At 58.1% G+C, this 57671-nt stretch carries 52 protein-coding genes and 1 tRNA gene (2 of these 53 running past the window's edge); 24 read left to right on the top strand and 29 right to left on the bottom strand.

The window, feature by feature from the left end:
* The 5 genes from KCG46_RS03700 to KCG46_RS03720 form a co-directional block, all read right to left on the bottom strand.
* Positions 1 to 798 carry the 5' portion of a GMC family oxidoreductase N-terminal domain-containing protein gene (locus tag KCG46_RS03700; protein WP_218403971.1) on the bottom strand. It extends 3033 nt beyond the left edge of the window, so 798 of the gene's 3831 nt are visible here — the first part of the coding sequence; the start codon lies at positions 796 to 798; the stop codon falls past the left edge of the window.
* 8 nt (positions 799 to 806) lie between these two features.
* A complete protein-coding gene (locus tag KCG46_RS03705; protein ID WP_218403972.1) occupies positions 807 to 2255 on the bottom strand; it encodes a metallophosphoesterase in 1449 nt (482 codons plus the stop codon).
* A complete protein-coding gene (locus tag KCG46_RS03710) occupies positions 2252 to 3493 on the bottom strand; it encodes a serine hydrolase domain-containing protein (RefSeq protein ID WP_255551750.1) in 1242 nt (413 codons plus the stop codon). Before KCG46_RS03710 ends, KCG46_RS03705 begins: the two co-directional genes overlap by 4 nt.
* A gap of 199 nt (positions 3494 to 3692) precedes the next feature.
* The gene (locus KCG46_RS03715; protein WP_218403974.1) at positions 3693 to 4901 is read right to left on the bottom strand and encodes a M20 metallopeptidase family protein; all 1209 of its coding nucleotides are present in this window, start codon (positions 4899 to 4901) and stop codon (positions 3693 to 3695) included.
* Between the two features lie 45 nt (positions 4902 to 4946).
* Positions 4947 to 5468, bottom strand: a complete 522-nt coding sequence (locus tag KCG46_RS03720; RefSeq protein WP_369410158.1) for a DUF2141 domain-containing protein — start codon at positions 5466 to 5468, stop codon at positions 4947 to 4949.
* A gap of 212 nt (positions 5469 to 5680) precedes the next feature.
* On the opposite strand from KCG46_RS03720, the gene rpe reads away from it, so the two are divergent.
* From rpe to dxs, 7 genes are all read left to right on the top strand, one after another.
* Positions 5681 to 6343, top strand: a complete 663-nt coding sequence (gene rpe, locus KCG46_RS03725) for a ribulose-phosphate 3-epimerase (RefSeq protein ID WP_218403975.1) — start codon at positions 5681 to 5683, stop codon at positions 6341 to 6343.
* Positions 6343 to 8220, top strand: coding sequence for a heparinase II/III family protein (locus KCG46_RS03730; RefSeq protein ID WP_218403976.1), 1878 nt, complete (start codon positions 6343 to 6345; stop codon positions 8218 to 8220). Before rpe ends, KCG46_RS03730 begins: the two co-directional genes overlap by 1 nt.
* Before the next feature lie 20 nt (positions 8221 to 8240).
* On the top strand, positions 8241 to 9863 hold the full coding sequence (purH, locus tag KCG46_RS03735; RefSeq protein ID WP_218403977.1) for a bifunctional phosphoribosylaminoimidazolecarboxamide formyltransferase/IMP cyclohydrolase: 1623 nt from the start codon (positions 8241 to 8243) through the stop codon (positions 9861 to 9863).
* Positions 9864 to 10223: 360 nt separating this feature from the next.
* Positions 10224 to 10403: a hypothetical protein gene (locus KCG46_RS03740; RefSeq protein WP_218403978.1), complete on the top strand. Its 180-nt coding sequence runs from the start codon at positions 10224 to 10226 to the stop codon at positions 10401 to 10403.
* On the top strand, positions 10400 to 11086 hold the full coding sequence (gene msrA / locus KCG46_RS03745) for a peptide-methionine (S)-S-oxide reductase MsrA (RefSeq protein ID WP_218403979.1): 687 nt from the start codon (positions 10400 to 10402) through the stop codon (positions 11084 to 11086). Before KCG46_RS03740 ends, msrA begins: the two co-directional genes overlap by 4 nt.
* 48 nt (positions 11087 to 11134) lie before the next feature.
* The gene (locus tag KCG46_RS03750) at positions 11135 to 11596 is read left to right on the top strand and encodes a Fur family transcriptional regulator (RefSeq protein ID WP_218403980.1); all 462 of its coding nucleotides are present in this window, start codon (positions 11135 to 11137) and stop codon (positions 11594 to 11596) included.
* A gap of 141 nt (positions 11597 to 11737) precedes the next feature.
* Positions 11738 to 13660 carry a 1-deoxy-D-xylulose-5-phosphate synthase gene (gene dxs, locus KCG46_RS03755; protein WP_218403981.1) on the top strand — a complete coding sequence of 641 codons (1923 nt, stop codon included), beginning with the start codon at positions 11738 to 11740 and terminating at the stop codon, positions 13658 to 13660.
* A gap of 154 nt (positions 13661 to 13814) precedes the next feature.
* On the opposite strand, the gene KCG46_RS03760 is transcribed toward dxs, so the two are convergent.
* Positions 13815 to 14030 carry a hypothetical protein gene (locus KCG46_RS03760; protein WP_218403982.1) on the bottom strand — a complete coding sequence of 72 codons (216 nt, stop codon included), beginning with the start codon at positions 14028 to 14030 and terminating at the stop codon, positions 13815 to 13817.
* Between the two features lie 191 nt (positions 14031 to 14221).
* Between KCG46_RS03760 and KCG46_RS03765 the strand changes: the two genes are divergently transcribed.
* Both KCG46_RS03765 and KCG46_RS03770 read left to right on the top strand, forming a co-directional pair.
* Positions 14222 to 15019 carry a crotonase/enoyl-CoA hydratase family protein gene (locus KCG46_RS03765; protein WP_218403983.1) on the top strand — a complete coding sequence of 266 codons (798 nt, stop codon included), beginning with the start codon at positions 14222 to 14224 and terminating at the stop codon, positions 15017 to 15019.
* Positions 15020 to 15031: 12 nt separating this feature from the next.
* Positions 15032 to 15829, top strand: a complete 798-nt coding sequence (locus tag KCG46_RS03770; protein WP_218403984.1) for an alpha/beta hydrolase — start codon at positions 15032 to 15034, stop codon at positions 15827 to 15829.
* On the opposite strand, the gene KCG46_RS03775 is transcribed toward KCG46_RS03770, so the two are convergent.
* From KCG46_RS03775 to KCG46_RS03795, 5 genes are read right to left on the bottom strand one after another with little or no spacing between them, the layout of a single operon-like run.
* Positions 15826 to 16497: an NnrU family protein gene (locus KCG46_RS03775; RefSeq protein WP_218403985.1), complete on the bottom strand. Its 672-nt coding sequence runs from the start codon at positions 16495 to 16497 to the stop codon at positions 15826 to 15828. The genes KCG46_RS03770 and KCG46_RS03775 overlap by 4 nt on opposite strands.
* Positions 16498 to 16522: 25 nt before the next feature.
* Entirely contained in the window at positions 16523 to 17023 is a 501-nt protein-coding gene (locus KCG46_RS03780) for an FKBP-type peptidyl-prolyl cis-trans isomerase (protein WP_218403986.1), read from the bottom strand.
* Positions 17023 to 18345 carry an amidohydrolase family protein gene (locus KCG46_RS03785; protein WP_218403987.1) on the bottom strand — a complete coding sequence of 441 codons (1323 nt, stop codon included), beginning with the start codon at positions 18343 to 18345 and terminating at the stop codon, positions 17023 to 17025. Before KCG46_RS03785 ends, KCG46_RS03780 begins: the two co-directional genes overlap by 1 nt.
* Entirely contained in the window at positions 18342 to 19745 is a 1404-nt protein-coding gene (locus KCG46_RS03790) for an amidohydrolase (RefSeq protein ID WP_218403988.1), read from the bottom strand. Before KCG46_RS03790 ends, KCG46_RS03785 begins: the two co-directional genes overlap by 4 nt.
* 51 nt (positions 19746 to 19796) lie before the next feature.
* Positions 19797 to 21470, bottom strand: a complete 1674-nt coding sequence (locus KCG46_RS03795) for a peptide MFS transporter (protein WP_255551751.1) — start codon at positions 21468 to 21470, stop codon at positions 19797 to 19799.
* 183 nt (positions 21471 to 21653) lie between these two features.
* Between KCG46_RS03795 and KCG46_RS03800 the strand changes: the two genes are divergently transcribed.
* Positions 21654 to 21992 (top strand): GntR family transcriptional regulator, encoded by a 339-nt coding sequence (locus tag KCG46_RS03800; protein ID WP_218403989.1) that lies wholly within the window; start codon positions 21654 to 21656, stop codon positions 21990 to 21992.
* A gap of 180 nt (positions 21993 to 22172) precedes the next feature.
* Complete coding sequence (locus tag KCG46_RS03805; RefSeq protein ID WP_218403990.1) at positions 22173 to 22454, top strand: integration host factor subunit beta; 282 nt, start codon at positions 22173 to 22175, stop codon at positions 22452 to 22454.
* Positions 22455 to 22476: 22 nt separating this feature from the next.
* On the opposite strand, the gene KCG46_RS03810 is transcribed toward KCG46_RS03805, so the two are convergent.
* A complete protein-coding gene (locus KCG46_RS03810) occupies positions 22477 to 24159 on the bottom strand; it encodes a cation:proton antiporter domain-containing protein (RefSeq protein WP_218403991.1) in 1683 nt (560 codons plus the stop codon).
* A 148-nt stretch (positions 24160 to 24307) separates the two neighbouring features.
* On the opposite strand from KCG46_RS03810, the gene KCG46_RS03815 reads away from it, so the two are divergent.
* Positions 24308 to 24392: transfer RNA gene (locus tag KCG46_RS03815), tRNA-Leu, on the top strand.
* 147 nt (positions 24393 to 24539) lie between these two features.
* Positions 24540 to 25169, top strand: coding sequence for a PilZ domain-containing protein (locus tag KCG46_RS03820; RefSeq protein ID WP_218403992.1), 630 nt, complete (start codon positions 24540 to 24542; stop codon positions 25167 to 25169).
* Between the two features lie 32 nt (positions 25170 to 25201).
* Here KCG46_RS03820 and msrB read toward each other — a convergent pair whose 3' ends face one another.
* From msrB to KCG46_RS03840, 4 genes are all read right to left on the bottom strand, one after another.
* Entirely contained in the window at positions 25202 to 25702 is a 501-nt protein-coding gene (msrB, locus tag KCG46_RS03825) for a peptide-methionine (R)-S-oxide reductase MsrB (protein WP_218403993.1), read from the bottom strand.
* A gap of 85 nt (positions 25703 to 25787) precedes the next feature.
* A complete protein-coding gene (locus KCG46_RS03830) occupies positions 25788 to 27125 on the bottom strand; it encodes a cytochrome P450 (protein ID WP_218403994.1) in 1338 nt (445 codons plus the stop codon).
* A 102-nt stretch (positions 27126 to 27227) separates the two neighbouring features.
* Positions 27228 to 28544: an ABC transporter permease gene (locus tag KCG46_RS03835; RefSeq protein ID WP_218403995.1), complete on the bottom strand. Its 1317-nt coding sequence runs from the start codon at positions 28542 to 28544 to the stop codon at positions 27228 to 27230.
* The gene (locus KCG46_RS03840) at positions 28541 to 29539 is read right to left on the bottom strand and encodes an ABC transporter ATP-binding protein (RefSeq protein WP_218403996.1); all 999 of its coding nucleotides are present in this window, start codon (positions 29537 to 29539) and stop codon (positions 28541 to 28543) included. Before KCG46_RS03840 ends, KCG46_RS03835 begins: the two co-directional genes overlap by 4 nt.
* Positions 29540 to 29585: 46 nt before the next feature.
* On the opposite strand from KCG46_RS03840, the gene queG reads away from it, so the two are divergent.
* On the top strand, positions 29586 to 30650 hold the full coding sequence (gene queG, locus KCG46_RS03845; protein WP_218403997.1) for a tRNA epoxyqueuosine(34) reductase QueG: 1065 nt from the start codon (positions 29586 to 29588) through the stop codon (positions 30648 to 30650).
* Here queG and KCG46_RS03850 read toward each other — a convergent pair.
* The 6 genes from KCG46_RS03850 to KCG46_RS03875 all read right to left on the bottom strand — a co-directional run bounded on the left by KCG46_RS03850 (position 30647) and on the right by KCG46_RS03875 (position 40538).
* A complete protein-coding gene (locus tag KCG46_RS03850; protein ID WP_369410159.1) occupies positions 30647 to 31807 on the bottom strand; it encodes a CaiB/BaiF CoA transferase family protein in 1161 nt (386 codons plus the stop codon). The genes queG and KCG46_RS03850 overlap by 4 nt on opposite strands.
* Positions 31808 to 31820: 13 nt before the next feature.
* Positions 31821 to 33071, bottom strand: coding sequence for an NAD(P)/FAD-dependent oxidoreductase (locus KCG46_RS03855; protein WP_218403998.1), 1251 nt, complete (start codon positions 33069 to 33071; stop codon positions 31821 to 31823).
* 72 nt (positions 33072 to 33143) lie between these two features.
* On the bottom strand, positions 33144 to 37853 hold the full coding sequence (locus KCG46_RS03860) for an NAD-glutamate dehydrogenase domain-containing protein (RefSeq protein WP_218403999.1): 4710 nt from the start codon (positions 37851 to 37853) through the stop codon (positions 33144 to 33146).
* A 97-nt stretch (positions 37854 to 37950) separates the two neighbouring features.
* Entirely contained in the window at positions 37951 to 38946 is a 996-nt protein-coding gene (locus KCG46_RS03865) for an LLM class flavin-dependent oxidoreductase (RefSeq protein ID WP_218404000.1), read from the bottom strand.
* Positions 38943 to 39788: a tetratricopeptide repeat protein gene (locus tag KCG46_RS03870; RefSeq protein ID WP_218404001.1), complete on the bottom strand. Its 846-nt coding sequence runs from the start codon at positions 39786 to 39788 to the stop codon at positions 38943 to 38945. The genes KCG46_RS03865 and KCG46_RS03870 overlap by 4 nt, the downstream gene beginning before the upstream one ends.
* 18 nt (positions 39789 to 39806) lie before the next feature.
* Positions 39807 to 40538, bottom strand: a complete 732-nt coding sequence (locus tag KCG46_RS03875; RefSeq protein ID WP_218405285.1) for an alpha/beta fold hydrolase — start codon at positions 40536 to 40538, stop codon at positions 39807 to 39809.
* 79 nt (positions 40539 to 40617) lie between these two features.
* Here KCG46_RS03875 and KCG46_RS03880 point away from each other — a divergent pair, with 79 nt between their 5' ends.
* The 3 genes from KCG46_RS03880 to KCG46_RS03890 all read left to right on the top strand — a co-directional run bounded on the left by KCG46_RS03880 (position 40618) and on the right by KCG46_RS03890 (position 43181).
* Positions 40618 to 42282, top strand: coding sequence for an alkaline phosphatase D family protein (locus KCG46_RS03880; protein ID WP_218404002.1), 1665 nt, complete (start codon positions 40618 to 40620; stop codon positions 42280 to 42282).
* 81 nt (positions 42283 to 42363) lie between these two features.
* Positions 42364 to 42846: a hypothetical protein gene (locus KCG46_RS03885; protein WP_218404003.1), complete on the top strand. Its 483-nt coding sequence runs from the start codon at positions 42364 to 42366 to the stop codon at positions 42844 to 42846.
* A gap of 74 nt (positions 42847 to 42920) precedes the next feature.
* Complete coding sequence (locus KCG46_RS03890; protein ID WP_218404004.1) at positions 42921 to 43181, top strand: hypothetical protein; 261 nt, start codon at positions 42921 to 42923, stop codon at positions 43179 to 43181.
* Between the two features lie 61 nt (positions 43182 to 43242).
* Here the strand turns inward: KCG46_RS03890 and KCG46_RS03895 are convergent, their stop codons facing one another.
* Genes KCG46_RS03895 through KCG46_RS03915 form a run of 5 tightly spaced genes read right to left on the bottom strand, consistent with a single transcriptional unit; the run spans position 43243 to position 45230 of the window.
* Entirely contained in the window at positions 43243 to 43434 is a 192-nt protein-coding gene (locus KCG46_RS03895; RefSeq protein ID WP_218404005.1) for a helix-turn-helix transcriptional regulator, read from the bottom strand.
* Entirely contained in the window at positions 43431 to 43823 is a 393-nt protein-coding gene (locus tag KCG46_RS03900) for a hypothetical protein (RefSeq protein WP_218404006.1), read from the bottom strand. Before KCG46_RS03900 ends, KCG46_RS03895 begins: the two co-directional genes overlap by 4 nt.
* 5 nt (positions 43824 to 43828) lie before the next feature.
* A complete protein-coding gene (locus tag KCG46_RS03905; protein ID WP_255551753.1) occupies positions 43829 to 44452 on the bottom strand; it encodes a hypothetical protein in 624 nt (207 codons plus the stop codon).
* Positions 44449 to 45057 carry a hypothetical protein gene (locus KCG46_RS03910; protein ID WP_218404007.1) on the bottom strand — a complete coding sequence of 203 codons (609 nt, stop codon included), beginning with the start codon at positions 45055 to 45057 and terminating at the stop codon, positions 44449 to 44451. Before KCG46_RS03910 ends, KCG46_RS03905 begins: the two co-directional genes overlap by 4 nt.
* Entirely contained in the window at positions 45054 to 45230 is a 177-nt protein-coding gene (locus KCG46_RS03915) for a hypothetical protein (RefSeq protein WP_218404008.1), read from the bottom strand. Before KCG46_RS03915 ends, KCG46_RS03910 begins: the two co-directional genes overlap by 4 nt.
* Before the next feature lie 368 nt (positions 45231 to 45598).
* On the opposite strand from KCG46_RS03915, the gene thrS reads away from it, so the two are divergent.
* Both thrS and KCG46_RS03925 read left to right on the top strand, forming a co-directional pair.
* Positions 45599 to 47599 (top strand): threonine--tRNA ligase, encoded by a 2001-nt coding sequence (thrS, locus tag KCG46_RS03920; RefSeq protein WP_218404009.1) that lies wholly within the window; start codon positions 45599 to 45601, stop codon positions 47597 to 47599.
* 18 nt (positions 47600 to 47617) lie between these two features.
* Complete coding sequence (locus tag KCG46_RS03925) at positions 47618 to 48364, top strand: sulfite exporter TauE/SafE family protein (RefSeq protein WP_218404010.1); 747 nt, start codon at positions 47618 to 47620, stop codon at positions 48362 to 48364.
* Between the two features lie 179 nt (positions 48365 to 48543).
* Here the strand turns inward: KCG46_RS03925 and KCG46_RS03930 are convergent, their stop codons facing one another.
* Both KCG46_RS03930 and KCG46_RS03935 read right to left on the bottom strand, forming a co-directional pair.
* Complete coding sequence (locus KCG46_RS03930; protein WP_218404011.1) at positions 48544 to 49527, bottom strand: agmatine deiminase family protein; 984 nt, start codon at positions 49525 to 49527, stop codon at positions 48544 to 48546.
* Positions 49528 to 49577: 50 nt separating this feature from the next.
* Positions 49578 to 51278, bottom strand: coding sequence for a M28 family metallopeptidase (locus tag KCG46_RS03935; RefSeq protein WP_218405287.1), 1701 nt, complete (start codon positions 51276 to 51278; stop codon positions 49578 to 49580).
* 78 nt (positions 51279 to 51356) lie between these two features.
* On the opposite strand from KCG46_RS03935, the gene glnE reads away from it, so the two are divergent.
* The 5 genes from glnE to KCG46_RS03960 all read left to right on the top strand — a co-directional run.
* A complete protein-coding gene (gene glnE / locus KCG46_RS03940; protein WP_218404012.1) occupies positions 51357 to 54119 on the top strand; it encodes a bifunctional [glutamate--ammonia ligase]-adenylyl-L-tyrosine phosphorylase/[glutamate--ammonia-ligase] adenylyltransferase in 2763 nt (920 codons plus the stop codon).
* 3 nt (positions 54120 to 54122) lie between these two features.
* Positions 54123 to 54596, top strand: a complete 474-nt coding sequence (locus KCG46_RS03945) for a peroxiredoxin (protein WP_218404013.1) — start codon at positions 54123 to 54125, stop codon at positions 54594 to 54596.
* Between the two features lie 8 nt (positions 54597 to 54604).
* Complete coding sequence (locus KCG46_RS03950; RefSeq protein ID WP_218404014.1) at positions 54605 to 55396, top strand: ferritin-like domain-containing protein; 792 nt, start codon at positions 54605 to 54607, stop codon at positions 55394 to 55396.
* Between the two features lie 160 nt (positions 55397 to 55556).
* A complete protein-coding gene (locus KCG46_RS03955; protein ID WP_255551754.1) occupies positions 55557 to 56279 on the top strand; it encodes a M23 family metallopeptidase in 723 nt (240 codons plus the stop codon).
* 228 nt (positions 56280 to 56507) lie between these two features.
* Positions 56508 to 57671 carry the 5' portion of an acyl-CoA synthetase gene (locus tag KCG46_RS03960; RefSeq protein WP_218404015.1) on the top strand. Its footprint extends 375 nt past the window's final position, so the window shows 1164 of its 1539 coding nt (coding positions 1-1164); the start codon lies at positions 56508 to 56510; its stop codon lies off the right edge, out of view.

A 57671-nucleotide genomic window follows, 5' to 3' on the forward strand; every position in this document is an offset into this window, starting at 1 on the left:
GCTTGCGCTTTCGCTATTGTGTTCAACGTGGACGCGCCAAACATCGCTTTCCTCGTCACGCTCCACCCACAGCACTTTGGCCTGTGTGAAGATTTCCGCACCATGATTGGCGGCATCCGGCAGGTAATTCATCAGCGTCGTGTTTTTCGCGCCGACATTGCAGCCCGATGTGCAGTCGCCGCAGTTTGTGCAGGCTGGCTGCGGGACGCCGAATTTGTTGGTTTTGTCTTCGAAATTGACGTTGATCGGGGTCTTGTAGAACCGCTTACCCATAGTTTTGGCCGAATGCTCAAGCGCATCCAGCTTGCCCAGCTTCGGGTATGTATCAGGATATGCGTTTGGCGAGAGCATTTCGCGAGCGCGTTCGTAATACGGATCGATTTCGCCTGGATGATCGCGGAAAGCAGTGGGCCACTGGGTCTGATCAAGCAGGCGCTTGTCCAGCTCCAACGAAACGTTTGCGTTGATTAGTGATGTCCCGCCAAGGCCGCATCCGACCAGCGCGTATTGATCGTCATTCACGTGCACTTCGAACATGGCATCGGGCGCACCGATCCGGCCACCTTTGACGTTAAATTGCATGGCGCCTTGCGCATCGGTAAGCTTGTCGGGATACTCGCCTGGAAGCATTTCCTTGCCGCGCTCCAGAATGCAGACATCCTGTCCAGCCCGTGCGAGCCGTGAGGCCGCGACGCCAGCGCCGTAGCCCGAACCGACCACGAGCACTGTGTAGTGCGACTTTGCCTCGGTGAGGCTGCGTGCGATACGTTTTTGGCCCGTGCTGGCTTGTTTTGTCATTTGCTGGGTCATTCTGCCGCCTCCCGCAGTTCTTCATTGGATCGCTCAAGCAATTCGCGGACGCGCTTGTCAGCCTCCTCGACAATGCGAGCGTGGACGATGGTCGAAAACTCCGCCCATTGGGCAGAAGCACGATCCACCGCTTCGGATGTCTCATCGACCAGGCGGCTGGTCCGGCCGCTCCCCTCGACGCGGACTGGTGCCATCACACCATCCGTCGGATCATTGAAAAGCCGCAAGGAGGCGACTTCAAGCTCATCAGATACAAGCATGGCCGCGCACCCTTGCACCGGCATCAGAGTTGGTTCGTCGAGCACCCATCCGCCTGTGTTGAAAATGCCAACAGGCACATCATAACCATCGACTAGCAGTTCATCCTGAAACGGTTTGTGCGTGTGGCCAAAGATGAATGACAATTCGCGCGGCATATCCGGCAATTCCTGCCGCAGTTCGGTCGCCAGCGGTGTCCCGAGAAACCAGCCCAGATCATCGATTTCGTCTTGGCCCAGAACATGCCCGTACCCGTCGCGTTGGCGCTCTGCAGCGCGGCCAGCGGTCAGATCGACACCGGCCCGGATCAGATTGTCCAGCGTGACACCGTATTTTAGCGGCATTTTCGGGTTGATACCCATTTTCGAATGCAGGCCGCCGGTGATCCGGCGGGCAATGCTCTCGGCAAAATCGTGGCTTGCACCTGCGCTTAGCATGACTTCGTATAGCGAGCCGGCTTCGTTGCCGATTTCGCCTGCGCTGCCCAGATCGGACCAGAGGAAATCAATCCAAGGGCCGTTCTCTTGCTCCAGCTGCCGCATGGTAGCTGGACGTGCATCACCATCGCCAAGGAACGCGCGCATGTTTGAAAGCGCGCGGTACATCCCGTCGAGATAATGGCCGTGATGCATCACGACTGCGCGGCCAGACTTGCTGTCAGAAAGCCCCCAGTTCGGATAAGCAATCTTCACCGAAGCATCGCGCAGATGTGGCCGGTGAGTGAACAGAGATTCCATCAGACGGCAGCGATGCGTCGGCGTTCCGAATATCTTGGTCACGGCATCCAGATCGCCCGGCATTTCCCCGTTTTCGAGCGCGCTCAGAAAGCCATTGTCTTGCGCGATACGCCACAGGTGATGATCATGATTGCCCGCGACATAGATGATCTCGCGGTCAAAGAGATCGCTTCCATCTACTGGGTAAAACGCGTCCAAAAGCTGAAGAAAGCTCTTTGAAACATCACCAAACGGCGACAATCCAAGGTCCAACGCATCGCCCAGCAAGACAAGTTGCGGCTTTTTTTGATCACCCTTTGCGTTGGCAAGCGTTTCGCGAAGCCCGTTGGCGAAAGCGGCAAGCACTTCGGATGGTCCATCTGCGATTGCGCCGTTGCCATGCACGTGGGTCAACAGGCTGTCGCGCGCGCCAAGGTGGCAATCGGATAGAACGACGTGGCGAATGCTCATGAGCGTTGCTCCAGACATTTGTAGAATGCATCGCGGACCGTTTTCTCGCGGGGGTCATCCCACTTTCCGGTTCCGAGTGTGTTGGTGATCCAGGCGTAAGCAACGCCATCTTCCGGGTCGCAAAAGGCGAGTGAGCCGCCCACGGCGAAGCTGCCAAAGGCGCTGCGTGTGCGGGCGAATTCCCACTGGCTGAATGGTTTTTCAAACCCGTGGGAGTAATACATGTCGGCGGTCAGGATTTGGTCCTTCAGCCCTTTGTTTGGGTAAGCATGACCCTTGATAAGGGTGGTCATAACTTCGGGCGTGACACCCAGCTTTTCGCCGCCTTCGGCGAACGCACTGTAGAGTGACGCCAATCCGCGCGCGGATGCCATGCCGCCCGCTGCGCCTTGGCCGACACGCCAGAACTCTTCGCAATCAAGCGCTCCTGGCCCTTTCAGGGCCAACGGATTGTTGAGCGTACGGAAGGCGAGTGAGCCCGGCAGGCACATCTTGAAAATTAGGGCCCAAGGCATCGTGGTATGGCGCAAAAGCATATCTTGCATACTGAACCCGTCGATCTCCGCGATACGGCTGCGATCAAAGTCTTCAGGCAGGCCAAGAAAGACATCTTGGCCAAGCGGGCCGGCGATTTCTTCGGCGAAGAATTGGGGGAGGCGGCGGCCATCCGGGTCGCGGCGGTGGATCAGCTCGCTGGCAATCCAGCCAAGGGTGTATGCGTGGTTGCCGGAGTAGTCGCCTGGTATCCAATTGGGTTTCTGGCGCGCAATAGCCGCGCAAATCGCCGCTTCATCGCCGATATTCTCAAGGGTGAGCTTGTAATCAATCGCCGCAAGACCAGCTTGCTCAGAAAGCGCTTCACCTACGGTAACCGCACCTTTGCCGTGCGCTGCAAATTCTGGCCAGATATCAGCAACCGGTTCGTCATAGGAAAACAGCCCGCGAGACACCGCAACGGCGGCGGCCATTCCCGTCAGTCCCTTGGTCAGCGAATAGACCAGAGCGATGTCGCTGGCTTGCCATGAATGTTCTCGTGACCGGTCTTTCCAGCCACCGTGCAAGTCCACCAGCGTTTCGCCGTGATGCATGATCGTGCAAGCCGCGCCCAGCGCTGCGCCCGACATTATAGACGCCTGAAATGCATTCGCGACGGGTTCAAAGCCGTCAGCGACAAATCCACCTATCCATGCGTTTGATGTAGCGCTCTGCTCTTTTTCACTTTGAAGCAAGCGTTTCATTGGCTGCATTGTGATGCCCCCTGCACGCGCATCGGCAAATGGCCTTGCGCTCCGGCTGCAGGAGGTACGGTAGAATGGTTAATAGCGGGTTAGGGACGTTTCCTTTACTCTCTAACGTCAAATCGGCGCGCCGATTTTACTTGTAAGTTAAATAGAGAGACGCGAACTAAACCGAGGTTTTGATGGTCGGCTAAGTAGATTACTCTCTAAAACCGTTCTCGAAATATTCGAATGCACAACCTGCCAACATGGCTGCGCCGTGAGGCAGCGCGCCTTCATCAACATGCATGCGCGGCGAGTGGATGGCGCAGCACTGGGTCCAGTCTTCGCCATCGGGTGCAACGCCCAGGAAGAACATCGCGCCCGGTACCTTTTCCAGTAGATATGAAAAGTCCTCTGCACCCATGATAGGGTCGGGCAGATCGCGCCAGCCTTCGGCTCCGCCGAGCTGTTTGGCGACCTTTTCGCCCAGCGTCACCGCGCGCGCATCGCACAATGTCACGGGGAAACCGAATTCAAGCTCACAGGTCGCTTCAACCCCGTAGGCTGTCGCCGTTTGTCGCGCGGTTTCTTGGATCAGGCCGTGCACTTTCTCTCGGTGATCGGCGGACAAAGTGCGGATTGTCCCTCCCAAAACGCAATCGTCCGGGATAACGTTATGCGCAGTGCCTGCGTGGATCTGCGTGACGGTGACGACGACGGCATTGGTCGCTTTGAAACGGCGGGTCACCATCGCCTGAATGGCGCTGACAATCGCGGCAGCGGCTGGCACCGGATCGGCGCAGTCATGCGGCATAGAGGCATGACCGCCGCGTCCTTTTACGGTGATCGTAAACTGGTCGGCCGCCGCCATCAACGGTCCGGCGCGGCCCGCCAATACGCCGTATGCAGCGTTGGGCATTATGTGCAGCGCAAATGCTGCATCGGGCATTGGGTCGATCAGGCCATCATCAAGCATAAAGCGCGCGCCGTGATATCCCTCCTCACCCGGCTGGAACATGAAATCGACAGTGCCGGTCAACTCATCTTGCTGCGCGGCGAGAATACGCGCCGCTCCGGTTAGCATGGCGGTATGGGTATCGTGTCCGCAGGCGTGCATCCGGCCCGGAATGGTGGAGGCGAAATCGAGATCGGTCTTTTCGTCCATCGGCAGCGCGTCCATATCGCCGCGTAGCAACACTCGCGGCGCGCCTTCGCCCGCTTTGCCGCCTTTCAGCGTTGCAACAGCGCCCGTTGTCGAGGGGCCGGTTTTCCATTCAAGCGGAAGGTCGGACAGCGCCTCGCGCACTTTCGCCATGGTCAGCGGGGTATGCAGGCCAAGTTCGGGTTCTGCATGAATAGCGCGGCGAAGCGCAACAATATCAGGCGCGAGCGCACGGGCGGATTCGAGGATTGTATCGGTCAGCATGGCAGCAAGGTAGCGCCGCCAAAGCCTATCGCATAGCGGATAAAATCAGTCGCGATACCGGACGGTAATCGCCAGCGGTTTCACGCCGTTGCCGACACTGAACGATGCTTTTTGCACGGAGGGCGGGCGCGGAATACCAAGGAACGATCCAATTTTGGGATTGTTCGACATTCCGGCGCCGTCTTTGGAAAAGTCCATTTCGCGGTTGCCGTTGGCATCGTGTTGAACCGCGATGGCATAATTGCCCGCACGCGGCACGGGTACGCAGACGGTCATTGATCCTTTGCGCGGCCTCGCATCAATCCGTGTCAGGTAACGCTTGCTTTTAAGCCAATCCCCGCTCTTGGCGTGATAGGTTCGCACAAACAGGTTGCCGCTTGATGATTTCAAGCCGCTGACGCGCAGGCGCACGGCAGGACCGTTTCCGGCTGAGCACTTGCTCATATCGTTGCCGATGACCTGCGCGTAGCCGCCCTGCGCGGATGCCGTCGGCGCAAAAATTATTGCCGCGCCAAGCGCCAGAACACCCAAGCCGCCGAGGCCTCGTTTTAATGTCTTTGTAGTCACTGCTCGAATTCCAAATTGTCTGCGGCGGCGGCCTAGCACACCAATATGCCGTGATATTTGGCATATCTGCGCTGAATTCTACCTGAATTGGCTCAAAAGCGTCGTTTACACCGGTGGAAAAGGCCAGCGCGCGCGCTTGTGGGGTGATTCGCGCGTGCCGTATGGCGGGGGCAGCGCGAAAAGGGGCGCGCCAGAGCCCCGAAGATAGAGATATGCCCGCACCACTGATTTCTCCGTCCATCCTTTCCGCCGACTTTTCCAAGTTGGGCGAGGAAGTGCGCGCTATCGATGCTGCAGGGGCGGATTGGGTCCATATCGATGTGATGGATGGCCATTATGTGCCGAACATCACGATCGGTCCGGACGTTGTGAAAGCTCTTCGCCCGCACACCGACAAGACATTCGATGTGCACCTAATGATTGCGCCGGTAGACCCGTATCTGGAGGCATTTGCCGAAGCTGGTGCGGATATCATCACCGTCCATCCAGAGGCTGGTCCCCACGTGCACCGCACGCTTCAGGCGATCCGCGGATTGGGTAAGAAAGCCGGTGTCGTGCTGAACCCCGGTACACCGGTCGAAGTGCTCGATAATCTGATGGACTTGGTTGATCTGGTGCTTGTGATGAGCGTGAACCCTGGCTTTGGCGGGCAGACATTTATCCACTCGCAGCTTGAAAAGGTCCGCCGCATTCGCACCATGATCGAGGCGACTGGCCGCCCGATCCATCTCGAAGTTGATGGCGGCGTGAATCCGGAAACTGCGAGACTTTGCGAAGAGGTCGGTGCGGATGTGCTGGTCGCAGGGTCTGCCACATTCAAAGGCGGGCCTGCCCAATATGCTGCCAATATTGCGGCGTTGAAGGGCGAGGGATAATGGCCACCCTATTCCGCGATACTCCGGAAGACGAGATCGAGGAACTTACTGAGACTGCTGCCCTCCCGCTTGGTGAAGGCGCGGAGCCTGTTGGTGATGCCGCCAATGACAGCGAAGATGAAGCAGGCTCACCGACCGAGGTCGAGACGTCACGGGCTCTGGCTTTAACCGATGTTATCGCGCCTAGGTCAAGCCCGGGAGAAGCCCTGATCCGCATGGCATACCGGATGGGTGTGCCTGGCCATGCGCTTGCGGCGCCATTTCGCCGCGCGGCGGCGCTACGGGTGCTGGCGACGGTTGATGCCCCGGCCATCGGCAACCGCGCTGCGGGTACCGCGCTTAGAGCAGGGCACTTTCTGATCGATGGCGTCAAACTGCCAATCGCGCAGGTTGATTTTGGCAGCGCTGGAAAACCTGCGCCGCGCGTCGAGCGGACATTGCACTCCTTCTCATGGCTCGCCGATCTCGCGGTTAGCGCGCCGCGTGAAGATTGCGTGGGTGTTGCCGAGCGCATCACTTCGCGCTGGTTGGAGGCGAATTGCGAGCCTGCAAAGGGGGCGGCTTGGGACGTTGAGAATGCGGGCCTGCGCCTGCTCGCGTGGCTGGTGCATGCGCCGCTGGTGCTGGGCACGAAGGGCGGCGAATTGCGGCCCAAATTGCTTGCTGCGATTCAGGAAACTGCCGGCTGGCTTGATCGCAAAGCCGTGCGGACGGGCGCTGGCCTAGGTCAGATCGCGGGTCTTGCCGGTGTCACTGCGGCAGGGCTGTTGTTGCCGGAAGGCAAACCAAGACGACTATACGGCGAAGCGGCGCTTATCCGTGCTTTGGGTGATTTGGTTGGCGAAGATGGCGGCGTGCTGGCACGCTGTCCCGAAGCGCAGATGGATGCCATCGCAATATTGACCAATCTTTTGGCCTGTTACGAGGCCGCCGAGGTTGAGGCGCCCGAGGCGCTTATCGTTATGCGCGAATTGCTGGTTCCTCCGCTCTTGGTGCTGCGGCACGGCGATGGCGGATTGGGCAGTTGGCAGGGCAATGGCGCGATCGCAGCTGATCGCGTGGCGTCGTTGTTGGCCGCGACCGGAATTCGCAAGCGCCCTCTCAAGGAAGTAGAGCACTGGGGCTTTCATAGGCTGAAAGGCGGCAAAACAATTGTGCAATTTGACGCCGCGCCGCCGCCGAGAGCGCGCCACGTTCGCAACGGGTGCGCATCGACGCTTGCGTTTGAAATGTCCGATGGCGCGTCCCGGCTGATCGTAAATTGCGGCGGTTCATCGCTTTCTGGCGGTCAGATCCCGGCGCGGATCGGGCAAGGATTGCGGGCGACGGCGGCCCATTCGACCCTTATCCTTGATAATGCCAATTCCACTGCAGTGTTGCTTCACGGCAAGCTGGGACGCGGGGCAGAGACGGTCGAAGTCGAGCGGCAGCTCCTTCGCAAGCATGGGCGTGAGGCGCACCGGGTTGAGGCCAGCCACGATGGTTACGGTGCGCGCTTTGGCCTGACCCACCAGCGCGTTCTTTCGCTCCGCAGTGACGGCACGGAATTGGCCGGTGAAGACATCCTTCTACCGGTTTCGCGCAAGGGCAAGAGGGGCAAAATCGGTTTTGCAATCCGCTTCCATCTCGGGCGGGGGGTCGAAGCCCACCTTTCCGAAGACCGTCGCGGAGCAAGCCTTCTGACGCCGGATGGCAAGCTGTGGCAATTCCGCCTCCGCGGCGATGCCGCAGGCGCGGGCGAAGTGGCGCTTAAATGTGAAGACAGCCTGTGGGTCGATGGCGATGGCCGCCCGCACTCAACAGAGCAATTGGTGATCGAAGGTTTGACATCGCGCGGCGGGGGTCAATTCTCCTGGCTGCTCAAGAAAATGGGCTAAGGCCCAAAGGGACTAGAAAATTGGCTAAAACGGTAATCAAGCGGGCTCTGCTATCGGTGTCCGACAAAAGCGGACTTGCGGATCTGGGCAAGGCGTTAGCAGCGCGCGGCGTCGAGTTGGTGAGCACCGGAGGCACTGCCAAAGCACTGCGCGATGCGGGCCTAGATGTGCTCGACGTTTCCGAGCTGACCGGATTTCCCGAAATGATGGATGGCCGCGTAAAAACGCTGCACCCGACAGTTCATGGCGGGTTGCTCGCGCTGCGCGACAATGATGAACATGTTGCAGCGATGAACGAGCACGCAATTGGTGCGATCGATCTGGTTGTGGTCAATCTCTATCCGTTTGAGGCTACCGTCGCGAAAGGCGCCGAGCGCGCGGAGATTATCGAGAATATCGATATTGGCGGGCCAAGCATGGTGCGCAGCGCGGCCAAGAACCATGGCTTCGTAACGATCATGACGGACGCGGCTGACTATGCCGAACTGCTCGAAGAGATGGCTGCCAATGACGGAGCGACATCGGATGCCTTTCGCATTCGCATGGCTGGCAAAGCCTATGCGCGCACGGCGGCGTATGACGCGGCGATTGCGAACTGGTTTGCCTTTGGCGATGCCTTCACCCATCCGCTTGGCATCGAAGCGCTGAAAGCGACACCGTTCACCGACACAATGCCGCTCGCTTTCAAACGCGAAGACACTTTGCGTTATGGCGAAAACCCGCATCAGTCTGCTGCTATCTATGTTCCGCAAGTGACCGGCACCAGCGGGGTTCCGCAGGCCGAACAGCTTCAGGGCAAAGCGCTCAGCTACAACAATCTCAACGATGCCGATGCCGCGCTGGAACTTGTGGCGGAATTTGCAGGACAGGATCCTGCGGTCGTCATCGTCAAGCATGCGAATCCTTGCGGCGTGGCGCAAGGCGCAACGTTGCTTGGCGCGTGGAACGATGCGTTGCAATGCGACAGCGTGTCCGCCTTTGGTGGGATTGTCGCGGTGAACACCGAATTGGATGGAGCAACCGCAGAGGCCATTGCAGCGATCTTCACCGAAGTTGTGATCGCGCCCAAGGTCAGTGCCGAAGCCCGCGAGGTTTTTGCCAAGAAAAAAAACCTTCGCTTGCTTGAATGCGGAACACTGCCTGATCCACGCCGCGGTGGTTTTGCAATGAAGACCATCGCGGGCGGCATGTTGATCCAAGGCCGTGACAATGGTGCTGTGACGCTCGATGATCTGAAGGTTGTTACCAAGCGTGAGCCAACAGACCAGGAACTGAAAGATTGCCTGTTTGCATGGACCGTGGCGCGCCACGTCAAATCAAACGCTATTGTCTATGCCAAGGATGGCGCGACCGCTGGCATTGGTGCGGGTCAAATGAACCGCCGCGATTCGGCGCGTATTGCCGCGATCAAGGCAAAGGAGGCGGCTGAAACCTATGATTGGGCCAGCCCGCGCACGGTTGGCAGCGCAGTCGCATCGGATGCGTTCTTCCCATTTGCGGACGGCCTTATCTCTGCTGCCGAAGCAGGGGCAACTGCGGTTATCCAGCCGGGCGGTTCAATCCGCGATGAAGAGGTGATCGCCGCCGCTGACGAAGCAGGCCTTGCGATGGTGCTAACCAGCATGCGGCATTTCAGGCACTGATTTTTTGCGCATCGCATCCGCGACGCGATTTCCTCGGCCCATTAGGGCCTGCGGGCGGGCGGTCGCCCTTGCGGCGCTATGCGCCGTGCTCCGCAGCAAGATAGCGAAGCAGGACCAAGCGTCACAGCGCGAGTCTGAAGGCGTGCCAGCGCCCGGCCTCACCCGGCGCTAGAGGGCGCAAAAACACAGCACCCACAAAACCAACATGGTTAACGGCTTGGCATCTTTTTCTGTCTAGGGGCGTAACTAAATCGAGCTTTGTCGCGAATTGTCGCACGAAGGCTGCATTCATTTTCGCGCAATCCGGCGCGGTGCAATTGGCTCCTTGAGATACACAGACACGAAAATTTGAGAACTGCTATGAGCCTCTTCGCCCCTGACCTTTATCGTAATTTTGCCCTCGGCTTCGCCGTTGGTGCAGTGATTGTTGGTGCGGCAACGATTGGCCAATGGAGCGATCAGATTTCCCCGCCTGCTCGGGCCGCTGTGTCACTCGATGCGCCACAGCCTTCGGATGATTTCTGGAGTATTTCCGAATGAAGCGCGCACTGTTCCTTGGTCTAGTCGCAGCCTCTCTTGGCCTTTCGGCCTGTTCGTCACCCGCCTTTGCACTTGAAGAGCCGGTGAATGCGCCCGCCCCAAAACGTATCGCCAAAGAAGGCGCCGGATTGAAGATCGCGATCTTTGCTGGCGGCTGTTTCTGGGGCGTTGAGGGTGTGTTCAGCCACGTCAAAGGTGTGAAATCGGCGGTTTCGGGCTTTCATGGCGGTTCGGCAGGTACGGCCAGCTACAACCGGATCATTTCGGGCGGAACCAATCACGCCGAGGCGGTTAAAATCGTCTACGATCCCTACGTGGTTCGCTATGATGAATTGCTTCGCATTTTCTTTTCGGTCGTGACGGACCCGACGCTTAAGAATCGTCAAGGCCCCGATGTCGGCGCGCATTACCGCAGCGCCCTTGTGCCGATGAACGCAGAGCAGAGTGCGGTTGCGAAAGCCTATCTGAAGCAGATGGGCACCTCGAAAGTGTGGAAGCGCCCCATTGTTACGCGGATCGAGAAGCACCGGAAATTCTACTCAGCAGAAAAGTACCATCAGGACTTTATGGCGAAGAATCCCCGCCACGGTTACATTGTGCGTTGGGATGCTCCGAAGGTGAAGGCGCTCAAGGCTATGTTTCCGTCAGACTACCGTGCAAAATTCCTGCGCGACGCCACATAGAATGCGCACCGCTTGGCGAGCGGCCAAACCGCGCCTATATCTGCGGGTATGGCACATGATCACTCGCACAAAGAACACTCTGGAGAAACGCTGGTAGAGGCTGCGCGCAGCGCCCTCACCAATTCAGGCGAGCAATGGACGGGCATGCGCGAGACGGTTTTCACCGAGCTCGCAAAGCATGAGCGACCTGTTTCGGCATACGACATTGCCGACAATCTCTCTGCGTCGCGGGGCAAGCGTGTCGCACCGAACAGCGTGTACCGGATCCTCGATCTGTTTGTGTCCAACAATCTTGCCCTGCGGGTTGAGAGCTCTAACGCGTATCTCGCCAACACCCATCCTGGCTGTCAGCATGACTGTATCTTCCTAGTTTGCGACGAATGCGGCGACGCGACCCATATCGACGATGAAGACGTAAGCCGGACTGTGCGGGCATTGGCGGCTGCGAAAAACTTCAAACCTGAACGCCCCGTTCTGGAGATTCGCGGCCTCTGCCGTGCATGCGCGTGAACAGTCATGCGCATTGCCTTCTGTAAGGTGCGGTTGACGCAACGGAATCGGTCCAAAACTGACACTTTGTCGGTGAGGCGTTCTCTCTGAGCGGCAACGCGTTCATCGACAGTTTTGATTTGAGAGTGTAGAGCGATTCACATGACTGAATCGCCTAACACTCCGCTGCTCGATCAAGTGCCTACGCCGGATGAGCTCCGCGAATTAAAGCCCGAACAACTCCGCCAGCTCGCGGATGAATTGCGCACCGAGATGATCGATGCCGTCAGCACGTCTGGCGGGCATCTGGGGTCAGGTTTGGGCGTTGTCGAGCTGACGGTCGCGATCCACTATGTCTTCAACACACCGGATGATAAACTCGTCTGGGATGTCGGCCACCAATGCTACCCGCACAAAATCCTGACTGGACGCCGCGACCGTATTCGCACGTTGCGTCAGGGGGGTGGTCTCTCCGGCTTTACCAAGCGCACCGAAAGCGAATACGATCCATTCGGTGCAGCGCACTCTTCTACATCGATTTCAGCCGCGCTTGGCTTCGCCATGGCGAACAAGCTGAATGACAAACCGGGCCGTGGTATCGCGGTGATCGGTGATGGCGCGATGAGCGCGGGCATGGCCTATGAGGCGATGAACAACGCCGCGCAGGCGGGTAACCGGCTGGTCGTGATCCTCAACGATAACGATATGTCGATTGCGCCACCCGTTGGCGGGCTTTCGGCGTATCTCGCGCGCATGGTTTCCTCGAGCGAGTATCTTGGGCTGCGCAGCCTCGCGTCCAAAGCGGTCAAGAAAATGAGCCGCCGCATGCACGAAGGCATCCGCAAGGCAGAAGAATACACGCGCGGTATGGTGACAGGCGGAACTCTGTTCGAGGAGCTCGGGTTTTATTATGTTGGCCCGATTGACGGCCATAACCTCGACCATCTTATCCCGGTGCTTGAGAATGTTCGTGACACGTCCGAAGGCCCTGTCTTGATCCACGTCGTTACGACCAAAGGCAAAGGCTATAAATTCGCCGAGGAAAGCGCCGACAAATATCACGGCGTACCGAAATTCGACGTCGTTACGGGCGAAAAGAAGAAAAGCGCTGCCGGTCCGCCTGCCTATCAGAACGTCTTCGGCGACACGCTGGCGAAGCTCGCCGAAACCGACAGCCGCATCTGCGCGATTACCGCTGCGATGCCATCAGGCACCGGCGTAGACCGCTTCGCTCAGGCTCACCCAGAGCGCAGTTTTGACGTAGGCATTGCCGAACAACACGGCGTCACATTCGCCGCAGGCCTTGCCGCGCAGGGTATGCGCCCGTTCGCAGCGATCTATTCGACCTTCCTGCAGCGCGCCTATGACCAGGTCGTGCACGACGTTGCGATCCAGAAGCTGCCGGTTCGCTTTGCGATTGACCGTGCTGGCCTTGTCGGCGCGGATGGCTGCACGCACGCTGGTGCGTTCGACATTACGTATTTGGCAACGCTGCCGAATATGGTTGTGATGGCGGCGGCTGACGAAGCCGAGCTTGCCAATATGACCTACACCGCAGTCGAGTATGACGAAGGGCCGATTGCCTTCCGTTACCCGCGCGGAAATGGCACCGGCGTTCCAATCCCCGAAACGCTCGAAAAGCTGGAGATCGGCAAGGGCCGGGTCGTGCGCGAAGGCGCGAAAGTCGCGATCCTATCACTCGGTGCGCGCCTTGAAGAGGCGAAGAAAGCTGCCGACACGCTCGAGGCCAAAGGGCTTTCGACAACCGTTGCCGATATGCGCTTTGCCAAACCGCTGGACGAAGACCTGATCGCGAAACTGATGCGCGAGCATGAGGTTGTTATCACAGTCGAAGAAGGCGCCATTGGCGGCCTCGGCGCGCATGTGCTGACTTATGCCTCGGATGAAGGGCTGACGGATAACGGTTTGAAGGTTCGCACAATGCGTCTGCCGGACACATTTCAGGATCACGATGATCCAACGAAGCAGTATGACGAAGCAGGCCTGAACGCACCGCAGATCGTCGATACGGTGTTGAAGGCGCTCAAGCATAACTCGGCAAATGTTGAGGAAGCGCGGGCGTAAGAGCACTGCTTGCTCGCTAGGGCGGTCTAACGAATCAAAAAGAGCCGCCTTCTCCGGAAAAATTCCGGCGAAAGCGGCTCTTCATTGCGATCACTCTAGATCCCAGCCGAACCGGAGCTCGAACAGGATCAGATCAAATTGATCTTAGCCTGTTTTACGGGCTGGTTGGCAGGTCTTCACCATCGTTGTCATCTGCGATAACAAGGACAGCAAGTGCCAAGATGCCTGCGGCGAGAAGAGCAGCAATGATACTGCCTTCGCCTTCGAGATTGCTTTCGCCCGAAACCGGTGCCGTGACTGGCAAAGACTGGGCGACTACTGGTGCTGCAAGCAAAGAGAGTGCGCCGGCAGCGAGTGCGATTTTTTTCATAGTTGTTCTCCTATATAAAAGCACACCTGCAGCACCTTGCCGCGACGATCCAAAAAATCTAACTATTATAGTGAGTAAGCGTCCAAGCGTGCGCCAACTGCGATCAATCACACTGAAATTTGTGATGATCCTGCCGATCAGCTTGGCACTTGTTCCTCGACGAAGCGCTGGCTGGGCAATAGACTCCTCGCATGACACTGCTCAAAACTACGACTGACGGCCCCGTCACCACTCTGACTATCGACCGCGCTGATACGATGAACCCGCTTGGCGCTCCGGGCGATGGTGAGGAATTCCGCGCTGCTTGTGATGCTATCAACCGCGAAATGGATGTGCGCTGCGTTATCCTGACCGGTGCGGGCCGCGCATTCAGTGCGGGCGGCGATATCAAGGCGATGAGGGACAAGACCGGCACCTTCGGCGGCTCGACTCCGGCGATCTCTGATGGATACCGCGACAACATCCACATGATGCTGCGCGCTTTGCACGCGATCCGCGTGCCGGTGATCGCGGCGGTGAACGGGCCAGCAATCGGGCTGGGCTGTGATGTCGCCTGCCTTGCGGATATTCGCATCGCTAGTGACAAGGCGAAATTTGGCGTCACCTTTCTCAAGCTCGGCATTATTCCCGGCGACGGCGGCACATGGATATTGCCGCGCGTGATCGGGATGAGCCGCGCCTCGGAGCTGTTCTACACCGGCGATGTGATTGGCGCAGAGCAAGCGCAGGATTGGGGCCTCGTCAGCCGCGTCGTGCCGCATGAGGAATTGTTGGCCGAAGCTCAGGCGATGGCGAGCAAGATCGCCGCCATGCCCCCGCACTCACTACGCCAATCCAAAATGCTGCTGAGGCAAGGGCAACAGGTCAATTACGACACCGCACTAGAGATGGCAGCCAACACGCAGGCGATGATGCATATGACGGACGATCACGCCGAAGGTGTCGCCGCGCTCATTGAAAAGCGCCCTCCCGAATTCAAAGGCAAATAGGCCGCGCTCACAATGAAATGGCTCAAGAATGCTCTGATCATGGTGGCCACTGCCTACATCGCGGTGCTGGCGATCCTGTGGACGTTCCAATCTCACTTTATTTATCCGGCTCCGCAATCACCCGCAGCGCTTACTCCCGGATATGGGGAAGTCACCCTGACGACATCTGACGGGCTGAAGCTTCGTTCATTCTACCTTGCGGCTGAGCCGGATCAGCCGACCATTGTCTATTTCCATGGGAATGCCGGAACTCTGGAGGCGGCCAGCATTTCCAACGCAGCTTTTGCCGAAGCAGGCTTTGGCGTCCTCATGGTCGAATATAGGGGCTATGGCGGCAATCCCGGCGATCCTTCCGAGCAGGGATTTTACCGCGATGGTGATGCGGCGATGCGGTGGCTTACTGATCAGGGCTTCACGAATGACGAGATCATTGTCGTCGCCAATTCAATCGGCGGCGGTGTGGGCACTGAAATGGCACTGCGCCATGATCCCGCTGCACTTGTCCTGATCGCGCCGTTCACATCTTTGCCCGATGCCGCCCAAAGCAATCTCTGGTGGCTTCCCGCGCGCAGCCTTGTGCGGGAACAATATGATAATGCGGGCAAGATTGTTCGGCTCGATATGCCGATCCTAATCCAGCATGGAACGAACGACTTTGTCGTACCCTATGAGCATGGGCAGGCTCTCGCCAGACTGACCGTCCATGCCGAATTTCAGACGTTTGAAGGGTCAGGCCACGGGTTAAGCTTCGCGGGCCGTTCCCAGATCGCCCGCCGCGACTGGATTCTGTCGCTCGGCAACGAACCTTAGAACCAGCGCCATATGCCGGCAGGAATGCCGCCGATGGGCAGGTGAACCCAGCTGAAGAATACAAAGAATATCAGACCGACTGCCCAAGGGAAGGCGCCCGCGCCGAAGATCGCGCTCCAGCGCGGCCAATAGCTGGTCTTGCTTTCCCATTCTGACCACGCCTCACCCATCAGAACCTGTTTCTTACGGTCTTGCAGATGCGAGCCAACCAGAGCGAGAAATCCCATTGCGGCAGCCGTGATGGTCGTGCGCCAGCTGTAATGGATCACAATGTGAGAGAGCGCCCACAGCGCAAAGCTCCACATCATCGGATGGCGGGTGACCTTGAACACACCCTTGGGCTCGGCCCGCGCTTGCTCGGCGGCCTTTGGTGTCGGCATCGCAGGATTGCCGACATATGATCCAGCCAGCAATATCATCGCTGGCAACGTGATCATTGTAGCAATTATCCAGCCAACATCGCCCGAACCGGGCAGATCAGCAGGCGGAGCTGCTTTGAATGCGAAATAGATCCAACCGAGCGTCGCAAAGCTCACAATTGAATACGCAATCTGGAAGCCGATATTGCCCAGAGCTCTTACCAGCGGCTCACGCAGGGGGTGAGACATGGCAAAATGTGTACCGACAAAGGCGATATTCGCCGCAACCAGCTCCGTCAGAACAGACATCCCTGATTCCCCCTTTGGATCGAGGCTATTTGACGATTGCGATCAGCTCGACCTTGAAGAGCAATGTGGCATTCGGCGGAATTGGGCCCCTGCCTTCGGCTCCGTAAGCCAAATCGGATGGGATCGCGATTTCGATCTCTTCACCGACAGCCATTTGCGGAACTGCCAGTTTCCAGCCCTCGATCAAACGACCAAGTGGAAAGGTCGCAGGCTCACCGCGCGGATAGGAGCTGTCGAACACGGTCCCATCGATCAACTTGCCTTCGTAATGCAACGTGACTGTATCGGCGACGCTGGGCCTATCCTCAGACGCGTTATATCTGGTCCACCTCCAGCGGAGGCCGCCATCCATATAGCGCCAGCCATCGGCCGTTTTGAGGTCGAACAGATAGGTTTGCTGCGCGGTATGCCACGCAATATCGTTGACCGCTTGTTCTTCGGTTGGATCAGCTGTTTCTTCCTGAGCCAAAACCGGAGAGGCAGCGATGAAAGACGCAGCGAGGGCCGCTGATTTGATCGCTCGCATCACCAGTCGTAAGCCTTAGGGAGATCGCTCTCGTCTAGATCGCGGTACCGTTCTTTCAAACGGCTCTGATGGTTGCCGAGTGGTTGCTCAACGCCGCCAATAAAGACAGTTGTCGGAACCGAGGTTACCTCGAGCGGGTCACCGTCCCAGATCACAACATCGCCTAGCGCTCCCGATTTCAGGACACCGGCTTTGCCGCCCATGCCGCTGATCTCTGCGGGGATTGAACTGATCGATGCGAAAGCCTCGCCCCATGTGAGGCCGGAGGCTCCCGGCATTTTGGCAAGGCCGACAAGGTTGCCAGCCTGCTGCGCGAGGCGGCGCGGGTTTTCCATGCCTGCCGCGTTCAGGCCGACTTTCACGCCCGCGCGCTTCATCCGTCCGACATTGCTTTGAGTCGATGCAAGTTGATCAAAACCGCTCGGCAGAGCATCGAGCGGATCGGCCAGCACAGGCACTCCCGCTGCTGCGATTGCGTCTGCGACCATCCAGCCTTCGCTGGCACCGACCAGTACCATATCAAGGCGCGGGAATTCGGTCTTGAGCGCCAACACGCTGCGGATATCCGATGCGCGTTCGACGGCGACATATAGTTTCTGGGTGCCAGCGACGACGGGCTTCAAAGCCTCTGCATCAAAACGGTTGAGCAGCACTTCGCCATCGGCGGTGATCTCGGTCGTTTGCGGAGTGCCGCTGCCTGACAATGCTTGAGCCTCACGCAGTGATGCGCGGAACAAGGTATAAGTCGCAGCGCGGCTTCCGCCTGCGCGGCGTGCCCCGCCTTCGCCCAGGTCGACCATTTGAAATGCGCGGGCTTGCACAATCGGATTGCCGTCAGCGTCCAGATCGATGATCGCTCCTTGTCCGGCGAAAATCGATGCCGAAGGAAGCGTGGTTGTCGCTGCGCGGGTGATACCGGCGGCGCGGTGGATCAGGATGTTTTGCGAGTTCGGGTTCACCGCCGGAGCCACATCGAGCGATGCGCTGAACGGAGCGCCGCCTGCGCGGCTGTCGTTTGACTCGCTGACTGCTCCGACGTCGACGAGGCCTAGAGTAGTCACGGTGGCGAAGAGGCCCGGTGTTACCCAAGCGCCGTCTGCGTCGACGACAAGGTCTGTGGCGAAGGCTTGCCCGTTTGCCGTTCCAGCATAGGTGACGCGGCCATTTTCAATCATGACCACGCCGTTTTCAATCGGATCACTGCCGTCGCCAGTGACGACGGTCGCGTTGGCGATGACCACATCCTGCGCCGCGGCAGGCGCGGCGGAAAGGGCGATGGCGGAGGCCGCCCCAAGGATTGCTATGTTCAGGAGCCGCTTCATTTCACATCCCCTTCGCCTGGTTGTCCAAGCTCGAAATCGCTTACCGGACGGCGTTTGCGGTCCATTGCGTCAAACATCAAAGCGCCGTCGATCCAGACCTTCTCTGGCCGCGAATAGACAGAGAGCGGATCGCCGTTCCATAGCACCACGTCGGCCATTTTGCCGCTTTCAAGGCTGCCCGTCATATCGTCGATGCCCATCGCCTTTGCCGCGTTGAGCGTGATCCAGCCGATCACTTCGGCATCGGAAATTTCGACGCCCATCCGCGCGCCAGCAGCCTGCGCTTTGGCAGCTTCCTGATTGAGACGCTGAATATCGTTCTGGCTGTCGGAATGGATGACGACGCAGGCGCCCTCTTTCTGGAGCAGCGCGGCGTTTTCCATGATCGCGTCATACGCTTCCATCTTAAAGCCGTACCAGTCGGCCCAGATCGCGCTGCACACATCGTTTTCGCGCAGCAGATCGCCGATCTTGTACGCTTCAACGGCGTGGTGGAATGCGGTGACTTTGTAGCCGACCTCTTTCGCCATATCCATCACCAGCGCCATTTCATCCGCGCGGTAGCAATGGTTGTGAACGAGGATTTCGCCCTCGAGAACACCTTTCAACGTTTCCTTACCAAGGTTGCGTTTGGCATCATCATTGTTGGCATATTCAATCGCGTCATACCAAGTCTGACGGTTGACTGCGAAGTTGCCCATGCGGGTCGAAGGCTTACGCCCGCGTCCGCCATAGACGCGTTTCGGGTTCTCACCGCAGGCCATTTTAAAGCCGTACGGCGCGCCCGGGAATTTCATGCCTTGAACCGTGCGGCTCGGCACGTTCTTTAGAGTGACCGAGCGTCCGCCCATTAGGTTCGCCGAACCGGGCAGGATTTGCAGCGAGGTGATCCCGCCATTGGCCATCGCGCGGCTAAATCCGGGGTCCTGCGGCCAGACCGAATGTTCGGCCCATACATCGGGCGTAGTCGGCGCGGTGGCTTCATTACCGTCATTATGTGCCTGCACGCCTGGGGAAGGATAATCGCCTAGGTGTGAGTGGATGTCGATGATGCCTGGTGTGACGAATTTGCCGGTGCCATCGAGCACGGTGTAGCCTTCGGTCGACAGATCGCTACTGCCGACGGCTTCGACTTTGCCATTTCGGAAGAGGACAGTACCGCCCTCGATCCGGTTTCCAGCGCCGTCATAAACGGTTGCACCGACCAAGGCGGTCGGCGCGCCGGGATAGGCGCTGTAAGTTGAGGGGAATGGCCCTTCCGCTTCGGTCTTGGCGGCGAAGCGCGGCGCATCATCAGATCCGCTGTCATCGCCTGCCGTATTGGCCGAACCGGTCGTTGCACAACCCATCAGCGCAAAGGCGCTGGCGGCTGCAATCCAGACTTTCTTAGTCACATTCATTCCCCTGTAGGTTTCAGGTTATTGGGCTACCAATTTACTGAGCTGCCAAATCTACTGAGCTGGACGCGTGCCAGCTGCTGCTGGTTCGCCAAGCTCGGCTTCGCCAGCAAGGTGATCGCCCTCTTCGTCTTTCAGCGTGTCGAGATGCATCAGTTTCTTAACAAGCGGGCTGACGAAGCAGACCAGAATACCGACGACCAGAGCGACTAGGCCCATGCTCCAATACGCTTCGAGAGCGCCTTCGCGGGTCATGTTGCCGCCTTCGCCTTCACCCATGAGCGAGCCCATGAAGCCTGCGACATAGTTGCCGCCTGCAGTGCCGAAGAAGAACGCCGCCATCATCAGGCTGGCCATGTGCTTCACAGAAAGCCGGTTCATTGCCGAGAGGCCAACTGGCGAGAGGCAAAGCTCGCCAGTGGTCGACAACAGGTAGAAGATGAACAGGAACATCACCGGCATCATGATAGCGCCAGCATCGCCTGTCGTGCTGAAGTTTTCCGCGCCCCAGACCATCACGATAAACGCAAGGCCCATTTGCGCGATACCCAAGCCCATCTTGGCAGGGGTGGAAGGTTCGATCCCTTTGCGCGCCATCCATTGCCACAGACCAGCGAATAGCGGGCCGAGCAGGATGATGTAGATCGGGTTGATCGATTGGAAGAAGGTGGTTGGAATGCCGCCTTTATCAACGTGACGATCGGTGAACAGGTTGAGCGATCCGCCCGCCTGTTCAAACAGACCCCAGAAGAGCGGCATCAGCAGGATCAGGAAGATCATCGCGAACACTCGCTCGCGCGCTTCTTTGTCCAGCTTGAACGCTTCGAAAAGGACGTACGCTAGAAGCGCGATGCCCGAAGCCAGCAATATGCCGCCGACCAGGCTCTGATACTGGATCAGGAACCAGATCACCGCGACACCGGCAAAGCCGACGCCGTAGAGCAGCCATTCGAGATTGATGCCTGCAAACTTCTCTTTCAGTTTCGCAGGGTTCGGGCTTTCGCCGTTACCTTTAAGCAGTGGCTTTCCGATGATGAACACGATCAGGCCGAGCAGCATGCCGAAACCGGCAAGGCCAAAGCCCAATGCCCAGCTGACAGTTTCACCGAGATAGGCCGCGATCAAAACGCCTGCGGCCGCGCCGAGGTTAATCCCCATGTAGAAGATGGTGTAGGCGCTATCGCGGCGAATATCGGTGCGCGGGTACAGTTGACCCACGATCACAGAGATGTTCGCTTTCAGGAAGCCCGAGCCGACAATGATCAACGCCAGAGCCAGCCAGAAAATATTGAGGGTGGGATCGTTGGCATAACCCGAACCGTCGCCTTCAAACGCCATAAAGAAGTGGCCGAGCGTAAGCAGAACAGCACCGAACAAAACCGCTTTGCGCTGGCCGAGATAACGGTCCGCGAGCCACCCACCGAGGACCGGCGTGATGTAAACTAGGCTGGTATAGGCACCGTAGATCAGGTTCGCGCTGCCATCGGAATACATCCAATGCTTGACCAGATAGAGCGTGAGTAGGGCACGCATGCCGTAGTAGGAGAAGCGCTCCCACATCTCGGCAAAAAACAGCATGTAGAGGCCTTTGGGATGACCCATGACCTCCTCTTGAGGGCGCGTTACCGCCCAAGCGCCGCCGATCAGGAAGATGCCGAGAACGATCGAAGCCACAACCATGGCCCAATCCCCGTATCCCCACATCGCAAATTCTTTGAGTTCGCCCATCTTTTGCAGATCCCTAGTATATTGTCGCCGCGCCCGACCCCCCGGGCGCATTATGCGGCGTACCGTAACGCCCAAATCCGTGGTGTGAAGCTTTTGTTGCACGGTTCATCGCATGCTTCACGAGGGGCGGGAACTTGACGCGCCTCGCTGTATTATGGCACTGATGCACTTTGCGAGGATGTTATGAGCCAAAGCCGACCCGTTTACCTTAAGCTGCGTGATCAGATCGCAGCGGCAATTATTCAGGGCGAATACGCTGAAGGCAAAATGCTGCCTTCCGTTCGCGCGCTAGCGGCCGAGCAAGGCGCGAACCCGTTGACGGTCGCCAAGGCATATCAGCAGTTTCAGAATGATGGGCTTGTCGAGGTTCAGCGCGGCGTGGGCATGTATGTCGTCTCAGGTGCAGCAGAACAACTGCGCACCCGTGAGAAAGAGCAGTTTCTGAAAGAAGAATGGCCTGAGATTCGCGCACGGATGCGGCGGCTCGGCCTTGATCTTAGAGAACTTGCCGAGTGCACCTGAACGGCTTTTTTTGTGCCGTAATGAGAAAAATGCAACTTTATCTGCGCTACGGCTTGCCACATCGGCGTGGGCGTGGCAGCGTTTCTGCACGAAATGCCTTTGGGTCGGGGCAATGTTGAGGGGCAGGGCCGGTTCGCGTCATTTAACGCGGGCGTCTTGGATCACTGGGAAGTCAAAAATATGATTAGATCCGAATTGCTGCAGCAATTGCACAACGACAATCCGGAATTGCGCGCGGAAGAAATCGAGCAAGTCGTCGATATCTTCTTTGATGAAATCACTCAGCGTTTGGCCGAGGGTGGCCGCGTCGAACTGCGTGGTTTCGGTGCATTTTCAACGCGAGAACGTGAAGCCCGCACGGGACGCAATCCGCGCACTGGCGAATCTGTCGAAGTTCCGGCCAAACGCGTCCCGTACTTCAAGGCAGGCAAAGAAATCCGCCAGCGCTTGAACGGATCTTAACGCTCTACACGCTTTCAAAAATTTAGGCTGCGGCCCGCTCTGGCTCGTCATTGGCGAGGCGGGAGGCTGGTAGTTTGCGCGGGTGATCAAGCGCGGTAAACACCATATCGATCACTCGTTCAGGCCCGCCCTCACGCGTCACATCAACTGGCATCATGCCCAGCTCGCTAAATTCTTCAAGCGCCTCTGGCCCGGGTAGACCGATCACCCGTTCGATATCCGGAAGCCTGTCCTCAACCAAAGGCGCAAGTTCGCGCGAGATATTGAGGTTGTTGGTGGCAACCACCACGACTTTTCGCTTGCCCATGCCGATTGCATCCCAGCTGCGCGGATCGCTCGCATCGGCGTGGTGCACAATATAGCCATCGGCAAGAGCGGTTTCGAACCGTTCGGCATTGGGATCCACGGCGAGATAGTCGATATCGTTGTAGGACAGCGCATCCGCGACACCGCGCCCTACCGGGCCAAGACCGATGATAACGACCGGCGCGTTGTCCCCTTCAAGCTTTTTGTCCGCTGGCCCGGCGCGCAATTTGCCGGCCAGTTTCCGTCCGACATTCGAAATGAGCGGCGTAACTGCCAAACTGATCGCAATTGCCGAAACAAGGATGGACAGCGCTTCGCTATCAACCAGTCCCGCAACTGCGGGGATTGCAAACAGAACCAGAGCAAACTCGCTGCCTTGACCCAGCAAAAACCCGAGCTGGATCGATCCCGGTACTGACCAACGATTGGCAAGACCTGCGAGCACGTTGAATCCGCATTTCAATACGATCAAGCCAACCGCAGCCGCGATCACAGTAACCCAGTTATCGGCGATTATCGCCGGATCGATACTAAGACCAACCGATATGAAGAAGAAGCTGAGGAACAGTCCGCGAAACGCGTCGATCTCTGTCTGGACCATGATGCGATAGCGCGAATCTGCCACGGCCATCCCGCCAAGGAACGCGCCCAGCGTTAGCGAAAGGCCCGCAACACCGGTTGCCCAACCCGCCGCCAATGCAATGAAGAGGGCCGTTGCGGTGTAAACCTCGCTGCTGCCAGCACGCGCAATCAATTTAAATAGCGGCCCGACAAGATACCTTGCAAAGATCACGGCTATTCCAAACGCGGCCAAAGCTTTGACGCCAGCGAGGCCCAGCTGCGGAGCAATCGGACCCCCTGTGCCCAGCGCTCCGGCTGCGACAAGCAATAGGATCGCGGCAATATCCTGAAAGATGAGGATGGATTGCGAAGCGCGCCCGACCGGACAATCTTCCTGATTGCGCTCCCGCACCAGCCCGATCACGACGGCGGTCGATGACAGACCCATGGCAAATCCGCCGATAATGGCGAACTCGGTCGGCAGGCCGATTGCCCAGAATAGTGCTGCAAATCCTCCGCCTGCGACCAGCATTTGGAGGCTGCCGAACCCGAAGATATTGGCTGCTTCCGCGCGGATTCGCCCAAGCGAGAAGTGCAGGCCAAGATTGAACAACAGGAACATAACGCCCGCTTCGGCCATGGCCGCAACAACCGGCCCGCTGAAATCGTCGGCATAGCCGAGTGCGGCAATCGCAAGGCCGAGACCAAGATATCCAACAATCGGGTTGAGGCGGCAAGCGCGCGAAACCAGCGCAGCTCCGATGCCAAGCCCGAGCAGTGTAATTGCCGGCTGTATCGTTGCGACCACCGAATGTGCATCGTGAATTTCGCCTGCCATTGCCGCCCCTAGTTGCGAACTCAGAATAGAGTGAAACGTGCATCGAGAGATGGGCGCTACAATGCAATCTGGCAAGCGGCCCGTTTGACCGGTTGCCGTTCGCAGCGCCTCTGGCTATCGCGGCATTTCAGTCGGCAATACCGGCTTGGCGGGTGTGGCGGAATGGTAGACGCCGGGGACTTAAAATCCCCTGATCTTTGATCGTGCGGGTTCGAGTCCCGCCACCCGCACCAATTCATTTGGCTAATCCAGTATCGAAACCGAAGTGCTGCATTAGCGCAGTTTTAACCCGAACCTCGGTATCGGTCAGGTCCGAAGCTCCTCGACCAACCACGGTTCTCCGTCTTTGATTGTTCAATGCGGGGCCAAAGCGACCAGATATGGATAACATGGCGACCAATCCGCGCGTTGAAGCAGAACCAGGCCATTCGGCCGAATCGCGCGTGGCACCCCGCTTTACGCTGCTCATCCGGGCTGCGCGTTTGGTGGCACATGAGGGCGAATTTGTTTGTGTGATCCGCGATGTGTCCGAGACCGGCGTGAGCGTGCGGTTGTTCCATACGCTGCCAAAAGGCGATCCGCTGGAACTGCATATGCCTGGCGGCGGGCGCTATGAGGTGCGTCCCGTCTGGGAGCGTAACAACGAAGCCGGTTTTGAATTTACAAAACCCGTTGATGTCGCCCAACTGATCAATGAAGCCGGTGAATACCCGAAACGCGGTTTGCGCCTTGGCGTTTTCTTCCCGATCACGGTCGGTACGCTGACTCAATCATGCGAAGGGGTCGTCGAAAACCTATCGCAACAAGGCGCCCGGTTCGAATGCGACAATGTGTTCGCGATTGATCAGACCTTGCGTCTATCCAGCCCTGAGGGGCTAAAGGAAATCCGCGCGAAAGTCCGTTGGCGTCGGGATAATCAGTATGGTGTCGTGTTCGATGACACGTTCACGCTTGGTGATTTCGCCCGTTTGGCAGCAAGGCTACAGGCGCCAAAACTTCTTTCCAGCTAAGCCGCTTGTGTCGGACAAAATCCGGAATCGGCTTATGCCGGGACAAAATCCATAGCGATGCCGTTGATGCAATGGCGTTTGCCGGTTGGTTTGGGTCCATCACCAAATATGTGCCCAAGGTGCCCGCCGCAATCGGCGCAGTGCACTTCGGTGCGGGCATAACCGATCTTGTAATCGACAGAGGTGCTGACCGCGCCCTTTTCAATCGCTTTGTAAAAGGCAGGCCAGCCGCTGCGGCTGTCATATTTATGAGCCGACGAATAAATGCGATTGCCGCAGCCCGCGCATTTATAGACGCCTTTGCGTTTCTCTTTGTTGAGAGGGGAGGTCCATGCGCGCTCTGTCCCTGCATCACGCAAAATCCTGAATTCTGAGCGCGTTAGCTGGCGGCGCCATTGCGCCTCTGTCCGGCGGATACGGAAATCTTTGCGCGCCTGCGCGGGCGCCGCACCGCAGCCTGCGAGCACCGGCAGCGACGCGGCAATCGCTGCGCTGGAGATAAAGCGGCGGCGGCTGGAAAGTCCAAATTTCATCGCGTTTCCCTCCTCGGAAACTAAGGCGTGTCATGTATAAATACGTTGGAAAACGCCGAAAAGTTTCACTTGGGCAGGGAAGCGATCAAAATTCTGTGATTTCCACTTCGAGCTTGCGGAAGCCATGCACGAAGTTCGCCCGCACCCGTTCTACGTCACCTGCGACATGCACTCGCATGCGGCGCTTGTGCATCTCTTCGAGAAGGACGCGCAATTGCAGTTCGGCAAGCCTTGCTCCGACACAGCGGTGAATGCCGTAACCAAAGGCGATATGACGCTTGGCATTTGCGCGGGTCAGATCGAGCTTGTGCGGTTCTTCGAATACGCTTTCCTCGTGATTGGCCGCGAGGTACCACAGCACCACCTTGTCGCCCTTCTTGATGGTCTGGCCCATCACTTCAGTGTCCTCAGTGCAGGTTCGGCGCATATGCGCGAGAGGCGTCTGAACGCGGAGCATTTCTTGCACGGCGTTGGGGATGATGTCGGCGTTCTCTTCGAACAGCTTGCGCTGGTCGGGGAACTTGTCGAGCGCATGGATGAACCCACTCATCGAATTGCGCGTGGTGTCGTTGCCGCCGACGATCAGCAGGATAAGATTGCCCATAAACTCTTCCGGGCGCATCTGGTTCATGGCCTCGGAATGGATCATCATCGAAATGAGATCGTCGCCGGGCTCCTTGTCCATTGTGCGTTCCATCCAGAGCGACTGGAAGTAAGCCCCCATTTCATGCAAGAATTCCCAGCGCATTTCATCCAGCTCGCGCACGGTCGCAAGCTCGGTGTCGCCTGACCAGTCCGACCAGAATGTGAGCATGCGCCGGTCTTCCCAAGGGAAGCCGAACAGCAGCGCAAGCATCCCGGTGGTTAACTCGATCGAGACCGTATCGACCCAGTCGAAGACCTCTCCGCGCGGTAATGTGTCGAGCAGCTCGCCAGTGCGTTTGCGGATTTGCGGCTCCATATCCTTCATGCCCGACGGCGTGAACTTGGGAGCGACTGTGCGGCGCTGACCGGTATGCTGCGGGCGGTCCATTGCGATAAACATCGGCAATTCGCGCGTATCGGCGCCGGAAGCTGCTGTCTCTTCTTCGCTAAGCCGTTCGAGGATCGTAATCCCGCCATGCTCCCAGCTCGAAGAGAACGTTTCTGGAAGAGCCTCGATATGCTGGATCGCCTTGTGGCCGACGACCGCCCAATAGGGGCCATAGGGGCTTTCAGGAATATAATGCAGCGGGCCAGCTTCCTGCATTTCCGCAAAGATCGGCTGCCATTTGTCCTCGAAATAGATGTCCGAGCGGCTCACGTCCCATTTGTGCGAATGCTGCGGGCGTTCTTCCGGATGCTTTTCGAAATGCGATTTAAGCGCCTCGTATGCAGTAGGCGATGTGCGCACTTGTGGGCGCTGCGGGGCAGTCGTAGCCATATCTCTCTCCCGTAGGCGGCGTCATTTGCCTGACCGCCATTCCTTAGAGTCGCATCCTGCCGTAACTGACACAGGTGTCAATAGTCGGTTGCGATTTGCGACTTATTCTGCGGGCTCCACGGAAGATTGTTGCGCGGAGTTGGCATTGCCACGCTTACCAAACCAGCTGCGGCGCTTTTTCGCATGGCCGCCGCCGCCTGATTTCATCACGCGTTTGCGGAACAGCATCGATCCGCCTTTGACCAATACGATCACAGCAAAACCCTGCCAAAGCAGAGCGAGAGCATGGGTCCACAACGTCTCTTCGAGAGCAGCTCGCGCCAGCATCGCGAATGGCGAAGATAGTGGGAATATGATCGCGACGGTCTCGAGGACCGACCCGGGCATCGTCACTGTGTACGCCGCGAGGAAGAACACCATCAGCTGCATCATCGTCACGGGCATCGACATGGTCTGAACTTCGCGCACGGTGCTGGCCATGCCGCCAATCGTAAGGAACAGCGATCCGAGCAGCAGATAGGCCATTGAGAAATACAGGATCGCCAGCGTCATAAACATTGGCCAGCCGACAGCCGGGCCGGGAAGCTCGCGGTAATTGGTTTGTGTCACGGTGACGATGGCGTCCTCGGCTACCGCCCAGAAGCCCCAACCAAACGCCCCCCAAACGGCGATCCCGACAAAGCTCACGCCCAGCATCGCAAACAGCTTGCCCATAAACACCGCATCCATCGGCAGGGCTGCGGCGAGAATTTCGATGATTTTATTGCCCTTTTCCTCGGCGAGGTTGGACAGCACCATGCCGCCGAGCAGCATCGTCAAAAGGAACAGGATCATCTGCGCCGCACCCGCTGTGCGCAGGCGCAAAGAGCGTTCGGAAGCGGCGCTGGAAGTGACAAGAGCGGTCGAACTGCTTGGGAAAGTACTGGGTGAGGACCCCAGCGCGGTACCCGCGAGGAGTTCTACCGGGCCTTTCCATCGGGCGATTTGCCCTTCGGTGGCGGTGATTTCCGGAGCCGAAAGCGTGCCGCCGACGATGGCCACATAGTTGCCTTTACGCTGTTCAAGATAGTCGCGCGCGTCGAAGCCTGAATTGCCCTCTGCTTCGGGCACCTGAACCAGGTCCGGTACGCCTCCGCGCAATTGCGGTTTTAGACTGGCGGCAGCGGCTATCATCGCTGCATTGTCATCGGCGCTCATCGCGAGGCCGATCTCGCTGCTGACTGCGGCGCGGGAATTTTGGCCGCCAATGCTGCCAGCCAGCCCGCCGACCAGCACGGGAAAGAGCGGGCCGATCAAGAAGAATAGAAATGCGCGGCTAAACAGCACTGCGATAAAATCGCGGCGCGCAATGACCCAGGCGGCCTCTAACCGCGAAAGGCGTGGGCGCGCGTCGATGGCGGCTTGATCGTGATTGCTCATGATGCGCCTCCCGCCTGATCCGCCTCTAGCTGTCGGGCAGCCGCCTCTCCGGCGATAGCAACGAACGCATCATGCAATCCGGCGCGCTCGATAGAGAGCGACAGAATACCCGCTTCCCCTTCGATCAGGGTTTTGAGCAAGGGTTCGATCCCTGTTTCGGGAAGCGAGAAGTAGAAGAAGTCGCCTTCGCGGCGGGCATCATTGGGCAATGCATTTGCCCACGCGCCTTCGCGCATCCGGGTTTCTAGGCGGACTTGCGCCGGGATGCGGTCCCGGGCGGCCTCAACACTGCCCGCATAGGGCACTTTGCCGCCCGCAATGATGGCCACGCCTTCGCACAGACGCTCTGCATGGTGGATCACGTGGGTCGAGAAGATCACTGTCACACCATCATCAGCGAGACTGCGGATCATCCCTTCCAGCTTGCCCTGGTTGATCGCATCAAGACCGGAGAACGGCTCATCCAGAACGACAAGGCGCGGACGGTGCACCAGCGTGCCGAGCAATTGCACGGTTTGCGCCATGCCTTTGGACAGCTGACGGATCTGGCGATCAGCGGCATAGCCAAGATCGTGACGCTCCAGCAGTTCCAGGCCGCGCTTGCGACCCTCTGCCAGCGGCAATCCGCGCAGCGCGCCCATAAAGGCAATCGCCTCGACCGACTTCATTGCCGGATAAAGCCCGCGTTCTTCGGGAAGGTAGCCGATCAAGCGGCCAATATCGTGCGGGCGATCATGCCCGAAGACGCGGCGCACGCCGTCATCGGGATCAATAATGCCCAGCAGCATCCGCAAAGTTGTCGTCTTGCCAGCGCCGTTCGGGCCGAGAATACCGTAGATCGCGCCTTCGGGCACAGAAATGTCTACGCCGTCCACCGCGCGGGTGCCGTCGAAATCCTTCACCAGCCCGCGTGCCTCAATGGCGAGCGGACGATCATCTGAATTGGTTTCTACGACGTTGTGAGCCGTCATCTGTTCGCCTACTGTCATATGCATAAGCGCGGTGGTTAACGCGCGAAACTGAACGGGAGCAACCCTAAGCGTGGTTAACAGTGCAGTTACCGATACCTCCGATGGCGCCCTTGTAAAGCGGCTTGAGGAAGAGGCGCGCGCGCTGGGTTTTGCGGCGTTTGGCGTGGCGAGTGCGGGCACCGATCCGCTGCGGGCAGAGCGGCTGGAGACGTGGCTTGGCGAAGGAAATCACGCTTCGATGGAGTGGATGGAGACGCGCCTGGAACATCGCCGCTCTCCGCAAGGGCTATGGCCAGATGCGCGCAGCGTGATCGCGCTGGGCATGAGTTATGCGCCCGCGAATGATCCGATGGCGCTGGAAGACGCGAAAAGCCACGCGCGTATTTCCGTCTATGCGCAGGGCAAAGATTATCATGATGTCGTCAAAAAGAAGCTGAAAGCGCTCGCCCGCTGGCTGGTCGCGGACAGACCCGATGCGCAAGTCAAAGTCTTCGTCGACACCGCGCCCGTCATGGAAAAACCGCTGGGCGCGGCGGCAGGCATCGGGTGGCAGGGCAAGCACACAAACCTTGTCAGCCCTGATCATGGCAGTTGGCTGTTTCTCGGCGCGATTTATACAACAATCGATTTGCCGCTGAGCGAACCGCAGCGCGATCAATGCGGGTCGTGTCGCGCCTGTCTGGATAGCTGCCCGACTGACGCGTTTCCGAGCGCTTACAAACTCGATGCGCGCCGCTGCATTTCCTATCTCACGATTGAGCATAAAGGGCCGGTAGCGGAGGAATTTCGCGAAGCCTTAGGCAACCGTATCTATGGCTGCGATGATTGCCTTGCCGTGTGCCCGTGGAACAAATTCGCCGACCAAGCGCACGCTATGCGCGAATTCCTGCCTCGGGCAGAACTCGTCGCACCGCGGCTTGGCGAGTTGCTGGCACTGGATGATGCGGGCTTCCGCTCTTTCTTTTCTGGCTCCCCAATCAAGCGGATCGGCCGAAACAGGTTTGTGCGAAACTGCCTGTATGCCGCTGGCAATAGCGGGGATGGCGCATTGCTCGCGCAGGTTGCCACGTTGAAAAACGATCCCGATCCAGTCGTGGCAGATGCTGCGGAATGGGCAGCGGCGCGGCTCGCTTAACCCTTGCCAAACTCGCTATCGTGTTCGCCCAGACGCGGAGCATTGCCAAGCGGGCCTGCCTCCCAATCGCTGAACGAGTTTGGATCGCGCATTTGGTACAGAGCGCCCTCGCTCGGGTGATCGGAGGCTTGGAAAAAGCCGGTCTCGCGCAAATGCGGGTCGTCGATCACATCGTTCAAGTCGGTCACAGCCATGCAGGGGATGTTGTGCTCGCGCAGGATGGTAAGCCATTCCGCTGTCGGCTTTGTCGGCGTTAGTGCGGCCATCCGCTGATATAATTCGGGCGCAGCGGCGATGATGCCTTGCGGCGTTTTGAATCGCTCTTCACCCGCCAATTCGGGATCGCCCAGCAGCGCCACGACCTTTGGAAATTGCGGCAGGGTGTAAGGCACGATGCTGATCCAGCCATCCTGCGTCATCATCGGCTGGCGGTCCGGATCGACCTGACGCGCATAGGCTGCATCGCCATTGGGCGGATCGAATGTTTTCGCGTCGAGATGCTCTTTCAGCATGAAGCTGGCGAAGGCTTCGAACATAGGCACCTCGACATGCTGGCCCTTGCCTGTCCGCAGCCGGTGGGTGATCGCGGCGAGCGTGGCATAGGCAGCGTGGAGCCCGGCAACTTTGTCCGCGATTAGCGAGGGGAGATAGCGCGGGCGATTGTTCCCATCGGCCCGCGGCAGCAGCGATGTCGTGCCCGTCGCGGCTTGGATTACATCGTCATAGGCCTGCAATCCGGCATAGGGTCCGCCCGATCCAAAGCCGACGCAGTGGACATAGATGATGTTTGGGTTGATCGCCTTGATAGCATCATAGTCAAAGCCGAGCCGGGCAATCGCGGCCTCGCGCACATTGTGCACGAACACGTCTGCAGTGCTTAGCAGCCCGCGCAGAATCTCTGCATCTTCTGTATTTTTCAGATCAAGGACGAGGGATTTCTTGCCCCGGTTCAGCGCGATAAAGCCCGGGCCCATTCCCGATGTCTTGGCCGGCTTTGCCCCGTGCCGATACGCATCGCCGCCGGGCCCTTCGATCTTGATAACGTCCGCACCGTAATCCGATAGGATCTGCGTGGCGTAGGGGCCGAATACGACGCTGGTCAGGTCGATAACCGTCATGCCTTCCAGCATCGGCCTTCCGTCATTCGCAGTGATCACGTGGGCCGTTCCTTTACGGCATTTCCTTCAAGGGAATGTCCGGATCGGCCAGCAACGCGCGATCCACTTTATCGAGGCCCGCTTCGAGCATCTTTCGCCCTTGGACGTAATCCTTCATCGCATTCACACAGTCGAACGCAATTGGCTTGCCCTCTTTCAGGTACACGACTGTGAACTTGCGCGTATCGGGATCGCCGCGCAGCACGGTTTCATCGAAATCCAGACTGAGGCCGGCGGTTTGCAATTTGAGGTTATACTGGTTTGACCAGAACCATGGCAGGGCGTTGTATTCCTGTTTGTCGCCCATGATCGCTTTTGCGACGGTGTTCGCCATATCGTGAGCGTTTTGTACCGACTCCAGCCGGATCACCGCGCTGTCAGCGTAGGGGTTGGCATGCGCTGCGCAGTCTCCAATCGCATAAATGTCATCCAAAGTAGTGCGGCAGCAGAAATCGACATCCACACCGCTTGATCCCGCGGCGCCTGCTGCGATCAGAGGCGCCACAGCCGGAACAATGCCAATACCGACCACAACCATTTCGCAATCGACTGTCTCGCCATTGTCGAGCAGCACTCCGCTTACTTTGCCATCCTCACCGATAATCTCTGTCACGCCGGTCTCCAACCGGACATCGACACCTTGCCTGCGGTGTTCGGCTTCGTAAAAGCGGGAAAGGTCTTCACCCGCCACACGGGCAAGCACCCGCGGCAGCATCTCAAGCAATGTGACCTTGCAGCCAAGCTTGCGGAGCACGGCGGCCGCTTCCAGCCCGATATAGCCGCCACCGATCACCACGGCGCGCTTTGATCCTGCTTCGAGAGCGGCCATCATGCCATCGGCATCACGTTTGTCGCGGACGTAGAAAACCTGTTTGAGATTGGCACCCGGGCAACCAAGGCGTCGCGGATCACCACCCCCCGACCAGATCAGCTTGCGATAACCAATTGTCGAGCGGTTCGACAAAGTGAGGCTGTGCGCCACCGGGTCAATATCGGTGACGCCGCTGCCCAGTAACAGGTCGATATTCTTGTCGGCCCAAAATTTCTCGGGCCGGATCATGATCCGCTCGAAACCCTTGTCGCCGGCAAGGTATTCTTTGGACAAGGGTGGCCGTTCATACGGAGGCATGCTGTCGCGCCCGATCATTAGGATCGAGCCTTCATGACCCTGCTGGCGCAAAGCAATCGCAGCCTGCGCGCCGCCATGGCCAGTACCGACAATCACCACATCTGCGTGGTCCGGAGCATTTCCCTCTCGCGTCATGCGCAGATGGGTCGCCGCAAATCGCCTATTCGTCAAGCCGTGAAAGTGTCAGCACTGATCAATTGCCTGGAATTAGCGTTCAAGCAGATTGCGGGCCTGACTGGCGATCTGTGCAAGCACTGCTGGGGCCACAGGCGGACGAGCCTGCGCCCGGGCGATCATGGAGCGGAACTGAGAGACCGCCGCGGCATTGCGCGCGGCCCAATCAGCAATTGCGCCCTGCGGATCGTCTTTACCGCCCTTGCGGCGCATCAAACGTCGCAAGAATTCCAGCCGCATATGCTGGAAGTCGCGCGCCAGTCCGTCGACCAACAGACGCTCCCAAATGTCGGATGGAGACATATGCGCGGCGGTGCCTTGCGCCCAATCAAGCCCGATCCGTTCGCCGATATCGGTAAAGGCGTGCGTGAGTTCCTTTGGATCAATCTCTGTCTTGAGTGCCAGCTGCGCCAATCCGATCGAACCGTCATAGTCGAACAGGTTGGAAACCTTCAGCGCCAGCGCATCCGGACAGCCGCTGTCGATGAAGTAACGGCGCAATTCTTCGGAGCGCACACGCGTTTCATCAGAAAGCAGCTCTGTGCGCGCCTTGGTAAGGATGTCGACGCAGTCTCTGAGCGTCGCAACCAGTTCTCCGGCTTGGACCTGTCCGGCGGCGGTGCGCAGCACATCCGACATCAGATTGCCAACCGCTGCTGCTGCCCGGTCAAACAGGACAAGCCGCGCAGCCTCGCTCATTTTCGCGGTCTCGAGCTCTTCCCATAAAGTGCCAAGGTCATAGAGACGTTCGACCACAACGAATGCGGCGGCAACGTCGGACAAGCCAACGCCTTCTTCCTCAGCCAGTTCGAAAGCGTGAACCAGCCCGAGACGGTTGACGATACGGTTGGATAAATCGGTCGCAACCAATTCGCGGCGAAGCCGGTGATCTTTGATCTGCGCGGTAAAACTTTTGCGCATCGGCTCCGGGAAGAGCGCAATGAGTGAATCCTCTAACATCGGATCATCGGGCAGGCCGCTTGCTTCAATCGCATCCTGCAGTGCCAATTTAGAAGATGAAAGCAGCACGGCGAGCTCTGGCCGTGTAAGGCCCTTGCCGTCGGCAGCGCGGCGAGCGAACGCCTCTCCGTCAGCCAGCCCTTCAGTCCGGCGATCCAGATCACCGATTTCCTCAAGTTGTTCGATCAGACGGATATACGATGCGGTCGCCTCTGCGCCTGCTGCTTCGGCAACGGAAATGGCGAGCGCCTGAAGACGGTTATCTTCGAGCACGATATCGGCCACTTCGTCGGTCATCTTGGCCAGCAGGTTGTTGCGCTTCTTCTCTGTCAGCGTGCCTTCGCGGGCCGCCGCCGCCAATGCGATCTTGATGTTCACTTCATTGTCCGAACAATCGACACCAGCCGAATTGTCGATGAAATCGGTGTTGATACGTCCGCCATTCATGGAAAACGCGATGCGTCCAGCTTGCGTAATGCCGAGGTTTGCGCCTTCGCCGATGACTTTGGTGCGCAGCTCCGCCGCGTCGATCCGCAGCGCATCATTGGCTGGATCGCCAACCGCCAGGTGGCTTTCCTGTTCGGCTTTGATGTAAGTGCCAATACCGCCAAACCAGATCAGATCCAGCTCCGCCTTCAGGATGGCACTTACCAGTGCATCCGGTTCGATTTCCTTCTCTTCGATCCCCAGCATCTCGCGCGCTTTCTTAGAAAGCTTGATGCGTTTGAGGTCGCGGGAATAGACGCCGCCCCCTTTTGAAATGAGATCAGCCTTGTAGTCCTCCCAGCTTGAGCGGGGTAGGTCATACAGCCGTTTGCGCTCTTTCCAGCTGGTTGCCGGATCGGGATCGGGATCAATGAAAATGTGACGGTGGTCGAATGCGGCCACCAGCTTGATCGCTTTGGAAAGCAGCATGCCATTCCCGAAGACGTCGCCCGACATATCCCCGCAACCGGCGACGCTGACGCTGTCCTTCTGAACATCGATCCCCATTTCGAGGAAGTGCCGCTGGACAGAGACCCACGCGCCGCGCGCTGTGATGCCCATGGCCTTGTGGTCGTATCCGTTTGAACCACCACTTGCGAAAGCATCATCTAACCAGAAATCGCGGCTTTCCGCGATGCCGTTTGCGACGTCGGAGAAACGCGCAGTGCCTTTATCGGCGGCAACCACGAAATAGGGGTCTTCGCCATCGTGGATCGCGACTTTTTCAGGATGGACGACTGTACCATCAACGATATTGTCAGTGACCGAAAGCAGCGTGCGGATGAAGACTTCATAGCTTGCCTGGCCCTCGGCTGCCCATCCTTCGCGATCAAGCGCGGGTGAGGGCAGTTGTTTCGGATAGAAGCCGCCTTTTGCTCCAGTCGGCACGATCACGGCGTTTTTGACCCGCTGCGCCTTCATCAGGCCGAGAATTTCAGTGCGGAAGTCATCGCGACGGTCGGACCAGCGAAGCCCGCCGCGCGCAATTGCGCCGGAACGCAAGTGAATGCCTTCTACCCGCCGCGAATAGACGAAAATTTCGCGCCACGGCACAGGCTTTGGCAGGTTCGGCACGAGATCAGAATCAATCTTGAACGCGAGAGCTTCAGCAGCTGCCGGTGCAAAGGCATTGGTGCGCAAAACCGCATCAATCACCGCACGGTAGAGTCGTAAAAGACGATCATCATTGATGGCGGCTACTTTGGACAATCCGCGATCATAGGCTGAGATTGCTCCCTTAACGGCTTCGTCCCGTGCGCCTGCAAATTCAGGGTGATGCTTTGCGACGAACAGATCGATCATGGCGCGTGTCACATCGGGCGCGCGGCCCAACGCATCGACGACGGTGTAGATCGTGAAGCTCATGCCGGTCTGGCGCAGATAGCGATAGATGGCGCGCAGCCACTCTGTTTCTTGCGCGGCAAGGCCGGTGCTTACTACCAGTCGGTTGAACGGATCGTCTTCGGCTCCGCCGTTCAACACTTCGGCAATGGCTGCTTCAATTGCGCCCGCACGTTCAAGCAGCTGAGCTGCGACATCGCCCTCTGGCAGATCAACGGTGAATTCGTGGATCGTGCCAAGCGCGCCTTCCTCGAGCGCAATCGGTATCTCTTTGATGACGCGGAAGCCGAAATTTTCGAGCGCAGGCACCGCGTCGGAAAGGGGCAATGCACCTTGCTGCTGATAAACTTTTAAACGTAGGCGGTGCGCAGGGTCTTTGCCGATGCAATAGAGCCGTACGCCGCGTTCGTGATCATGGTCGCTCGTCAAGCCGCGCAGACCGATAATGTCGCGCGCAGCCTCTGCCGCATCATAGCGCCCGCGATAATTCATTGGCATCGCATCGGCATAACGCGAGGCAAGCGCCGCGGCGCGCGATGGATCCATGCCGTCCGCAAGATTTTTCTCTACCGCTTCGCCCCAGCCGCGCAGCATATCCTGAAACATCGGCTCCAGCTTTGCTTCATCAGGGATTTGCTTCGCATCGCGGATGTCGATCACGAATTGCAGCATTGCGAGAGTTCCGCCTTCAACCTCAAGGCTCCAATCCAGCACTGCGGTGCCTTCGTGACGGGTGAACATGTCTTCGATTTGCAAGCGCACCTGGGTCGAAACTGTGTCGCGCGGCTGCCAGACAAATGCATAGATGTGCCGCTCAAGTCGTGATGTGACCAGAGCGAGGCGCGGGCGCGGACGATCAACAAGGCCCATCATCGTGGTCGCGAGCCGCGCAATGGAATCCTGCGTGAACCCGATCAAAAGATCATTCGGCAGCGCCGTAAATGCATGGATTAAAGCTTTGCCCGCATGCCCGCCCGCTGCGAAGCCCAACTTTTGAGCGATTGCTTCAAGGTCGGTTCTCAAAACCGGAACTTGTGTCGGAGGCGTAGCGACTGCGGCGCTGGTCCAGATGCCTGCATGGATGGAAAGCGTGTGAACCTTACCGTTCTTCGCGTCGCGCAGTCCTACGATGAAGAGATCGAGCGGAATGCGCCGATGGACGTGAGAAAGGCGGTTGGCTTTGATAACCAACAAATCGTGCCGGTCATTGCGTGCGTCACAATCATCGAACCAGTCGAATGCGCGTTCTATTGAGGGTTCAGCCAGAATATCCCGTGTGCTCTTGCGGCAAATGCCGCGCGCGTCGGTTTGCTTGCCATCGCGGGTGCGTTTCACATGACCCAGCTGAGTCAGTAGTCCGGAATTCAGCCATTCAACCAGCTCGCGCGATTCGGAGTCTGCGATTTGCTCCGCATCTTCCGCCATGATGGCCTGCATCTTCGGCCAATCGGTTACCGCTGCACGCACATCTCCCAATGTTACGCGTAAAGCCTGTTCCAGCTCTCGGCGATGGCGGGCATCAACGCGCGGTGTTTCGATATAGATCAGGGATTCCGCAGGCAGATCATCGCTCTTGCTTCCGCTCAGCCGGATCAATTCACCAGTTTCGCTGCGTTCAGCACCCAGTACGGGGTGAACAAGCCTGTCAATGCTAAGCGATTGCGCGGCAATGGTGGCTGCAATCGAGTCCACCAGAAACGGCATATCATCATTGATGATCGCGATGCGCATCTTGCGCCGCTCGCCACTAGCGGATTCAAGCCGGAGCGATGATCGTTGAGGCTCGCGCTGCGCGGCGGCACCCAGGACAAATTCTGCCGCCTCGTCCAACAGCTCACCTTCGAGCGGTGTGTCGCCCGGCAATATGGACGCTTTGAGATGTTTTTTGAGTGAGCTTTTCAGGGCCTTGTTGGCCACTGTTTGCTTGGCGGATTTCTCCGTCGGCTTTGACACCATGATCCTGCTCCGAGCAATAATGTTATGCTGGTTTGTTTTATCGTTTCCGCAATACTCGCTTTTACCCGTGAGGTGCAAGCATGTTAATCAGGTGCGACTACGCATTCACACGTGCGCGGCAGGCCTCGATCGTCAGTTCTAATGAGCGGATACGATCATCGGGATCAAAGGTTGATCCGCATAGGATGATTTCGTCTGTTTGGGTGCGATCGGCAAAGGCTGCGATCTGTTGGCGGACAGTTTCAGGCGTTCCGACCGCTGCGGCCTGACCCAAGTGATCCAGCATTGCGCGCTGCGGAGTGGGAAGCGTGTCAGCGTATCCCTCGACTGGCGGTTTTAGCTTGCCCGGTGAGCCCGTTCGCAAAGCGACAAATGCCTGCTGCTGGCTGGAGGCCATGGTCTCTGCCGCTGGAGCACTTTCGGCCGCAAACACATTCATCGCGACCGCCACATAAGGCTTGTCCAGCGCCTCAGACGGTTCAAAACTGCGCCTGTAGGCGTTGAGCGCTTCGTCAAGATGATCGGGCGCGAAGTGGGCGGCGAATGCGTATGGCATGCCAAGCTTGGCCGCCAGCTGCGCGCCGAACAGGCTGGAGCCCAGCATCCACAAATCAATGTTTGCGCCGAAGCCTGGAGTGGCCTTGATCGCCAGATCGACATCACCGGTTAGTAGCGCGCGCAGTTCCACCACATCTTGCGGAAAATATTCGGATGCTTGGTGCAGGTTCTTGCGAAGGGCGCGCTGCAATTCCGGCTCTGCACCGGGCGCACGGCCCAAACCCAGATCGATCCGGCCCGGAAACAGCGCGTCAAGCGTGCCGAACTGTTCAGCAATCTGGAAAGGCGTGTGATTGGGCAGCATGATCCCGCCCGATCCGATGCGAATGGTTTTGGTCGCATTGCCGATATGCGCAAGCACGACCGATGTCGCGCCTCCGGCGATACCTTCCATTGCGTGATGTTCGGCGATCCAGAAGCGCGTGCAACCGAGCCTTTCGGCTGTCTTTGCCAGCGCAACGCTTGCCTCGAATGCTTCGCCCAATGTGCCGCCTTCGCGGACAGGGACAAGATCGAGGACAGAGAATTGGGTCATGGCGTGAGCGAAGTATCGGGTGCGGGGCCGATTTGCGCAAGGTATCCCTTGGCCGTTTGTGCTGCCGGACTATCGGGCTGCGCATCGATGACCGATTGCCAGCTTTGCCGCGCCGCATCCTCGCGGCCTGAAAGAACGGCGATCACTCCGGCTTCTAACGCGATTTGACCATTTATCGGAGCGAGATCGGCGGCGCGTTCGATCGCCGCCTGCGCATCTGCCAATCGGTCCAACCGCCGCAACAGCGTGGCTTTATAAAGCCAGCCATCGACCATCTCGGGTTCCAGCTGGTTTGCCGAGTTAAGCGCGCTGAGCGCCTTTTCACCCTGGCCCAAAGCAACCAGTGCGCGCGCCAGATCAATCGCAGCGAGCGCTTCCAGTGTTGCCGATGCGGCTGTTCCTGCATCCTTCCGCGCCGTCGTCAGCAGCGCGAGAGCAGTCTCGGCATCACCGCCTGCAAGAGCAGCATTGCCTGCCATCGTGCCGAAGCGGGCGCGGGTGCTGTTTTCATCGTCAGGCGTCTCGTCACGCGCTGCGAGGAAAGCGGTTTTCGCATCATCCCATAGGCGCAGTTCGGTCGATGCAAGACCAAGGCAATGATTCGCGATGACCCTGTCCGCTCCAGTGCTTTCCGTGCGTTTGATCTGCGCTTTCGAATGGGCCCGTGCAGGATCCTCATCCAGTTGGTCGAGGCATTCCGAAAGCCATGCGCTGGTCGGGTTGGTTGGCGCCTCAATCGTGTTGGAGCGGGGTGGCCGGTGGATTAAATCGTCCGGCAGATTGGGCATCGCGCCGGTGTTGCCGGAAGCGGATTGGAGGATAATGGCAAGAAGCAGTGACATGGTTTTGCGGGTTTTCCGTCAATAAAAGCTGGAAACGACCGTCTTGAGCAGCGCGATATCAGACGCGCGCGAAAGGCGGTGATCGCCGTCCTTTATCAGCGTCACCTGTACCGCATCCGAACGCAGCGCCTCGGCAAGCTTCAGGCTGATCTCAAACGGAACATCTGTGTCGCGCTGGCCATGCAAAAGCCGTACGGGGCAATCAATCGCAACCGTGCGATCCAGCCGGATCAGACCTTCGGCGTCGGTATAGAAGCCCGGATGGGTGGGTGTCGGTTCGGGACCATAGGGGTTTTCCTCATAGACAATCTCGCCGCCGGCCAAGGTGGCGCGTTGCTCGTCGCTATAGCCCCAACGGATGAAATCTGGGGCTGCGGCAATCCCGATGACGCCCGCAAGTCGGTCGCCTAGAGCTTCGGCAACCAGCAGCATCAGCCATCCTCCCATCGAAGAACCGATCAGCAGGACCGGGCCATCCGTGTAAGCTGCGATCAATTCGAGCACTTCCTCACGCCACCGCGACAAAGTCCCATCGGCGAAATCGCCCGAACTCTCTCCACAGCCTGAATAATCGAGTAGCAAGCAAGCACGTCCCTGCGCCTCAGCTTCTGCGAACAAAGATGTCGCCTTGCCCCCATCCATGTCGGACATATAGCCGGGCAGAAACACCAGCGCGGGGCCTGTTCCTTTGGTCAACCGATACGCGATTTTACGCTGCTCAGGCATTTCATGAAATTGCACATTTGACATGGTAGCCATCATGCCCGCACCTGTGCGCCGCGCGCAAGCCTGCATTGGTGGCGAAGCGTACTCTGGGGAGAGGATAGCCATGATGAAGACCGACGTTGCTGAAATGCCAGCCCGCGCAAAAACCGATATCTCGCGACGCAATCTGTTCGCCCTTGCAGGAGCCTCTGCGGCTGTTGCTGCGACACCGGTATCGGCGCGCACTTTCGGCACCGGCTTCACACACGGCGTCGCGAGCGGGGAACCGCATTCGGACAGTGTGCTGCTGTGGACGCGCTATGTCGGAGAAATCGACACGCTCACATGGGTGATGTCCAAAAACTTCGATCTCAGTAAGCCCGCCGCCGAAGGGTATGCCTCCGTCCTTGAAGTACGCGATTACTGTGTCAAAACCATCGTGAAAGTCGGACTAGAGCCGGACACTTGGTACTATTTTCAGTTCACGGCCCCTGATGGGACGAAGTCCGACATTGGCCGCACGCGAACGCTGCCTGATATGCCGACGCCCAGTTTCAAGCTTGCTGTCTTCTCATGCTCCAATTTCGGGTTTGGCTATTTCAACGCATACGCTCATGCAGCCGAAGCAAATGACTGTGATCTCGCGCTCCATCTGGGCGATTACATCTACGAATATGGTGCGGGCACCTATCCCTCGCCTGGTCAGGCGGTGGCAGAGCGCGTGCTTGCGCCTGAAACAGAGATAGTCGCGCTGGCGGATTATAGGCTTCGCTATGCAACATATCGCGCCGATCCCGATCTGAGGCGTCTGCATCAGGTGATGCCGATGATCGCTATCTGGGACGATCACGAAAGCGCCAATGACAGTTGGAAAGACGGCGCGCAGAACCATCAATCTGACGCAGAAGGCGAATGGGCAGTGCGCAAGGCGGTGGCCAAACGCGTTTACCGCGAATGGATGCCGGTATCGGACGAGCCTTACGCTTCCTACGACATCGGCGATCTGGCGACCCTGTTCCGGCTGGATACGCGGCTGGAGGGGCGCGATGAGCAATTCTCGCTTCGCAAAATTATCGAAGGGCAAGAGAATCCGGAGGCTATGGTCGCGGCGCTGACAAAGTTCCGCGAGGGCGAATGGGCCGATCCTGAGCGACAATTGATGGGCGCGGTTCAGGAGCAATGGCTGGCCGATGGTTTGAAGAAATCAAAATCGCGCGGGGCGACGTGGCAGGTGCTGGTCCAGCAAGTACTGATGGGAAAGCTGTCCGCAGCGCCCGATTTGCTCGATCTTCTGGGGGAAGGAATTCCACCTTTTGTGCGCAACCGCGTCGCCGCGTCGGCAATGGCCAGCAAAGCGGGTTTGCCGCTGAATATGGATGCGTGGGACGGATACCCAGCAGCACGCGACCGCGTGTTTGAAACCGCACTGGAAGCCGATGCGAACCTACTGGTGCTTGCGGGCGACACTCACAACGGATGGGCATTCGAGCTCGGTCATGAGAGCGAGAAAGTCGGTGTTGAACTTGGCGTGTGCTCGGTCAGTTCGCCGGGGTTCGAGACATATCTGCCCGTGGTTGCGCCGGACAAAATGGCCGAGCTTGTGGTGCGCGCCAATGACGAGCTCAAATGGGCTGACACATCTCAGCGCGGCTATATGGCCGTTGAACTGACGCAAGATAAAGCAATCACTGAATACCGCTTTATGGCAGGCATCAAAACGCGCTCGACCCGCCTCGCGGGGACGAAGCGGCTGAGCATGGAGGTCGGATCGAATGCGTTTTCAGTTTAGCGCCTTCTTGTTTGCGCGAGCAAAAGTGCTGTGAGATCTCCGTTTTCAAGACTGTTTGGGCGTTTCAAAACCAGTCAGATAATGCCGAGCGAAACTTCGGCAGATTTGCTCGAGAAATTTGCTCAAGACCGAAGCAGTGGAGGCATATTGTCTACGCTCGAGCCAGCGTCATCTGACGCAGTCCGGAAAATCCTGAACGAATTCCCGGGCATTTCCGAACAGTATCTTGATTTTATCACTGTTATCGGTGTGGGCGCAACGCGCGATGAAGAGTTCTACATTCTTGAGCCAGAAAGCGCTCGAGAATATGTCGATCATCAGAGCTTTCAGATCTACAATTCGCCTTCCTCGAAAGCACTTTTCAGTTCGTCTCGGCCTCCACAAAAAATCCCAGAGAACCTTGTCGGGGTCGTAAGTACAGGTGGCAGCTGGCGTTACTGCGTGAGGCATGGCCAAGGTGACGCGGTTTTCTGTCTGAGCTTTTCCGATTCTCAGATTGATGAAGAGGCAGCAGACTTTTTCAGCTTTGTGAATGATTTGTTGGCCAACGTCGACGAAGGCTGATCGCGGCTTTTGTGCGAGGTATTTTTCGGAACCCCGCTGCCTTTTGCGCATTGATTTGGCAAAAGGAGATTGAAATGCTTGGTAAAATTATCGGAGCCGCAGTTGGCGGCAGTGTCGCGAAACAGTCGAAAAGCATCGGCGGAACAACCGGAGCCGTTATCGGCGCAGCCGTTCCATTTGTGCTCAGCCGTATGAGCCTCCCAGCAATGGTCGCGCTAGGGGTGGGCGGATATGTAGCGAAGAAATATTTCGGCAAATCGGAAGAAACGCTGCCGAAACCGACGAATAACAAAACAGGGTCTGTTGCCAGCGTACCGCAGCCTGCGACTGCATAAATCAACCCAACCCGCAGAGAATTGACGAAGGGCGGCGCTCAAAGCGCCGCCCTTTTTTGTTTCAGTCGCGGCTAAAAATTTCCTCGATTGGCAATTCGAAGGTTTCGGAGATCGTGAAGGCCAGCGGCAGGGACGGGTCATAGCGGCCCTTTTCAATCGCGTTCACGCTCTGGCGGCTTACGCCCAGGCGGTCGGCGAGGTCTTGCTGGGACCAGTCACGCTCTGCGCGAAGCACTTTGAGGCGATTGTTCATCGGGCAACCCCTTTGAAACGGAACCAGTAATAACTGATCGCCCAGCCAAAAGTCAGAATGCCGATGATATTGTCGCTGGCCAGTTCAGGAAGACCAAATACCTTTTCACCGATCACCCAGCAAAGATTCACAAGCATGGTCGCGGCGAAGCCGACAAGCGCGGCATTGGCCATGATTTGGAATGCATATTCCTCGCTGCACCGGCGGTCGATTGCCGATGCGGCGGCGACAGCCACATTGAATAGCAGGCCCAGTCCGCCGAGAATGAGTCCCTTGGCCCAAGGGGTCAAAGCCACCACCGCTTCGCGCGGTGCGTCGGCTTCGGCAATCATAACAAGCGATGCGAGCAGCGGTAATGCTATGAACCAGTCGAGTCTCTCGATGTTCATTTTCATCACACCGCACCCCACGTACCGTACTGGATGCGGTTCGCCACCGCTCCCACTCCGAGGCCAAAGAACCAGATAATCGCATACCAATACGCATCGGCATGCACGACCAGATCGGCACTTTCGAGGTAGCCCCAAACGGATGCCGCGCTAAGCGAAAGAGCCGAGGCGATCAGCGTTTGACGCACAGTCAGCATCCTCAGAAACTCGTCTTCTTCCTCGACAATCAAACGCCCTACGGCCCAGAAAATGCCGCAGACTGCGAGGCCGGGAAGGACCGCCAGAATGTATTGCGCGACCAGAGGCACTTCGACTTCATCTTTCAGGAACGTCATCAGCGCGAAAGTCATCAAGTAAAGCGACGTCGAGATCGCCACCCGCTTTATATAGCGCTGCTGCGCGGTGCTTTTCGCAACGCAATTGTCGTCCATTGGCTGATTTTGAGCCGCTTTGTAGACCGCGATCATCAGGCTGGCGGGTGCGACCAACAAGATCATGATTGCGCCCTTGTTCTCAACCGCGCCGCTGATCGCGAGCACCGCAACGGCAATGGTGCTGATGAACATCATGCCCATCCAGAACAGAGGGCCGCGGCCCAAAAAGCCGTTCTTTGCGGTTTGCGCCATCATGATGGTTCTCCTGCACGTGTGTCTTGGCGGGCTAGAATGCCTTGGCCGATTGCAAGGCCCATTGCCCAGGCGGGCACGACCCACCAGGCGAAGATGTTCGGCACGAGACCAAAGGTTTCGAGAAAGCCCCAGATGGTGCCTAGGCACAGGACAATGCCAAGACCGATCAACGATGCGAGGCTGGCGCGGTGGCGCAGATATTCGTCGGTCTCGTCCAGCAAATAGCGGAACATGGCCCAGATCATGCCGAGCGCCGGTACGGTGGGCAGAAGCGTTACCGCGTAAAGAAGCGGTGATCCTGCGGGCAGTTGACCATGCAACCAGATCGCGATCATCAGGCCAATGACATACGCAAAGCTCGCCGCCATCATCCGCATTGTATAGCGCGCGATGGCAGGGCTGCCGGTGACGGCGGGAAGGTCATTGTTTTTGATCGTGCGGATCATTTGGATCATAAGGAATGCCGGAACCACAAGCAGCGCCCCGGCCCAACCCCACGGCAACACACCCGCAAATGCCAGTGCGATGATTGGTGCGCCCAATCCGGTTGCCAGACCAAACCAGGGGCCGGGCGATTGCCATAGATTTTGCATGTGGGCGGTCATTGCAGGCATCCTCTTACGCAGGGCGAGTCCGCTTGAAGCGAGCCCCATGCTGCACCGCTAAGGCCCGAAACGATGCCGAAGCTGGCGGCGTTGTTAAGACCATAAGATACGCAGATCAGCGCAGCGGCAATAATGATGGCCGCCCAGATCAAAGCTTGTGTGTTGCGTGTCATTAGGAAAGCTCCCTTTCTGTTATGGAAAGCATACTTGTCATCGATTCGCCCCAATGTCAAGTACACTTTCCAAAGTGGAGCGGTTGCTTTCCTTTGTGGCGCGCGAAGGGTGACATGCTGCTTACGCAACCCTATCTCTGTTCGATGGCAAACCCGCTCACCACCACTACGACCACCACCCCGGATTTCCGGGGTCGGGTGTGTGTGGGTTGATCAAATCAGCCTGCCGCCCCCGGCTCTGGCCGCTTTGGGGCGGCGCGGCGGCCTCCCAAATCCGGTAAATTGTACAAACGCCGCTTCAAGCGCACGCCTTGCTGTGCCAAAGGCCCATAAAAGCAAGACAACGCGCAAACCAATTTGGATAGAAGATGACCGAACTGCTCAAAATCAGCCTTCCCGATGGTTCCGTCCGCGAAATGGAACCGGGCAGCACACCGTATGATGTTGCTGCAGCGATTGGCCCAGGCCTAGCCAAGGCTGCGCTTGCTGCTCGCGTGAACGGTGAAGTTCGCGATCTTGGCCGTCCATTCGAGGGCGACAGCGAACTCGCTTTGATCACGTCGAAAGACGAGGAAGACGCGCTCGAACTGGCGCGGCATGATTTTGCACACGTCCTCGCTGAGGCGGTGCAGGCGCTGTACCCCGGCACTCAGATCACCTTCGGTCCCGCGACCGATGACGGGTTTTATTATGACGTGATGGCGCCGGCCAGCCGCGAACCGTTCAGCAGCGAAGACCTGCCTGATATCGAAGCGAAGATGCGCGAAATCATCAAGGCAGACAAGCCGCTGCGCCGCGAGGCATGGTCACGCCAGCAATTGATCGAAAAGTGGGAATTCGAAGGCGAGGCGTTCAAGGCTGAATGGGCCAAGGAACTGCCCGAGAACGAAGAGCTGACGGTCTATTGGTCGGGTGATGACTGGCTTGATATGTGCCGAGGCCCGCACCTGCCCTCCACCGGAAAACTGGACCCGCAGGCGTTCAAGCTGATGCGGGTTGCGGGCGCATACTGGCGCGGTGATCAGGCGAACGCGCAGCTGACGCGCATTTACGGCACCGGCTGGCTCAACAAGAAGCAGCTCAACCAGCATTTGATGCGGCTTGAAGAAGCCGCCAAGCGCGATCACCGCAAGCTTGGCCGCGAGATGGACCTGTTCCACCTTTCCGATGTCGCGCATGGCAGCGTGTTCTGGCATCCCAAAGGCTACCGCATCTGGCGCGAGCTTGAGAGCTATATGCGCCGTAAGATGGATGGCAGCGGATACCGCGAGATCAAAACGCCGCAAGTAATGGATGCGCGCCAGTGGGAGCAATCCGGTCACTGGGGCAAGTACCGCGAAAACATGTTTGTGATCCCGGACGAAGTGCCAAACACCGAAGATGATGGTCCCGTTATCAGCGGCGAAGCCGACTGGATGGCGCTAAAGCCGATGAACTGCCCCGCGCATGTTCTCGTCTTCAAACAAGGCATCACGTCCTATCGCGATCTGCCGATCCGCCTCGGCGAGATGGGCTGCTGTCACCGCAATGAACCGCACGGTGCGCTGCACGGATTGATGCGCGTGCGTCAATTCACGCAGGATGACGCGCATATCTTCTGCACCGAAAGCCAAGTGGTCGAGGAAGTGCGCAAATTCTGTGAGATGGCAGACGCCGTCTATCAGGACTTCGGTTTCAAATACGAAATCAAACTCGCCACGCGGCCTGAGCAGCGCTTTGGCTCCGATGCAGATTGGGACAAGGCCGAGCAGGAATTGCGCGATGCCGTGGCCGAAGCGGGCATGGCGACCGAAGAGTTTGGCTGGGAAGAATTGCCGGGCGAAGGCGCGTTCTATGCGCCGAAGCTCGAATGGCATTTGACCGATGCGATTGGCCGGACATGGCAGGTCGGCACGATCCAGTCGGACCGAGTGCTGCCCGAACGTCTGGATGCGACCTATATTGGCGAGGACGGCGGCAAACACCGCCCTGTCATGCTGCACCGTGCGATCTTTGGGTCATACGAGCGCTTTATCGGCATTCTGATCGAGCATTATGCAGGCCGTCTTCCTGTCTGGCTTTCACCGGTTCAGGCGGTTGTCGCACCAATCGTGTCGGACATTGATGGCTACGCTGAAAAAGTCGAAGCGACGCTGATGGCCGCCGGTCTTCGTGTGAAGAGCGATCTTCGCAATGAGAAGATCAACTACAAGGTGCGCGAACACAGTCTCGCGAAGGTTCCGCATATCCTTGTCGTCGGCAAACGCGAGGAAGAAGAAGGTAAGGTCACGATGCGGACGCTGGGCGAGAAGGATCAGAAGGTTCTGACGCTGGATGAGGCGGTGGCGTTTCTGAACGCAGAAGCCACTCCGCCTGACATGCGCGGCTAGACTGGGTTAGCGGGGCGCATGGAACTTCTTGCCAGCTATGGCGCCGCGCAGATCGCGGTGGCTGTCATCGCGACATTTGCCTCCGCTTTTATTCGCGGCATGGCCGGGTTTGGCATGGCGATTGTTCTTGTGCCGATTCTGGCGCTGGCACTCACGCCGATTGAAGCTGTGCTGATCATCAATTTCCTCGCTCTGTTTATTGGATTGAGCGAACTCAGGATGTTCCTGAAACATGCCGAAAAGTCAGCTTGGATCATTGGCGGACTTGTTTTGATCACGACCGCACCGGGCCTGATGGTCCTAGCGGCCACGCCGCCTGATCTGGCACGCTTGCTGATCGCGCTGGTGGCTCTGTCTGCGTTTGGCCTGATCTTGTTGCCGACGCGTGAGGCTAAAATGCCGGGGCCTGCAACGACTGTTTCTGCAGGTATCGTCAGCGGATTGCTGACAGGTTTTGCAGGTATGCCCGGACCGCCGGTCGTGCCTTATTACGTCGGACGAAAGATCGCTCGCGAGATTGCCAAGGCATCCATGCTTGCGATCTTTACCGTCGCCGCATTTGCGGGACTGGTTTCAGGCTATGCGATTGGCGAACTTGAATGGCGATTGCTGTGGCTGGCGCTGCTGCTCTTCCCCGCCGTGCTGCTTGGCAACTGGCTCGGCAGCCTCGCCTTCGGCAAGGTTAGCGATACCGTCTGGCGTAGCTTTGTGGCGTTTGTGCTGGCGGCGGCGGCTTTGGCCGCTCTGTTCAAACTGCTTTACTGAGCTGCTAAAACGGGAGCGGTTGACCGGCGAGGATCAGCGCCAATCCACAAGACAAAACAATCGCGCCACGTACGATATCGAGCTGGCGTATGCGCGCAGCCTCGAAAGCGTTTCTTGAGATGGCGATTGCTTTGATCATCGTGCCGCTTTCGCGGCAAAATCCTAACGAGACGTTAAGACTATCGCTTCGCGCTGGGCATTTGTTGGCTGGCGCAATGAAAACCGCCTCCGCCGGCGAGCACAGCATCAGCGGGCAAACCAATGCAGTCGCGGTCGGGGAACAGCGCGGCAATTGCGGCAACACCGTCTTCGTCGTGAGGGGAGTCGAAGGTTGGAACCACAACCAAATGCGTGGTGATCGCGAAATTGACGTAACTTGCGGGCTCAATTGCACCATCGCGGGTGATCAAGCCGGGTGAGGGAATGCGAACAACCTCCACGCCGAACGCATCTGCTCGCCGTGCAGCATAGGCATAAATCGCGGCATTGGGATCGTCGCCCGCCCTTGCTTCTGGAACCACCAACCGGTTTGGCCCGACAAAGCGCGCGAGATTGTCGACATGGCCATCGGTGTGATCGTTGATCAGCCCTTCGCCAAGCCAGAGCACACGGTCAAAGCCGAGTGCTTGCTCTAGCTCCGCCTCGATTGTGTCGCGCGACATGGCGGGATTGCGGTTCGGACTGAGTAGGCACTGCTCCGTAGTTGCGACTAGGCCTGTTCCATCGCCATCGATCGCTCCACCTTCGAGGATCATCGATGATGCGGTCATCGGCAACCCGGCATCACGGGCAAGCTCTGCTCCGATGCTCTCATCGCCGGGCATTTCATACTTGCCGCCCCAGCCATTGAAGCCGAAGCGCCGCGCCGAGCGCTGACCACCCTCGATCACGACCAGAGGACCGGTATCTCGTAACCAGACATCGCCGTAAACACGCTGATCGAGCGTCACTTTGCTGCTGACCAGTTTGCGCGCCTGCACTTCGTTCGCCTCGTCTCTGACAAGCAAGCGAACCCCTTGCCCGCTTGTCGCCACCGCGCTCGCAAAACCGGCAATCTGCTTCTGCGCAGCCTCAAGATAGCCGGGCCATTCATCGGCGAGATGCGGAAAGCCGATCCATAGCCAGTCCTGAGGTGCCCATTCGGGCGGCATAAGGACGGCCATAGATCGGCTCTCTGTACGTTTCTGTCGCGCTAGGTTCTTTTCAGTGCCGCTCAGCAGCCCTGATCGGAACTCGCACAGCTTTCATCGCGGGTGGCTTTGAATTCGTCACCCTCGTTCCAGTTCGGCCAGCTGGTGCTTGCCGCCATACTGCGTCCGATGCGGTAGAACAGTTGGAGGTCCGCCATCACGCCTGACCAGTCCCACTCTTCGTTGAACTCGTCTTTCGGGCCGTGATACCGGTTTTCGGTGTAGTCCGCCGCCACGGCCGCACCGGCTTCGGTGCCGCCATCGATCAAGTCTTCACCGCCATCAATGTACAGCATCGGAACGCCCTGTTTCGCGAAGGCGAAGTGGTCTGAACGGTAGTAATATCCGGCTTCCGGTTTCGGATTCGCTGTGGCCACGCGGCCATCGGCCTGAAGCGCGGCATTCATGAACCAGTCGAGCTGCGATTTGCCAGGGCCTACGACTGTTACGTCTTTGGCTGGGCCAGCAACCTGGAATGCATCCATGTTGATGCCGCCAACAGTCTGGTCGAGCGGGAAGACGGGATTCGAGGCGTAATAATACGCGCCGAGCAGGCCGGATTCTTCGGCAGTGACCGCAAGGAACACGAGGCTGCGGCGCGGTGCGCCTGCTTTCGCATGCGCTTCGGCCAGAGCGACCAGAGCCGCGGTGCCGGTGGCGTTATCGACGGCTCCGTTGCAGATATCATCGCCATCAGGCGCTGCCGGACAGCGGCCCAGGTGGTCCCAATGCGCGGTGTGAATGACATATTCATCGGGCGCCTCGCTGCCCGGAAGTACGCCGATCACGTTCTGCGATTCGAATGTGCGAATGTCGTTTTCAAAGCTGGTCGAAGCGGTCATGCCGAGCTCGACAGCTTGGAAATCCTGGGTCTTTGCAGCGGCGGTCAGCTCGTCCAGATCCTGCCCGGCTGCGGCCAGCACTTCGCGGGCCACTTCTTTTTGCACCCAGCCATTCATGGTTGTGAATGTTGGAGCGTTGTCGCCGCGCTGGGGATATGCCTGCGCGCCTTGCCAGCTCGATTCGACCACGTTCCAGCCATAGCTTGCCGGTTCGGTATCGTGCACGATCAGCACGCCTGCTGCACCCTGACGCGCAGCTTCTTCGTATTTGTATGTCCAACGGCCATAAAACGTCATGGCTTTGCCATTGAATTTGCCGTCGAGGCCTTCGGTTTCCCAATCAGGATCGTTGACCAGCACGACAACGGTTTTGCCGGTTACATCGACACCTTCGTAATCGTTCCAGTCGCGCTCTGGTGCGTTGATGCCGTATCCGACGAAGACCATTTCGCTGTTTGCAAGCTGTGTCTGCGCGTCTTCACGGTAGGTCACTCCGACCCATTCGCTCGCAAAATCATAAACAAGATCGGTCTCACCATTGGTGATGGTGAGCGGCGCAAAATTCTTGCCGGTAATCTCGACGAGCGGAACTTCCTGTACCCAGCTGTCGCCATTGCCCGGCTGAAGGCCCGCAGCTTCAAAACGCTCGGTCAGAAGCGCAACGGTTTTTTCCTCGCCCGGTGTGCCCGGCATCCGGCCTTCAAACTCGTCGCTTGAAAGTGTGCGGGTGATGTCGATCATGGTGGCTTCGGAAAGCTCGCCTGCCTCAACCTCTGGAATGTCGAGATCGGAGGCAATTTCGCCGCCCATCACCATGCCATCACATGCCGTCAGCGCAAGCGCGCCTGCGACAAGCCCGGTAAGACCGGTTATGCGTTTCATCATCGGGGTAGTCCTCTCGTCCAAAATAGTCAGGCGCTTCTCTTGCAGAGCATCGGAGGCACTGCAAGAGAGGGGACGATGAGCGCAGCTGAATATGCAGATTGGAATGGTGCCCTGAAACGGGCTGAGGCGCACGCGCCCTTTCTCGCGCGTGCGCTTGAAAGGCAGCCTGATTTGCGGGCGCTTTTGGCAGCAGGGAAAACCGATGCCGCGTTTGAGTGGGCTCGTATGCGCGGCATCCATGAAGATGTCGGGACAGGTTTGCGGCGAGAGCGTTTGGCGCTGGCCACGACCGTGGCAATTGGCGATCTGGCTGGTGTATTCCCGCTGTCCAAAGTCGTCGGCGAGCTAAGCGGATTTGCGGATCGAGCACTAGACCGTGCGATCAGGACTGCGATGGATGACCGTGCGGGCAAAGGCGAACCTGACGGCTTTATTGCGCTTGCTCTAGGGAAACAGGGTTCGGGGGAGCTCAATTACTCGTCCGACATTGATCCGATCTTGCTTTATGATCCGGCGACTTTGCGTCGGCTCGACAGCGATGATCCAGGTGATGCAGCCCAGCGCTATGCTCGCCGCATCGTCACCTTGCTGAGTGAAAATACAGCGGAGGGATATGTTCTGCGCGTGGACTTGCGGCTCCGGCCCGCAAGCGAGATCAGCCCGATGGCGGTGCCGCTTGGTTCGGCGCAGTCGCACTATCAGGGCGCAGCGTTGGCATGGGAGCGGGCGGCATTTATTCGCGCGCGGGCCGCGGCGGGTGATATCGCGGCAGGTGAGCGTTTCCTTGAGAGGATCCGGCCATTCGTCTGGCGCAGCGCCCTGGATTTCGGCGCGATTGAGGAAATTCGCGAACTCACACTGCGTATTCGCGAAAGCTATGATGGACCTGTTCTCCCCGGACCTGGCTTTGACGTAAAGCGCGGGCGTGGTGGTATCCGCGAGATTGAATTCTTCGCGCAAACGCATCAATTGATCCATGGCGGCCGCGACCCGAGTTTGACCGTCAGAGGCACGCGCACAGCGCTCGACGCGCTGGCAGCGGCGGGCCGGATTGACTCGCAGCACACCCTGATCCTTGGCGAAGGGTATGACCGTTTGCGCACTATCGAGCACCGCTTGCAGATGGTGAATGACCGCCAGACCCATTCACTGCCCGAAGGCGATGCTTTGGATAATGTTGCACTGCTCGACGGGCTTAAGGATGGCGCGGAATTGGTTGCCGAATTGACCGCACTTTCCGAGCGTACGGGGCGCATTTATGAAGAACTGATCGGGCAGGCCGCCCCCGTTCAAATGCCGGTTCCGAAGCAATCGGAACTCGCCGTGCTGCTTGGAGCAAAAGGTTTTGCTGATCCAGAAGCACTGGCGCAGCGTATTGATGGCTGGCGCGATGGTCACTTTGCGTCATTGCGATCTGAGGCGGCGATTGATGCGTTTGACCGTCTGCTGCCCGCATTGCTTGATGCGATTGCAGCGAGCGATGATCCTGACCTCGCGATCACGCGCTGGGAAGGCATATTGGAACGCGCGCCGTCTGCGATCACTCTGTTCCGCTTGTTAGCCGCCGAGCCCGCCGTGTTGGACAGATTGGTCGCCACATTGACGCTAACCCGTACATTGTCGGATGAACTCGCAAGGCGCCCCGAATTGCTCGACACGCTGCTCGATCAAAGGGCACTGGAACTGCCTGGCCCGGTAGAAGACGTTGTGGCGAGCATTGAGCGCGCCGCTATCCGCCCCGATTATGAAGCCAGCCTCGATGCTATCCGTTCAGTGACAGGGGACATCCGCTTTGCACTGGGTGTTCAGTTGATCGAAGGAATGACCGATCCGCTTGAGGTTGCGCGTGCTTTGTCGCGCACTGCGGAAGCTGGATTGCAGGTCGCGATGCGCGAGGCGGAGGCTGAGTTTGCTCGCACGCATGGGCGGATTGAGGACAGTGAATTGCTGGTCCTTGGCCTAGGCAGATTGGGTGGCGGCGCTCTCACCCATGCGTCTGACCTTGACATTGTTTATCTGTTCACTGGCGATTTCACAGCGGAGTCTGATGGACCGCGTCCGCTCGGTGCGACGCATTACTTTAACCGGTTGGCTGGCCGTGTCACCGCGGCGCTTTCAGTGCCGACAGCGCAGGGCGCGCTTTATGAAGTCGACACGCGATTGCGGCCGCAGGGCGCGCAAGGCCCGCTTGCAGTCAGCTGCGACGCATTCGCCAAATATCAGCGCGAAACAGCATGGACTTGGGAGCATATGGCGCTGGCACGTGCACGCGTGCTGACTGGATCGGCTGCCGCTCGCGCGGATCTCGAGGGGCTTCTTGAAGAGGTCCTGCAAAGCAAGCGTGATCACGCACAGCTGTACGAAGCCGTCCGTTCAATGCGATCCGAAATGGCGAAGCATAAACATCCGCGCGGGCCGTTAGATGTGAAGCTGCGGCGCGGCGGCTTGGTCGATCTAGAATTTGCGGTGCACTACCTGCAATTGAAAGGGCGGATGAAGGATGGCTCTGTACTGGTCGATCCACATCCGGACGCGTTCGATCCCGATCTTGGTACCGCTGTAAGCGCTTTGATCGCTGCTGATCTATTGCCCGCTGAAATTGGCTCTGCGCATGACGTAATGACGCGGGCGCTGGTTGCAGGCCGCTTGCTCGCTCCTGACACTTTTGAGCCCCCCCGCAGCGCGGCAAAGGCCCTAGCCTTGGCATGCGGCGAGGAAAGTTTTGCTGATTTGCTGAGCGCTCTGGATGCAGCGCGGCAGGAGGTGGCAAAGGTTTGGAACGCGATCTTCGGTGAAGCGCTATCTCTCGAAGATGTTAGTAATGATGGAATGGAGTGAAGTATGAGTGATTTTCCCGCAGTCGGCGATGTGATGCCTGATATCGAAATGGGCACACCAGAAGGCGGCACCGTCAAAGCGTCCGATTTCAAGGGCAAGAAGCTGGTTGTGTTCTTCTATCCTAAGGACAACACGCCGGGCTGCACAACTGAAGCGAAAGACTTCACCGCTCTTAGAGCTGCCTTTGACGCGGCGGGCACCGAGTTGCTTGGCGTGAGCAAGGACAGCGCGAAAAAGCATCAGAATTTTATCGCTAAGCACGAACTGACAACGCCGCTGGCAACCGACACTGAGGAAGGCGGATTGTCAGACACGCTCGGCATCTGGACCGAGAAACAGATGTACGGGAAAACTTATATGGGCATGGTTCGCTCTACCTATCTGGTCGATGCTGACGGCATTATCACGCAAGTGTGGAACAAGGTGAAAGTCAAAGGCCACGCCGATGAAGTGCTGGCGGCTGCAAAGGCGCTCTGACCCTAGCGATGCAAAGCCTGTCTTCCGCAATTCACGCAGCATTGATGACTGCCGAACCGCGCGCCAAGTGTTTCGCAACCCGTGATGTCGCGCGCCGCTGGCGGCGCGGCGAGTTGTCTTGGCAGTTTGACGTCACGATGCCGGAATACCCTGCTCGCCCGGACGAGCCTGAGCTGCTTGCCCCAAACAAAATGCCAAAGCGCGGCAAGTTTGGTTCCGAGCGAGCACGGATCGCCTTGTGGCATTCGCTGGCGCATATCGAATTTGTCGCGATTGATTTGGCGCTGGATATGGCGGGCCGGTTTGGCGAACAAATGGGTGACGAGTTCGTTTCTGACTTCCTCTATGTCGCTGCCGACGAAGCGATGCATTTCGCGTTGCTTGACAGAAAGCTGAAAAGTCTCGGCAACCATTATGGCGCATTGCCTGCTCACGGAGGGTTGTGGGAGGCGGCGCATACCACCCGGCATGACGTCGCGGCCCGGCTGGCGATCGTACCGATGGTACTCGAGGCGCGCGGACTTGACGTCACGCCAGCGACGCTTGATCGGGTGCGCGCAGCTGGCGATGAACACGGTGCGAGAATTTTGGCACGCATTCTTGACGATGAAATTCGCCACGTCGGATTCGGTACCAAACACTTTATGCGATTTGCTGAAACCCTAGGGAATCCGCCAGAATCGATGTGGAAAACCCTCGTTCAGCGATACTTTAGAGGCGCCGTTAAGCCGCCATTCAACGACTCAGCCCGTCTTGCAGCCGGTTTATCGCGCGAATTCTACGCCGACATTGCTCTTTAAGATTTACGGCCGATAACAATTTTCAAGGCGAAGACGCACCTATGCTGACTCGTGATTATGCAACGCATGAATATCCGATCAGTGCCAAGGGGTCGGCTATTTTTTCGTTACAACGTATTCAAAAGGCGGGGCAAACCTCGCAAGCAAGGGTCGGGTCGCAATGAAGTTTCTTTTCAGCGGAAAGATGGTGAAAGTCGTTAGCGCAACAGCGGCTGCTGCTGCGCTTGTCGCGACTGCTCCGGCCTCGGCTAGTAATGCCGCAAATACGGCGAACACCAATAACACCGCTGCCGCCGACATCACTCAACCGATCGAAGAAGCGAAATCTGAAAGTCTGAAATCAGGTGATCCGCGCTTCCGTCAGCTGTTTGCCAGCTGGACTGCGCTTGATGAAAAAGGGCCCGGCGCCCCTGTTACTCAGCAACCTGTTGTTTCCGTCCCATCACGCAGCCCGCTTGCCGGTGCTAAGCTGACCAGTGGTTACGGCATGCGCAACCATCCGGTGCTGCGCCGCCGCGCGCGTCACAAAGGCGTCGATCTGGCAGCTCCGACCGGTACGCCGATTTATGCAACTGCCGATGGTATTATTGAGCGCGCAGACTGGTTCTCCAGCTATGGCCTCTACATCAGCATCGATCACGGTTCCGATCTTGAAACCCGTTATGCCCATATGTCACGTTTGGCTGTTGCCGCCGGTGATGCAGTCCGCAAAGGCGATGTGATCGGCTATGTCGGCTCAACCGGCCGCTCAACCGGCCCGCACCTTCATTATGAAGTTCGCGTTGATGGGGTTGCGGTCAATCCAATTCCTTATATGATAGAGCCTGAAACGCAGGTTGCAGCGTCTGAACAGACGAAGCTGACCGGTCGCGGCGGCCAGTAAGCCGATAAGAGATAGCTCGCTGAAAAGCGGGTTCGGACATTGGAGAGGGTGTCCGAGTATAGGCGGCGGGTTTACCCGCCGCCTTTTTTGTGTGCGCTGTGTTCGCGGCTACCTCCGCGCCTTCGAAGTCCCGATTTCGCTTGAGTGCGGCTCTCCCGCCGTTAGGTTTCATTTTGAGAGTGAATCGCGTGTGCCCTTGATAGGGTCTGCGCAAGGGAGAGAGAATATATGAGTCTGCACCCCATTACCCATGCGCAAACGAGGCCCAACCACCCCGCTATCATTATGGCGGGAAGCGGGAAGCAGATAAGCTTCGGAGAAATGGATGTGGAGTCTAATCGCTTCGCTCAATTGCTGCGCGCGCGCGGACTTGGTGCCAATGATGCATTCGCTGTGCTGCTCGAAAACCGGATCGAGTTCTTCACACTGGTATGGGGATCGCAGCGGGCAGGCACGATGCTGGTGCCGATTTCCACTCGTCTGACCGCGCCGGAAGTCGCCTATATCCTCAAAGATAGCGAAGCGAAGTTTCTGATCACCTCAACCGCGTTTGATGATGTGTTGGGTGATATCCGTGCAGCCTGCCCTGACATGCCAATGCTGGTGATGGATGCAGGTGATGATAGAGATTTCGCGGCGCAGCTGGCGGTTCAAAGTGCGGACCCGATCGCCGATCAATGTGCTGGGCTTGTCATGCTTTATTCTTCCGGTACGACGGGGCGGCCCAAAGGCATTCGTCCTGCACCGCCCGAAGACCCTGATCCATTGGCGCCGAACCCGCTGATGGGACTGGCGATGATGGGTGCCGGGATGCCCGCCGATGGATCAATGGTCTATCTCTCGCCTGCGCCGCTGTATCATGCGGCCCCCATTGGATGGGCCTCAACCGCGCACCGTCTGGGCGCAACCGTTGTCGTGATGGAGAAGTTCGAGCCGGAAACGGCGCTCCAGGCCATTCAGGATTACAAGGTGACCGACAGCCAGTGGGTGCCAACTCATTTCGTGCGCTTCCTGAAGCTCGATCCCGCAATCCGCACCAAGTACGACCTTGCCAGCCACCAGCGCGCTTTGCACGCGGCAGCCCCGTGCCCTGTTCCGATCAAACAAGAGATGATCGAATGGTGGGGGCCGATCGTGAACGAATATTATGCCGGCAGCGAAGGCATCGGCATGACTCTGGTCAAGTCCGAGGACTGGCTCACGCATCTCGGTACTGTTGGCAAAGCGATTTATGGCACATTGCATGTTTGCGGTTCAGACGGAGAGGATGTCCCGGCAGGTAATGACGGGCTGATATATTTCGAGAATGCCCTACTGCCGACCTATCACAATGATCCGGACAAGACGCGTGAGGCGATGCATCCAAAAGGATGGATGACGCTTGGTGATATT

It is taken from the genome of Erythrobacter crassostreae, from assembly GCF_019204045.1.
GTDB classification, from domain to species: domain Bacteria; phylum Pseudomonadota; class Alphaproteobacteria; order Sphingomonadales; family Sphingomonadaceae; genus Erythrobacter; species Erythrobacter crassostreae.

Coding starts and splice junctions, on each gene's coding strand:
- KCG46_RS03705 (WP_218403972.1), bottom strand. CDS start 2,255: ATGAGCATTCGCCACGTCGTTCTATCCGATTGCCACCTTGGCGCGCGC.
- KCG46_RS03710 (WP_255551750.1), bottom strand. CDS start 3,493: ATGAAACGCTTGCTTCAAAGTGAAAAAGAGCAGAGCGCTACATCAAAC.
- KCG46_RS03715 (WP_218403974.1), bottom strand. CDS start 4,901: ATGCTGACCGATACAATCCTCGAATCCGCCCGTGCGCTCGCGCCTGAT.
- rpe (WP_218403975.1), top strand. CDS start 5,681: ATGCCCGCACCACTGATTTCTCCGTCCATCCTTTCCGCCGACTTTTCC.
- KCG46_RS03730 (WP_218403976.1), top strand. CDS start 6,343: ATGGCCACCCTATTCCGCGATACTCCGGAAGACGAGATCGAGGAACTT.
- KCG46_RS03740 (WP_218403978.1), top strand. CDS start 10,224: ATGAGCCTCTTCGCCCCTGACCTTTATCGTAATTTTGCCCTCGGCTTC.
- msrA (WP_218403979.1), top strand. CDS start 10,400: ATGAAGCGCGCACTGTTCCTTGGTCTAGTCGCAGCCTCTCTTGGCCTT.
- KCG46_RS03750 (WP_218403980.1), top strand. CDS start 11,135: ATGGCACATGATCACTCGCACAAAGAACACTCTGGAGAAACGCTGGTA.
- dxs (WP_218403981.1), top strand. CDS start 11,738: ATGACTGAATCGCCTAACACTCCGCTGCTCGATCAAGTGCCTACGCCG.
- KCG46_RS03760 (WP_218403982.1), bottom strand. CDS start 14,030: ATGAAAAAAATCGCACTCGCTGCCGGCGCACTCTCTTTGCTTGCAGCA.
- KCG46_RS03765 (WP_218403983.1), top strand. CDS start 14,222: ATGACACTGCTCAAAACTACGACTGACGGCCCCGTCACCACTCTGACT.
- KCG46_RS03770 (WP_218403984.1), top strand. CDS start 15,032: ATGAAATGGCTCAAGAATGCTCTGATCATGGTGGCCACTGCCTACATC.
- KCG46_RS03775 (WP_218403985.1), bottom strand. CDS start 16,497: ATGTCTGTTCTGACGGAGCTGGTTGCGGCGAATATCGCCTTTGTCGGT.
- KCG46_RS03780 (WP_218403986.1), bottom strand. CDS start 17,023: ATGCGAGCGATCAAATCAGCGGCCCTCGCTGCGTCTTTCATCGCTGCC.
- KCG46_RS03785 (WP_218403987.1), bottom strand. CDS start 18,345: ATGAAGCGGCTCCTGAACATAGCAATCCTTGGGGCGGCCTCCGCCATC.
- KCG46_RS03790 (WP_218403988.1), bottom strand. CDS start 19,745: ATGAATGTGACTAAGAAAGTCTGGATTGCAGCCGCCAGCGCCTTTGCG.
- KCG46_RS03795 (WP_255551751.1), bottom strand. CDS start 21,470: ATGGGCGAACTCAAAGAATTTGCGATGTGGGGATACGGGGATTGGGCC.
- KCG46_RS03800 (WP_218403989.1), top strand. CDS start 21,654: ATGAGCCAAAGCCGACCCGTTTACCTTAAGCTGCGTGATCAGATCGCA.
- KCG46_RS03805 (WP_218403990.1), top strand. CDS start 22,173: ATGATTAGATCCGAATTGCTGCAGCAATTGCACAACGACAATCCGGAA.
- KCG46_RS03810 (WP_218403991.1), bottom strand. CDS start 24,159: ATGGCAGGCGAAATTCACGATGCACATTCGGTGGTCGCAACGATACAG.
- KCG46_RS03820 (WP_218403992.1), top strand. CDS start 24,540: ATGGATAACATGGCGACCAATCCGCGCGTTGAAGCAGAACCAGGCCAT.
- msrB (WP_218403993.1), bottom strand. CDS start 25,702: ATGAAATTTGGACTTTCCAGCCGCCGCCGCTTTATCTCCAGCGCAGCG.
- KCG46_RS03830 (WP_218403994.1), bottom strand. CDS start 27,125: ATGGCTACGACTGCCCCGCAGCGCCCACAAGTGCGCACATCGCCTACT.
- KCG46_RS03835 (WP_218403995.1), bottom strand. CDS start 28,544: ATGAGCAATCACGATCAAGCCGCCATCGACGCGCGCCCACGCCTTTCG.
- KCG46_RS03840 (WP_218403996.1), bottom strand. CDS start 29,539: ATGCATATGACAGTAGGCGAACAGATGACGGCTCACAACGTCGTAGAA.
- KCG46_RS03855 (WP_218403998.1), bottom strand. CDS start 33,071: ATGACGCGAGAGGGAAATGCTCCGGACCACGCAGATGTGGTGATTGTC.
- KCG46_RS03860 (WP_218403999.1), bottom strand. CDS start 37,853: ATGGTGTCAAAGCCGACGGAGAAATCCGCCAAGCAAACAGTGGCCAAC.
- KCG46_RS03865 (WP_218404000.1), bottom strand. CDS start 38,946: ATGACCCAATTCTCTGTCCTCGATCTTGTCCCTGTCCGCGAAGGCGGC.
- KCG46_RS03870 (WP_218404001.1), bottom strand. CDS start 39,788: ATGTCACTGCTTCTTGCCATTATCCTCCAATCCGCTTCCGGCAACACC.
- KCG46_RS03875 (WP_218405285.1), bottom strand. CDS start 40,538: ATGTCAAATGTGCAATTTCATGAAATGCCTGAGCAGCGTAAAATCGCG.
- KCG46_RS03880 (WP_218404002.1), top strand. CDS start 40,618: ATGATGAAGACCGACGTTGCTGAAATGCCAGCCCGCGCAAAAACCGAT.
- KCG46_RS03885 (WP_218404003.1), top strand. CDS start 42,364: ATGCCGAGCGAAACTTCGGCAGATTTGCTCGAGAAATTTGCTCAAGAC.
- KCG46_RS03890 (WP_218404004.1), top strand. CDS start 42,921: ATGCTTGGTAAAATTATCGGAGCCGCAGTTGGCGGCAGTGTCGCGAAA.
- KCG46_RS03895 (WP_218404005.1), bottom strand. CDS start 43,434: ATGAACAATCGCCTCAAAGTGCTTCGCGCAGAGCGTGACTGGTCCCAG.
- KCG46_RS03900 (WP_218404006.1), bottom strand. CDS start 43,823: ATGAACATCGAGAGACTCGACTGGTTCATAGCATTACCGCTGCTCGCA.
- KCG46_RS03905 (WP_255551753.1), bottom strand. CDS start 44,452: ATGATGGCGCAAACCGCAAAGAACGGCTTTTTGGGCCGCGGCCCTCTG.
- KCG46_RS03910 (WP_218404007.1), bottom strand. CDS start 45,057: ATGACCGCCCACATGCAAAATCTATGGCAATCGCCCGGCCCCTGGTTT.
- KCG46_RS03915 (WP_218404008.1), bottom strand. CDS start 45,230: ATGACACGCAACACACAAGCTTTGATCTGGGCGGCCATCATTATTGCC.
- thrS (WP_218404009.1), top strand. CDS start 45,599: ATGACCGAACTGCTCAAAATCAGCCTTCCCGATGGTTCCGTCCGCGAA.
- KCG46_RS03925 (WP_218404010.1), top strand. CDS start 47,618: ATGGAACTTCTTGCCAGCTATGGCGCCGCGCAGATCGCGGTGGCTGTC.
- KCG46_RS03930 (WP_218404011.1), bottom strand. CDS start 49,527: ATGGCCGTCCTTATGCCGCCCGAATGGGCACCTCAGGACTGGCTATGG.
- KCG46_RS03935 (WP_218405287.1), bottom strand. CDS start 51,278: ATGAAACGCATAACCGGTCTTACCGGGCTTGTCGCAGGCGCGCTTGCG.
- glnE (WP_218404012.1), top strand. CDS start 51,357: ATGAGCGCAGCTGAATATGCAGATTGGAATGGTGCCCTGAAACGGGCT.
- KCG46_RS03945 (WP_218404013.1), top strand. CDS start 54,123: ATGAGTGATTTTCCCGCAGTCGGCGATGTGATGCCTGATATCGAAATG.
- KCG46_RS03950 (WP_218404014.1), top strand. CDS start 54,605: ATGCAAAGCCTGTCTTCCGCAATTCACGCAGCATTGATGACTGCCGAA.
- KCG46_RS03955 (WP_255551754.1), top strand. CDS start 55,557: ATGAAGTTTCTTTTCAGCGGAAAGATGGTGAAAGTCGTTAGCGCAACA.